64 protein-coding genes (2 of these 64 running past the window's edge) are annotated in these 56520 nt (G+C 35.8%); 25 read left to right on the top strand and 39 right to left on the bottom strand.

Annotated features, from left to right (window positions below):
* Window positions 1-521 carry the 5' portion of a hypothetical protein gene (locus tag CES88_RS15880; RefSeq protein ID WP_290736704.1) on the bottom strand. Its footprint begins 64 nt before the window's first position, so only the first 521 of its 585 coding nucleotides appear in the window; the start codon lies at window positions 519-521; the stop codon falls past the left edge of the window.
* A 56-nt stretch (window positions 522-577) separates the two neighbouring features.
* On the opposite strand from CES88_RS15880, the gene CES88_RS15875 reads away from it, so the two are divergent.
* Window positions 578-1159 (top strand): 3'-5' exonuclease, encoded by a 582-nt coding sequence (locus CES88_RS15875; RefSeq protein WP_290736701.1) that lies wholly within the window; start codon window positions 578-580, stop codon window positions 1157-1159.
* Here CES88_RS15875 and CES88_RS15870 read toward each other — a convergent pair.
* Both CES88_RS15870 and ylqF read right to left on the bottom strand, forming a co-directional pair.
* On the bottom strand, window positions 1156-1620 hold the full coding sequence (locus CES88_RS15870; RefSeq protein WP_290736698.1) for a hypothetical protein: 465 nt from the start codon (window positions 1618-1620) through the stop codon (window positions 1156-1158). The genes CES88_RS15875 and CES88_RS15870 overlap by 4 nt on opposite strands.
* A 23-nt stretch (window positions 1621-1643) precedes the next feature.
* A complete protein-coding gene (gene ylqF, locus CES88_RS15865) occupies window positions 1644-2561 on the bottom strand; it encodes a ribosome biogenesis GTPase YlqF (protein ID WP_290736695.1) in 918 nt (305 codons plus the stop codon).
* A 137-nt stretch (window positions 2562-2698) separates the two neighbouring features.
* Between ylqF and CES88_RS15860 the strand changes: the two genes are divergently transcribed.
* The gene (locus CES88_RS15860) at window positions 2699-3778 is read left to right on the top strand and encodes a methyltransferase (RefSeq protein ID WP_290736692.1); all 1080 of its coding nucleotides are present in this window, start codon (window positions 2699-2701) and stop codon (window positions 3776-3778) included.
* Here CES88_RS15860 and CES88_RS15855 read toward each other — a convergent pair.
* Window positions 3756-4289, bottom strand: a complete 534-nt coding sequence (locus tag CES88_RS15855) for a GNAT family N-acetyltransferase (protein WP_290736689.1) — start codon at window positions 4287-4289, stop codon at window positions 3756-3758. The genes CES88_RS15860 and CES88_RS15855 overlap by 23 nt on opposite strands.
* Before the next feature lie 87 nt (window positions 4290-4376).
* On the opposite strand from CES88_RS15855, the gene CES88_RS15850 reads away from it, so the two are divergent.
* Window positions 4377-4772, top strand: a complete 396-nt coding sequence (locus CES88_RS15850; RefSeq protein WP_290736686.1) for a DCC1-like thiol-disulfide oxidoreductase family protein — start codon at window positions 4377-4379, stop codon at window positions 4770-4772.
* A gap of 1 nt (window position 4773) precedes the next feature.
* On the opposite strand, the gene CES88_RS15845 is transcribed toward CES88_RS15850, so the two are convergent.
* Window positions 4774-5226, bottom strand: coding sequence for a hypothetical protein (locus CES88_RS15845; RefSeq protein WP_290736684.1), 453 nt, complete (start codon window positions 5224-5226; stop codon window positions 4774-4776).
* A gap of 54 nt (window positions 5227-5280) precedes the next feature.
* On the bottom strand, window positions 5281-6849 hold the full coding sequence (locus tag CES88_RS15840; protein ID WP_290736681.1) for a protein adenylyltransferase SelO: 1569 nt from the start codon (window positions 6847-6849) through the stop codon (window positions 5281-5283).
* 69 nt (window positions 6850-6918) lie between these two features.
* Here CES88_RS15840 and CES88_RS15835 point away from each other — a divergent pair, with 69 nt between their 5' ends.
* A complete protein-coding gene (locus CES88_RS15835) occupies window positions 6919-7278 on the top strand; it encodes a hypothetical protein (protein ID WP_290736678.1) in 360 nt (119 codons plus the stop codon).
* 70 nt (window positions 7279-7348) lie between these two features.
* On the top strand, window positions 7349-8794 hold the full coding sequence (locus CES88_RS15830) for a leucyl aminopeptidase family protein (RefSeq protein ID WP_290736676.1): 1446 nt from the start codon (window positions 7349-7351) through the stop codon (window positions 8792-8794).
* A gap of 21 nt (window positions 8795-8815) precedes the next feature.
* Here the strand turns inward: CES88_RS15830 and CES88_RS15825 are convergent, their stop codons facing one another.
* Both CES88_RS15825 and metG read right to left on the bottom strand, forming a co-directional pair.
* A complete protein-coding gene (locus CES88_RS15825; RefSeq protein ID WP_290736674.1) occupies window positions 8816-9337 on the bottom strand; it encodes a hypothetical protein in 522 nt (173 codons plus the stop codon).
* 2 nt (window positions 9338-9339) lie between these two features.
* A complete protein-coding gene (gene metG, locus CES88_RS15820; RefSeq protein WP_290736671.1) occupies window positions 9340-11049 on the bottom strand; it encodes a methionine--tRNA ligase in 1710 nt (569 codons plus the stop codon).
* A gap of 92 nt (window positions 11050-11141) precedes the next feature.
* Between metG and CES88_RS15815 the strand changes: the two genes are divergently transcribed.
* Window positions 11142-11945 carry an RNA methyltransferase gene (locus CES88_RS15815; RefSeq protein WP_290736668.1) on the top strand — a complete coding sequence of 268 codons (804 nt, stop codon included), beginning with the start codon at window positions 11142-11144 and terminating at the stop codon, window positions 11943-11945.
* Complete coding sequence (locus CES88_RS15810) at window positions 11945-12523, top strand: YiiX/YebB-like N1pC/P60 family cysteine hydrolase (RefSeq protein WP_290736665.1); 579 nt, start codon at window positions 11945-11947, stop codon at window positions 12521-12523. The genes CES88_RS15815 and CES88_RS15810 overlap by 1 nt, the downstream gene beginning before the upstream one ends.
* Here the strand turns inward: CES88_RS15810 and CES88_RS15805 are convergent, their stop codons facing one another.
* The 10 genes from CES88_RS15805 to CES88_RS15760 form a co-directional block, all read right to left on the bottom strand.
* Window positions 12524-12946, bottom strand: a complete 423-nt coding sequence (locus tag CES88_RS15805; protein WP_290736662.1) for a GatB/YqeY domain-containing protein — start codon at window positions 12944-12946, stop codon at window positions 12524-12526. It lies immediately after the preceding gene.
* Window positions 12947-12955: 9 nt separating this feature from the next.
* On the bottom strand, window positions 12956-13813 hold the full coding sequence (locus CES88_RS15800; protein WP_290736659.1) for an oxidoreductase: 858 nt from the start codon (window positions 13811-13813) through the stop codon (window positions 12956-12958).
* 6 nt (window positions 13814-13819) lie between these two features.
* Window positions 13820-14719, bottom strand: coding sequence for a lysylphosphatidylglycerol synthase domain-containing protein (locus tag CES88_RS15795; protein WP_290736657.1), 900 nt, complete (start codon window positions 14717-14719; stop codon window positions 13820-13822).
* The gene (locus CES88_RS15790) at window positions 14712-17738 is read right to left on the bottom strand and encodes an efflux RND transporter permease subunit (RefSeq protein WP_290736655.1); all 3027 of its coding nucleotides are present in this window, start codon (window positions 17736-17738) and stop codon (window positions 14712-14714) included. Before CES88_RS15790 ends, CES88_RS15795 begins: the two co-directional genes overlap by 8 nt.
* Complete coding sequence (locus tag CES88_RS15785; protein ID WP_290736653.1) at window positions 17735-18742, bottom strand: NAD(P)-binding domain-containing protein; 1008 nt, start codon at window positions 18740-18742, stop codon at window positions 17735-17737. The genes CES88_RS15790 and CES88_RS15785 overlap by 4 nt, the downstream gene beginning before the upstream one ends.
* Window positions 18739-19377, bottom strand: a complete 639-nt coding sequence (locus tag CES88_RS15780; RefSeq protein WP_290736651.1) for a hypothetical protein — start codon at window positions 19375-19377, stop codon at window positions 18739-18741. Before CES88_RS15780 ends, CES88_RS15785 begins: the two co-directional genes overlap by 4 nt.
* Window positions 19374-20330: a hypothetical protein gene (locus CES88_RS15775; RefSeq protein WP_290736649.1), complete on the bottom strand. Its 957-nt coding sequence runs from the start codon at window positions 20328-20330 to the stop codon at window positions 19374-19376. The genes CES88_RS15780 and CES88_RS15775 overlap by 4 nt, the downstream gene beginning before the upstream one ends.
* 115 nt (window positions 20331-20445) lie before the next feature.
* Window positions 20446-21567: a M14-type cytosolic carboxypeptidase gene (locus tag CES88_RS15770; protein WP_365993361.1), complete on the bottom strand. Its 1122-nt coding sequence runs from the start codon at window positions 21565-21567 to the stop codon at window positions 20446-20448.
* Window positions 21568-21640: 73 nt separating this feature from the next.
* Window positions 21641-23869 carry an NADP-dependent isocitrate dehydrogenase gene (locus CES88_RS15765; RefSeq protein ID WP_290736645.1) on the bottom strand — a complete coding sequence of 743 codons (2229 nt, stop codon included), beginning with the start codon at window positions 23867-23869 and terminating at the stop codon, window positions 21641-21643.
* A gap of 155 nt (window positions 23870-24024) precedes the next feature.
* Window positions 24025-24498 (bottom strand): hypothetical protein, encoded by a 474-nt coding sequence (locus CES88_RS15760; protein WP_290736643.1) that lies wholly within the window; start codon window positions 24496-24498, stop codon window positions 24025-24027.
* 164 nt (window positions 24499-24662) lie between these two features.
* On the opposite strand from CES88_RS15760, the gene CES88_RS15755 reads away from it, so the two are divergent.
* From CES88_RS15755 to CES88_RS15720, 8 genes are all read left to right on the top strand, one after another.
* Window positions 24663-25196, top strand: coding sequence for a sigma-70 family RNA polymerase sigma factor (locus CES88_RS15755; protein WP_290736641.1), 534 nt, complete (start codon window positions 24663-24665; stop codon window positions 25194-25196).
* Complete coding sequence (locus tag CES88_RS15750; protein ID WP_290736639.1) at window positions 25189-25722, top strand: hypothetical protein; 534 nt, start codon at window positions 25189-25191, stop codon at window positions 25720-25722. Before CES88_RS15755 ends, CES88_RS15750 begins: the two co-directional genes overlap by 8 nt.
* Window positions 25723-25739: 17 nt before the next feature.
* The gene (locus tag CES88_RS15745; RefSeq protein WP_290736637.1) at window positions 25740-26519 is read left to right on the top strand and encodes a dienelactone hydrolase family protein; all 780 of its coding nucleotides are present in this window, start codon (window positions 25740-25742) and stop codon (window positions 26517-26519) included.
* A 12-nt stretch (window positions 26520-26531) separates the two neighbouring features.
* Window positions 26532-27158 carry a carbonic anhydrase gene (locus CES88_RS15740; protein WP_290736635.1) on the top strand — a complete coding sequence of 209 codons (627 nt, stop codon included), beginning with the start codon at window positions 26532-26534 and terminating at the stop codon, window positions 27156-27158.
* Between the two features lie 115 nt (window positions 27159-27273).
* The gene (locus CES88_RS15735; RefSeq protein WP_290736633.1) at window positions 27274-28335 is read left to right on the top strand and encodes a hypothetical protein; all 1062 of its coding nucleotides are present in this window, start codon (window positions 27274-27276) and stop codon (window positions 28333-28335) included.
* Complete coding sequence (locus CES88_RS15730) at window positions 28325-29221, top strand: metal ABC transporter substrate-binding protein (RefSeq protein WP_290736631.1); 897 nt, start codon at window positions 28325-28327, stop codon at window positions 29219-29221. The genes CES88_RS15735 and CES88_RS15730 overlap by 11 nt, the downstream gene beginning before the upstream one ends.
* The gene (locus tag CES88_RS15725) at window positions 29218-29775 is read left to right on the top strand and encodes an ABC transporter ATP-binding protein (protein WP_290736630.1); all 558 of its coding nucleotides are present in this window, start codon (window positions 29218-29220) and stop codon (window positions 29773-29775) included. Before CES88_RS15730 ends, CES88_RS15725 begins: the two co-directional genes overlap by 4 nt.
* Window positions 29775-30572, top strand: a complete 798-nt coding sequence (locus CES88_RS15720; protein WP_290736628.1) for a hypothetical protein — start codon at window positions 29775-29777, stop codon at window positions 30570-30572. Before CES88_RS15725 ends, CES88_RS15720 begins: the two co-directional genes overlap by 1 nt.
* Here CES88_RS15720 and CES88_RS15715 read toward each other — a convergent pair.
* From CES88_RS15715 to CES88_RS15705, 3 genes are all read right to left on the bottom strand, one after another.
* On the bottom strand, window positions 30564-31064 hold the full coding sequence (locus tag CES88_RS15715) for a DUF2391 family protein (RefSeq protein WP_290736626.1): 501 nt from the start codon (window positions 31062-31064) through the stop codon (window positions 30564-30566). The genes CES88_RS15720 and CES88_RS15715 overlap by 9 nt on opposite strands.
* Before the next feature lie 88 nt (window positions 31065-31152).
* Window positions 31153-31437: an RNA-binding protein gene (locus tag CES88_RS15710; RefSeq protein WP_290736624.1), complete on the bottom strand. Its 285-nt coding sequence runs from the start codon at window positions 31435-31437 to the stop codon at window positions 31153-31155.
* Window positions 31438-31625: 188 nt separating this feature from the next.
* A complete protein-coding gene (locus CES88_RS15705; RefSeq protein WP_290736622.1) occupies window positions 31626-32771 on the bottom strand; it encodes a cation:proton antiporter in 1146 nt (381 codons plus the stop codon).
* A gap of 214 nt (window positions 32772-32985) precedes the next feature.
* Here CES88_RS15705 and CES88_RS15700 point away from each other — a divergent pair, with 214 nt between their 5' ends.
* Entirely contained in the window at window positions 32986-33273 is a 288-nt protein-coding gene (locus tag CES88_RS15700) for a PqqD family protein (protein ID WP_290736620.1), read from the top strand.
* Window positions 33274-33276: 3 nt separating this feature from the next.
* Here CES88_RS15700 and CES88_RS15695 read toward each other — a convergent pair whose 3' ends face one another.
* From CES88_RS15695 to CES88_RS15670, 6 genes are all read right to left on the bottom strand, one after another.
* Entirely contained in the window at window positions 33277-34236 is a 960-nt protein-coding gene (locus CES88_RS15695) for a LysR family transcriptional regulator (protein ID WP_290736617.1), read from the bottom strand.
* Window positions 34237-34351: 115 nt separating this feature from the next.
* Entirely contained in the window at window positions 34352-35224 is an 873-nt protein-coding gene (locus CES88_RS15690; RefSeq protein ID WP_290736614.1) for a mechanosensitive ion channel domain-containing protein, read from the bottom strand.
* Window positions 35224-36639, bottom strand: coding sequence for a sodium/proline symporter (locus tag CES88_RS15685; RefSeq protein ID WP_290736611.1), 1416 nt, complete (start codon window positions 36637-36639; stop codon window positions 35224-35226). The genes CES88_RS15690 and CES88_RS15685 overlap by 1 nt, the downstream gene beginning before the upstream one ends.
* A 40-nt stretch (window positions 36640-36679) precedes the next feature.
* Window positions 36680-37516, bottom strand: coding sequence for a putative beta-lysine N-acetyltransferase (gene ablB / locus CES88_RS15680; protein ID WP_290736608.1), 837 nt, complete (start codon window positions 37514-37516; stop codon window positions 36680-36682).
* A 31-nt stretch (window positions 37517-37547) separates the two neighbouring features.
* The gene (locus tag CES88_RS15675; RefSeq protein ID WP_290736605.1) at window positions 37548-37730 is read right to left on the bottom strand and encodes a hypothetical protein; all 183 of its coding nucleotides are present in this window, start codon (window positions 37728-37730) and stop codon (window positions 37548-37550) included.
* An 87-nt stretch (window positions 37731-37817) separates the two neighbouring features.
* Window positions 37818-38015, bottom strand: a complete 198-nt coding sequence (locus CES88_RS15670; RefSeq protein ID WP_290736601.1) for a hypothetical protein — start codon at window positions 38013-38015, stop codon at window positions 37818-37820.
* Window positions 38016-38169: 154 nt separating this feature from the next.
* Between CES88_RS15670 and CES88_RS15665 the strand changes: the two genes are divergently transcribed.
* Together CES88_RS15665 and CES88_RS15660 are read left to right on the top strand one after the other, a co-directional pair.
* On the top strand, window positions 38170-38433 hold the full coding sequence (locus tag CES88_RS15665; RefSeq protein ID WP_290736599.1) for a PqqD family protein: 264 nt from the start codon (window positions 38170-38172) through the stop codon (window positions 38431-38433).
* On the top strand, window positions 38433-38882 hold the full coding sequence (locus tag CES88_RS15660) for an SH3 domain-containing protein (RefSeq protein WP_290736597.1): 450 nt from the start codon (window positions 38433-38435) through the stop codon (window positions 38880-38882). The genes CES88_RS15665 and CES88_RS15660 overlap by 1 nt, the downstream gene beginning before the upstream one ends.
* 28 nt (window positions 38883-38910) lie before the next feature.
* On the opposite strand, the gene CES88_RS15655 is transcribed toward CES88_RS15660, so the two are convergent.
* Both CES88_RS15655 and CES88_RS15650 read right to left on the bottom strand, forming a co-directional pair.
* The gene (locus tag CES88_RS15655) at window positions 38911-39498 is read right to left on the bottom strand and encodes a redoxin domain-containing protein (protein ID WP_290736594.1); all 588 of its coding nucleotides are present in this window, start codon (window positions 39496-39498) and stop codon (window positions 38911-38913) included.
* An 81-nt stretch (window positions 39499-39579) separates the two neighbouring features.
* On the bottom strand, window positions 39580-40416 hold the full coding sequence (locus tag CES88_RS15650; RefSeq protein ID WP_290736591.1) for a S1-like domain-containing RNA-binding protein: 837 nt from the start codon (window positions 40414-40416) through the stop codon (window positions 39580-39582).
* 133 nt (window positions 40417-40549) lie between these two features.
* Between CES88_RS15650 and CES88_RS15645 the strand changes: the two genes are divergently transcribed.
* The gene (locus CES88_RS15645) at window positions 40550-43357 is read left to right on the top strand and encodes a CHASE domain-containing protein (RefSeq protein ID WP_290736588.1); all 2808 of its coding nucleotides are present in this window, start codon (window positions 40550-40552) and stop codon (window positions 43355-43357) included.
* Here CES88_RS15645 and recQ read toward each other — a convergent pair.
* Genes recQ through CES88_RS15630 form a run of 3 tightly spaced genes read right to left on the bottom strand, consistent with a single transcriptional unit; the run spans window position 43347 to window position 46608 of the window.
* Window positions 43347-45152 (bottom strand): DNA helicase RecQ, encoded by a 1806-nt coding sequence (gene recQ, locus CES88_RS15640; protein ID WP_290736585.1) that lies wholly within the window; start codon window positions 45150-45152, stop codon window positions 43347-43349. The two genes, CES88_RS15645 and recQ, sit on opposite strands and share 11 nt — an antisense overlap.
* A 35-nt stretch (window positions 45153-45187) precedes the next feature.
* Window positions 45188-46048: a pirin family protein gene (locus tag CES88_RS15635; RefSeq protein WP_290736582.1), complete on the bottom strand. Its 861-nt coding sequence runs from the start codon at window positions 46046-46048 to the stop codon at window positions 45188-45190.
* A gap of 20 nt (window positions 46049-46068) precedes the next feature.
* Window positions 46069-46608: a YceI family protein gene (locus tag CES88_RS15630; RefSeq protein WP_290736580.1), complete on the bottom strand. Its 540-nt coding sequence runs from the start codon at window positions 46606-46608 to the stop codon at window positions 46069-46071.
* Between the two features lie 101 nt (window positions 46609-46709).
* Between CES88_RS15630 and CES88_RS15625 the strand changes: the two genes are divergently transcribed.
* Both CES88_RS15625 and CES88_RS15620 read left to right on the top strand, forming a co-directional pair.
* Entirely contained in the window at window positions 46710-47573 is an 864-nt protein-coding gene (locus CES88_RS15625; RefSeq protein ID WP_290736577.1) for a LysR family transcriptional regulator, read from the top strand.
* Window positions 47574-47582: 9 nt separating this feature from the next.
* Window positions 47583-48314, top strand: coding sequence for a DUF3750 domain-containing protein (locus CES88_RS15620; RefSeq protein ID WP_290736574.1), 732 nt, complete (start codon window positions 47583-47585; stop codon window positions 48312-48314).
* Here the strand turns inward: CES88_RS15620 and CES88_RS15615 are convergent.
* From CES88_RS15615 to CES88_RS15600, 4 genes are read right to left on the bottom strand one after another with little or no spacing between them, the layout of a single operon-like run.
* Window positions 48298-49353, bottom strand: coding sequence for a PQQ-dependent sugar dehydrogenase (locus tag CES88_RS15615; protein ID WP_290736571.1), 1056 nt, complete (start codon window positions 49351-49353; stop codon window positions 48298-48300). The genes CES88_RS15620 and CES88_RS15615 overlap by 17 nt on opposite strands.
* 2 nt (window positions 49354-49355) lie before the next feature.
* A complete protein-coding gene (locus CES88_RS15610) occupies window positions 49356-49775 on the bottom strand; it encodes a DUF6691 family protein (RefSeq protein ID WP_290736568.1) in 420 nt (139 codons plus the stop codon).
* Window positions 49775-50185 carry a YeeE/YedE family protein gene (locus CES88_RS15605; RefSeq protein WP_290736565.1) on the bottom strand — a complete coding sequence of 137 codons (411 nt, stop codon included), beginning with the start codon at window positions 50183-50185 and terminating at the stop codon, window positions 49775-49777. The genes CES88_RS15610 and CES88_RS15605 overlap by 1 nt, the downstream gene beginning before the upstream one ends.
* The gene (locus tag CES88_RS15600) at window positions 50182-51030 is read right to left on the bottom strand and encodes an MBL fold metallo-hydrolase (protein ID WP_290736562.1); all 849 of its coding nucleotides are present in this window, start codon (window positions 51028-51030) and stop codon (window positions 50182-50184) included. Before CES88_RS15600 ends, CES88_RS15605 begins: the two co-directional genes overlap by 4 nt.
* A 93-nt stretch (window positions 51031-51123) precedes the next feature.
* Between CES88_RS15600 and CES88_RS15595 the strand changes: the two genes are divergently transcribed.
* Window positions 51124-51732 carry a Crp/Fnr family transcriptional regulator gene (locus CES88_RS15595; RefSeq protein ID WP_290736559.1) on the top strand — a complete coding sequence of 203 codons (609 nt, stop codon included), beginning with the start codon at window positions 51124-51126 and terminating at the stop codon, window positions 51730-51732.
* A 56-nt stretch (window positions 51733-51788) separates the two neighbouring features.
* On the top strand, window positions 51789-52520 hold the full coding sequence (locus CES88_RS15590; RefSeq protein ID WP_290736556.1) for a sulfite exporter TauE/SafE family protein: 732 nt from the start codon (window positions 51789-51791) through the stop codon (window positions 52518-52520).
* Here the strand turns inward: CES88_RS15590 and CES88_RS15585 are convergent.
* Window positions 52495-53703: a methyltransferase gene (locus tag CES88_RS15585; RefSeq protein ID WP_290736553.1), complete on the bottom strand. Its 1209-nt coding sequence runs from the start codon at window positions 53701-53703 to the stop codon at window positions 52495-52497. The two genes, CES88_RS15590 and CES88_RS15585, sit on opposite strands and share 26 nt — an antisense overlap.
* Window positions 53700-54557, bottom strand: a complete 858-nt coding sequence (locus CES88_RS15580; RefSeq protein ID WP_290736550.1) for a radical SAM protein — start codon at window positions 54555-54557, stop codon at window positions 53700-53702. The genes CES88_RS15585 and CES88_RS15580 overlap by 4 nt, the downstream gene beginning before the upstream one ends.
* A 132-nt stretch (window positions 54558-54689) precedes the next feature.
* Here CES88_RS15580 and CES88_RS15575 point away from each other — a divergent pair, with 132 nt between their 5' ends.
* Window positions 54690-55124: a DUF5522 domain-containing protein gene (locus CES88_RS15575; protein ID WP_290736547.1), complete on the top strand. Its 435-nt coding sequence runs from the start codon at window positions 54690-54692 to the stop codon at window positions 55122-55124.
* On the opposite strand, the gene CES88_RS15570 is transcribed toward CES88_RS15575, so the two are convergent.
* A complete protein-coding gene (locus tag CES88_RS15570; protein ID WP_290736544.1) occupies window positions 55121-55822 on the bottom strand; it encodes a DUF445 domain-containing protein in 702 nt (233 codons plus the stop codon). The two genes, CES88_RS15575 and CES88_RS15570, sit on opposite strands and share 4 nt — an antisense overlap.
* 144 nt (window positions 55823-55966) lie before the next feature.
* On the opposite strand from CES88_RS15570, the gene CES88_RS15565 reads away from it, so the two are divergent.
* A protein-coding gene (locus CES88_RS15565) for a hypothetical protein (RefSeq protein ID WP_290736541.1) crosses the window boundary here: on the top strand, window positions 55967-56520 show its start. 931 nt of this gene lie beyond the right edge of the window; only the first 554 of its 1485 coding nucleotides appear in the window; it begins with the start codon at window positions 55967-55969; its stop codon lies beyond the right edge, outside the window.

The raw sequence follows: 56520 nt of genomic DNA, 5'->3' as shown, positions 1-56520 counted from the left end.
GTAGTGAATTTTATACAATTTTGCTCTTTAACAAGAGGAAAATGAATAAACCCAAGCTTCGTTTTTGTCTTCTTCGTGAAACTCAGGCCCTTAAAGAATAGCTCGTTGCAAATATAAGTTCCCGCTGAGTTCGAAACCTCACATTTAAAATTACTACCACTAAGTTCGTTAAAAATATTACGGATAGGAAGAGTTGAAAAGAGTGCATTTTCTTCATCAGAAATAATTTTCTGATCACAAAGAACCACTCCCTTATTATCTGCAATTGGAAAGTCGTAAATATTTAAAGCGACTCTCTCCAGAGAAATACAATCCCTATTCGCCGCTTGTCCTAAGAGAATAACGTAGTCGTAAGAATTTTCTTCTAACTTAGTTTTTAATAGATTAAAGGCATTCTCATTCTCAACAGGGAGTAAGAGAGTTGAAACGGAGGGAATATTCTTAATTTCATTTAAAACCATTTGTGTACAATTAGTGTTGATATCACCAAATGGCTCAAAGGCAGTCACAAGAACTTTCATACATTCCCCTCATCTTATAAATAGAACTATGCTCTCATACGTGCTAAATTATTCCAATGAAATTTAAAACTAGTATAGAGAAAGACGAAATCAACGCACTTGAAATGCTTAAGTTTCAAGGAAAGATTCACTTAGTAACCAATGCCGATGAAGCAATTAAGATCGCTAAAAAGCTTTCTAATGAAGAAATTTTAGGCTTTGATACTGAGACTAGGCCAAGCTTTAAAAAAGGTGAAACATACGACGTTTCTCTCTTACAGCTATCTACAGAGAGTGATGCCTATCTCTTTCGTTTAAATAAAATGACTTTTCCAAAAGAATTGGCCCAACTACTTGCTGATCCTAAAATTGTAAAAGCAGGAGTTGCAGTTAGGGACGATATAAAGTCGCTACAAAAGCTTTCACCTTTTAAAGACGAAAATTTCTGCGAATTACAGGACTTTGCGAAAGAATTAGGTGTTAAGAATTTTAGCTTAAGAGCTCTTTGCGCCATTTTCATTAATTATCGCCTCTCTAAAAGAGCAAAAATCACAAATTGGGAACAACCAACTCTCACAGATGCTCAAGTTCAATATGCAGCTTGTGACGCCTGGGTTGGTTTACAAATCTATAAGCAGATGAAGAGTGTAAACTCTTAAAAGTCTTTACCCATGAGAGTTTTTCTTCCATCTGCTCTAGCCCTTTCAATGGCCTTATCGCATTCATGTCTAATTATATCTGAAAGAGCATCACTTACGTCTGCAGATGTATTTAAATCACCTTTAGCTTTAACGTAGGCCTTCATCTTAGAGACAACGACAAGAATATCATTTGGTAAATTCTCATTTGATGAGTTTGAATCAGAAGAGCTACTCTTTCCAGTAACAATTCGAACCTTCGGTGCGCTCTGCCACTCTGATTTAGAAGGAGAATGAAACTCTTCCGCCCATGCGCTCTTATGATTTAGAGTTGAGCTATGTACTCCCCAACAGTCGACTGAGCAAAATTGAGCTGGAGCTCTCTTCTTGTCACAAGATGTGACAGAGCACTTATAATACTTAGTTGAAAAATTGATTTCTTTCTTGCAAACGATACATTTTCGCCAATAATTTTGATCCATAATTTCTCCGTTTAATGGAAAAATTATATCATAGGACTATTTTCAAAGGTAACTAAACCTAATTCACCCTTCCTAAAGTCTGACAGTACTGTTGCAAATGTTCTATCGAAGTCGGCGACACCTTTCTTCTTAATATAGCCTCGGCTAAAAGAAATTTGCTCAAGAACTTCCCCTACCGTACTCGCCATATCTTCTAAAGAATAGCGCTCAGATATTTTTTCAGGAAAGTATTTTAGGAGATATTCAATAACAAAGCATGCCACTTCTTCCTGCCCAAGAATTGAATCTCTAATTGCGTGGGTTGCACAGAGCCACATCCCCTCTTGTCTCGTATCAATTCTTCTTGGCATGATTCCCGGAGTATCCAAGAGTTCCATATCACTATCGACTTTTATCCACTGTTGTTGTTGAGTAAGTCCTGGCTTATCCCCACACTTTGCAGACTTGCGTCCACGAAGAGAATTTATAAGAGTAGACTTTCCTGTGTTAGGAAGTCCAACCATCATCATTCTAAACTTTCGAACCTTATCTCCTGAACCACCTGAAGCTATTCTATTTGCAATGACAATTTCTCGGGCCTTATCAGTGATGAGTTTTACAGCGTTGCGATCAAGGGCATTAACAAAGATGTGATTCTTTTCATTTTCTTCAAACCACTTCTTCCAGCCCGCAAGCTTTTCAGGATCGGAGAGATTCACCTTATTTAAAACAACCAGGCGACACTTATTACCAACAAGCTTCTTTAAATCTTCATTACCAGAAAGAAGAGGAATTCTTGCATCACGAAGCTCAAGAATGATATCAACCATTTTTAATTTATCCCCTACTTGCTTCATGGCCTTCGCCATATGCCCAGGGAACCAATTAAATGCTTTTGTGTGATCACGATATTCAGTTAGCGTGACATCTTCACTATAACTTCTCTTAACTTTCTTTGCCATTATGTCCTCAAATATTTACTTTCAACTAGTTAACGGCCCAAGCTTCCTTTATCAACTAATCCCTACTAAATGTTGAAATAAATACAACTTCAAATAGACTAAATAGCTTAAATTACGGAGCTATGCTAGAAATCACTATGAGCAAGTTAGAGAAGTTAAAAAGATATCCAATTCTAAAGAATGACCAACTACAAGCTTGGGACGCTTCAGATGAATTAGTTCTAAGTGAAATAGAAACCAGAGATCCAGTAAAAGTTCTGATCGTTAACGACAGTTTTGGTGCTCTTACTTTTGGATTAAGCGACCGGGAAATAACCAGCTATTCAGACTCCTATGTTTCAACTAAGGCCATTAATTTAAATACAGAAAATCCTGGAAGGCTAATCTCAGATTTAAAGAGGGTTGGCGGTGATTATGACCTTATTATAATTAAACTTCCAAAGAGTCTCTCTTTCTTAGAAGATATTTTAATTGAACTTTCAAACTCAATTAAGACCGGCACTCCTTTTATTTTCTCAGGAATGATAAAGCATATGTCCCCTGGACACTTCGATATGATTGAAAAGTATATTGGAGAAACAACAACGTCTCTCGCCAAGAAGAAAGCACGTTTAATTTTTGCCAGTTTTTCAAAAGAACCTACTGAGAATCCATATCCGATCTCACTTGAAATTCCCCAATGGGAGAAGCCTCTTCAAAATGAAAGTAATCTCTTTTCAAGAGAGAAATTAGATATAGGTACAAGATTTTTCTTAGAAAATATACCAAGTGGTGACTTTAAAAAAATTCTCGATCTTGGATGTGCCAATGGCCTAGTTGGCTTAGTGGCAAAGAAGAAGAATCCTAGTTCCACCATTTACTTTGCTGATGAGTCCTACATGGCCATCAAGAGTGCAAAGAGTAATTACAAGAACTCGTTTGAAGATAGTGCTCAGTACTTTTGGACAAATTGCTACGAAGACAAAGATCTTCCAGAGGTTGATCTTGTCCTCTGTAATCCTCCCTTTCATCAAGGAACGACTATTGGAGATTTTATAGCTTGGCAGATGTTTAATGATTCTAAAAAGAAGCTTCTTAGTGGCGGAAAAATCATTGTCATCGGCAATGGTCATCTTAGATACGACCAAAAGCTAACTAAGATCTTCGGCAATTGCAAAGTGATTAATCAAAATAAGAAATTTGTTGTCCTAGAGTCTATTCGGCAATCAAACTGGTAAGAACATGATCTTGCCATTTACCGTCAATTTTTAAGTACTTCTTAGAAACGCCGTGCTCAGTAAATCCAAGCTTTTCTAGAAGTTTTCTACTTCTAGTATTTCCAACGATAGCATTTGCTTCAATACGATGAAGTTTTAATTCATTAAAAACATAAGGAATCAATGCTCTAAGGGCCTCTGTCATTATTCCTTGTCCCTCGTATTCTTGGTCGATCATGTAACCAAGTCTACAATTTTGAAAGGGTCCTCTCTCAAAATTAGTAAAATTACAGCGTCCAATAAGTTGTCCTGTTTTATTAAAAAGACACATCCTTAATGAAAGATCTTTTTCAAATTCTTTTTGATATTGTTGAATACAGTCGAACCAGAATTCGCGGTCATAGAAATTCTTTGGCTGTTCAGGAGACCATGGGGAGAGATGGTCATCATTTCTCTTGAAGAAGTTGATAATCTCGCCAATATCTTCCTTCTTAGCAAGTCTAATATTTAGTCTCTTTGTTTCTATTTTCATAAGTGCTCCTATGTTATTATAAAGGAGTCTTAAAATTTTAACTAGTATCTAATTGTTAAGATTATATTTGGAGCCAATAGAATTACTATGAGTTACGACATCCAAAAAATGAATATTATTTTCTATGATGGAGACTGTGGGCTTTGTAACCATTTTGTGAAATTCGTTCTAAGATTTGAAAAAGAGAACCTCTTCTACTTCTCTCCCCTCAATTCCAAGTTAGCACTATCCACGCTTAATGAACAAAACTTAGACACCGTCGTTCTTTTGAAAAATGGAGACGAGTTTCATCGATCAGATGCAGCTCTTTTAATTTTAAAAGAGATGAAGTTTCCAATATCTTGTTGCTATTTATTAAGGCTGATCCCAAGGTTTCTTCGAGATAGTGTTTACAAAGTGATAGCAAGAAATAGAAGCCACTTCCTTCAAGGAGACAAACAATGCCTCCTTCCAACAATAGATCAAAGAAGTAGATTTATTTGATTTAAAAGCGACAGCTAGCAATAACCTTTATTCCGGCCCAGACGAGAGAAGGTCTCCACATTGATTTAAAGATAACTTTTTTTACTGCATATCGATCACTTCGACTTAGCTCACAATAACCAGACTCCATATAGCAAGGAACATGAGATTTAATTTGCGCTCTTTTAAACTTCTTGCAGCTCATATCTATACTTGGAAGGTCTAAGTTCTTAATCAGACATTCCCTAACTTTTTGAATCCATTCCTTACCTTCATCTGAGAAATAATCCTCATCAGAAGAAAACTTCATACAATACTTCTTACCAAAGCCAATTAAGTAGCCTTTATCCCCACAGTGCCTCTGCTCCTCAACACAAGAGTAGTATTCGCAATCACTCTTAAGTTCTTCACAGCTTGCGTGAAGAGAACTCATAGAGATCATAAGAAGAAAGATAGTGAGAATCCATTTAACCATAGAATAGTACTTAGCATAGTAAGAAGAGTAAGTATTCGGAGTGAACTTTTTACGTTATGAGCTGCAACTTAGCATAGAGCAACCTGCTTTTTGCTCTGCCCATTCAGGTCTCTTACAGAAGAACTTGTCCCATTTCTTTGAATAGGGTTCCTTAAGAGCGGAGAATAATTCTTCAAATAAAGATGAATCTCCCGCCTCTAGCTTTTCGCTCGCTTCGTGAAGTAGATAATTTCTTAGAATAATTCGAGGGTTTACTTCATTCATTACCCTTTTGGAGTCTTCAGCAGAGAGCGAATCGACCAATAACAAACTCTTATAGACTTTTATCAAATTATAGAAATCTCTCTCCTTGGACTCATCTAATTTTTGATAGAAGCAATCGCTAAAGTATTCTAAGACATCTCTTTTTGACTGCTCTTCCCTTTTTAATTCAATTAAATATTGAAAGAAGAGTGTAAAATCGACCTTTAGTTCATAAAGAGATTCTCTCATACTTTCTAAGAAATCTTTTGCAGTCTCACTTTCAAAAGATGAGAGACCATACTTCTTTGCCATCATTTGATAGTAGTCTCTTGTGTAGTACTCTTTGAAGTTCTCGACTTCATTTTCTAGTAGAGCCTGCTCATTCATTAGTGGCATTAAACTCTCACTAAAGCGCTGTAAATTCCAAACAGCAATAGATGGTTGATTAGCAAAGGCGTATCTACGACCAGGAAGATCCGTTGTATTGGGAGTAAAGCTTGGATCAAAATTATCTAAAAATGAAAAGGGTCCATAATCAATAGTAAGGCCTAGTACTGACATATTATCAGTATTCATTACTCCATGAACGAAACCTACTCTCATCCATTCAGATATCATAAACGATGTTCTCTTTGAGACTTCTCTAAAGAACTCTACAACACGATCATCTCCCGTACTTTTAATTTCAGGATAGAATCTTTCTACAGTCCAATCCAGTAATCCTTGTAAATTTTCACTCTCTCCTCTTGCAAAAAGTATTTGAAAATTTCCAAAACGAAGAAAACTCGGAGCAACTCTCGCCACAATAGCGCCATTTTCATAATCTGCATTTCCATCATAGAACATATCGCGCAGGACTTTATCCCCTGTATCTACTAGACTTAAGGCCCTCGTTGTTGGAACTCCTAAGTGAAACATCGCTTCACTCATTAAGAACTCTCTCACCGATGATCTGAGTACCGCTCTCCCATCTCCCCTTCTAGAATAGGCAGTTGTTCCGGCACCTTTTAATTGAAGTTCATAGACTCCATCGTCTTTAATAATCTCTCCAAGAGTTATCGCCCTTCCATCTCCAAGCTGATTTGCCCAATGACCAAATTGATATCCCCCGTAGCAAGCGGCGTAAGGAATCATCGTTTCCGTAACTCTATTTCCCGAAAGCATTTCAATACTTGCCTTATCTAGAGTTTCACTCAATCCTATAACTCTTCCTAGCCCGAATGAATAAGCGACCAGATGAGGGGCCGAAACCGGTGTCGGCATCGCCCTAGAGTAGAGTGCCCCCTCTGTCATGCTAGGGGTTCTAGTGACTTCATCGATTCCTGAAAACGAATCAACGAAGTTATTACTAAATTGAACGTCGTGAAGTTGTTTACTCATAAGGCCTTTTATTTATGTAAATTGTATACTTTTATTGCTCTTAAATATTTATTGGTTTACAAATATTACATGAAAAATATCATTGCTGCTTTAATATTACTACTTTCGATTTCTAGTGCTTCAGCTCTAGAAGTACAATGTGACTCTCCTTGGCAGGATATTTTAGTCGTCTTTAAGAAGAGCCCTGCTTCGAATATTTCATACCTTCTCTTTCTTGGTGAAACAGAACTTGAAAAGTATTATATAATTCCGGACTCTAATTATCATTTGAATGAAGATTCTTTTACCTTCTCTGATGAGCATACAAATATTACGATAGATTTTCACCTCACTATCGGAGGAATCGTTTCTGAAGGAGCACTCTTTAGAGAGCATAGCAATATCCCACTCCATAATTGTAGAAATATTATTTATCCCGAATCAATTTAATACGAACTCTCCTTAACACGTCCCTAAATCTTTAGTATAAGTAGTTATTAAATACTTAATGGGAGATTCTATGCAATTTAAAGTTAATTCAAACCTAAGTGAAAAAGGTACTGCTAAAGGATTAAATACTTCAAAGACAACTATTTATGTCTTTAATAATGAAAGAGAAAAATCTATACATAAAGTAATTTCCTCAAAGTTACCAACTTGGCAAAGATCAGCGCTTAAGAATTCAAATAGAAAATCTCTAAGTGGAAATATGGGACCTATTTACTTAGAAAATTTAAATCCTGAGAAATCTTCTTCTCACGGTGGACAGCTCGTTAGAAGTCCATATGCTCATGCTAGAGAAGAAATAGGACAACTCATCAGCACTGTGCTTTCTGATAAATCCAAAGAGATTACATTTCATTTTGAAGGTATTAGTGACGACGAAGTGATTGGCTCAATCGTTGGAGTCGAACTAGCGCTCTATCGTTTTGCAAAGAAAGAATTAGTTGGAGCATTTAAATTTAATAGAGATGGAAAGAAACTAGCAACATCACTAATACAAAAGGCAAAGTCTATTGCTCTTGGAGTAAATCAAGCAAGACACTTAGTTAATCTTCCACCGAATGATTTAAACCCTGTCACTTACGCGGACAATATGAAGGAGCTTTTCAAAACAAGTAAGACAATTAAAGTTACAGTCTTAGATGAAAAGAAATTGGCCAAAGAAAATTGCAATCTCCTTCTATCTGTTGGAGTTTCTTCAAATAATAAGCCACGCATTGTTCATCTTGCTTATCGTCCAAAGAATGCAGAAGGAAAGTCGATAGCTCTAGTTGGAAAAGGTATTACATTTGACTCTGGTGGACTCGACATGAAGTCCGCAGAGGGAATGAGATATATGAAAAAAGATATGGGTGGCTCTGCATGCCTAGTCGGCTTCTCTAGATGGCTAGAGAGTTCAGACGTGAAAAAGAACGTCGACATCTACCTCTCTCTTGCTGAAAATGCCGTGAGTGAAAATGCCACAAGGCCAAGTGATATCATTATTGCCAGAAATGGAATGAGTGTAGAAATTCACAACACCGATGCGGAAGGAAGACTCGCTCTTGCTGATGCAATTGATTTGGCGCTAGATCTAAAACCAGAAGTTATTATCGACGTTGCGACACTTACAGGGGCTGGAAAAGTTGCTCTAGGGCAAGATATTGCAAGTCTCTTTTCTAATCATGATGAGCTAGCAAACTCTTTACAAGAGTCTTCTTCAAGAATGGGAGACCTCGTTTGGAGAATGCCTCTTTATAATCCATACTTTTCCGGACTAAAGTCTGACTTTGCAGACATGGTAAATTCAGCATCAGGGCACGGAGGAGCTATAACAGCAGCTCTCTTTCTTGAAAAATTTGTTGGAAAGACCAAGTGGGCCCACTTAGATATTTTCTCTTGGACTAATGGCTCAAGACCAAGCCTTGTTCAACAAGGAGGAAGTGGTCAAGGAGTTGAAACTCTCGTTGGTTATTTCTCTTAACCTTATTTCATTAAAGAACGCCTAGAAGTTTCTCTTAAAGTAACTTCTAGGTAATTCAATTAATTCTAAATTGGAAATTTTCTCTCCAATTTTATCTAGGGTAACTCCAATCAGTGTTCCCTTATTATGCCCTATTACGAAAACTTCATATTCTTTCTCATCAACAACAATAAGGTGTTCTCCAAATTTTCTCCACTCATCTTCGCTAGCATTTTGATCAGTGAAGAGATCAACTCCAAGAGGAGTTCTAAAGCGATATGAACAAACAAGGTTTGCCGATAGAATCATCGCTTCATGTTCAGAGAGACCCTTCACTCTAGACTTACTTCTGAAGTAATCAATAGTGTAGCTTAAAAGAAAGCTATCTTTCTCTGTTAATTTATAGAGATAGTCTTCATGCCCTTCAAGCCTGTCAACACGGTTGAGCTTAACAGGAGAAACGAAGACAAATCCACTTGGGTGAATAATCTTTGCCGTTTCTTCTGGCTTAGAGGAAATTTGCCATGCCCAATCAGTACTAGGAAATTTTGGTGACCCTGCCATACTTACTTCTTCGCCTCAAGTTCAGCCAGTTCTTCTTCAATTAACTCTTTTTCAATTTTTGGAACGAGGGCCACAACTTCTTCAGTTAAGTGATGCCCATTTTTGAAAATCTCATCAATCACAGAGAGATCACCACTATAGATACTCATTTGCTGCTCGTAACTGACAACATTCTTGTAGTGACTTAAGATACTTGCTGATAGCTCAGGAAGAAATGGTTTCATTATCACACCTAGGCATAGAGCGTAGATTGAAGAATAAGCAAGAGTTTGTCCCGCAAGATCTTTGTCCACTTTAATCTGTGCCCAAGGAGCATTATCAGAGAAGAAGTTATTAGCACTTTGACCAATGAACATAACTTTCTCTATTCCTTTTTTTACAGAATACCCATCAACTAATTCATTGAGTTCCTTAATATCAGCAGAGAGCTTATTGGCAGCTTCTGATCCAGTAAAGCCTTGGTAGTAATTAGCAGGCATTCCCTCTTCCCAGTTTTTCTGAGTAAACTTCAGACAACGGTTTAAGAAATTTCCAATATTATTTGCAAGCTCGTTATTTACTTTTGCCTGTAGTTGTTCCCAACTAAAACTTGAATCCGTTTGTTCAGGAAGAATAGAGATTAAGTAATATCTAAGAGCATTTTGTCCAAACTTAGCAACGGCCTTCGCTGCGTCTACATAGTGCCCTGTTGATTTAGAAAATTGCTTTCCTTCTAGGTTTAAAAATTGATTAGCTGGAACTTGATCTGCTGCATGACAAATCCCAGAGGCTAAACTCATCGTTGGAAAAATCACTGTATGAAAAATGATATTATCTTTACCTATGAAGTGAGTGAGTTCAACTTCGTCGTTATTCCACCAATCTTTTAAGTAATCCTCTTTTGATCCCGAATCCTCTAGGAACTTCTTGGTATTTGATACATATCCAATTGGAGCATCAAACCAAACATAGAGCTTCTTCCCTTCTGTATTAGGGAGAGGTACATCGATTCCCCAATCAATATCACGAGTGATTGCTCTATCGTGAAGGCTTTCTTTTGTAAGACTATCGACATAAGGATAAACTGTTTTTCTCCAAGACTCACTCTTGGTCTCAAGCCACTTTCTATATTCAGTATGGTACTTTGATAAACAGATATAATATTGAGTGACTGTCACTTCAGAAATATTATTACTTGAACAAATCTTACACACAGTTTTAGTAAGCTTTACTGGATCAATGAACTCACCGCAATTAGGGCACTCGTCCCCTCTCGCATTTTCGTAGCCGCACTTATAACAAGTACCCTCAACAAATCTATCAGGAAGATGGTTATTACAATCGTTACAGTAGAGCTGTTGAGAATCTTTCGGTTCGATATAACCTTTTTCATGAAGATTCTTAAACCATTTAATAACTTCTTCTTTGTGATACTCAGCAGAAGTTTGTCCAAAGAAGTCAAAGTCTACGCCGAAGTCTTTGAAAAGCTCTCCATGTTCTTTGTGCCACTTATTTACATATTCTTGATAGTCTTCACCTACTTTCTTAGCATTGAGCATGATCGCCACACCGTGCTCATCAGACCCACTTATAAATAGTGTCTTATGTCCCTGTAATTTTCTGTGTCTATTATAGACATCAGACGCGAGGTAAGCTCCGGCCATATGTCCGAAATGTATAGGTCCATTGGCATATGGAAGTGCCGCAGTTATAAGAAATTTCTTCTTTTGCATTAAGTAGCTCCAAATATAAATAATCAGAAGAAAATTTAGCAAAATTGAGTGAATATTGCTATAACTTCTGGCATTAACACAGTGAGAAATTAATGGCAGTAAAAATACCTAATAAGGCATTTCTATCATTCACATACAAGCAGTGCGTAAACACTCTCTACCGCGCCTTCAAGCAAGTTGAAGACCACTGGGAAAGAGAGGGTATTCGTGTTGATGCGCTTAAGATTCTAGAAGAGAATTTACAAACCTTAGTCGAACACGAAGATGAGGTTCAATCTACTCTCGCAAAAGAGCTCTTAGAGATTTATCCAAAAGACCAACAGTCTCTTCAAACTTTATTGATGAAGCTAGAACGTCTTGAACAAAAAGACCTAAAAGATAGCGACTTTCTCATTTCAACTATTGATGATTTTGCCAAAGTAAATGAAAGTCCTAGCCCTATTCACTTAGTTCTAGATAATCTTAGAAGCTCTTTCAATGTGGGAAGTCTCTTTAGAACAGCAGAGGCCATTGGAATTAAAGAGATTCATCTCTGTGGCTATACCCCGACTCCAGAAAACTCCAAGACCGCGAAGTCGGCCCTTGGAACAGATAAGTGGATAAAGTGGAAGTACTGGGAATCATCTCTAGATTGTGTCGACAATCTTAGAGAGCAAGGTGTTGAAATCCTAGCTTTTGAGACTGAAAAAAATGCAGACTCACTTTCAAGAATAAGTGAAATAAGAGAGTGTGCCATAGTCCTTGGAAATGAGAGATATGGCCTTAATCAAAGTATTTTAAAGAGAGCAGATCGAATTTTAAAAATAGATCTCGGCGGAAAGAAAAACTCTTTAAATGTTGGGACTTGTGGGGCGATTGCCATGTACCACCTAGCAGAAGCGACTTCGGAGAAATAATGAAAACGATGCTCACAATTTTGACTCTACTATCTTCAATACAAATTTTTGCATTCAATGATTTCCAAGTAGGAGATGTCATTCTACTAGACTTAGATTGTAGAAGTTGTCAGGTTATTGAATCGGAAAGCGGTGGAAGATTTTCTCACTCAGGAGTTGTCATCTCTGATGGAAGAGAGCTCTTTGCGGCCCAGTCACTTGGATACGTTCATCACATACCTATTAAGAAGTTTCTAACTTACACAAAGAAGTATGTGGTTCTTAGGCCAACAATAAATACCTCTTCATTTAAGAAGTACCACTGGGAAATTTATAAGAGAGAATATTATAAGACACCATTTGACGATGATTATAGATGGGACGATCAAACTCTTTACTGCTCAGAGTTCTTATATAAATTTATGAATAGATTTATGAACTTTAAGCACTTAACTTCAGCGCCAATGGACTTTACTTTGAACTGGGATTACTGGTCACATCATTTTAGAAATGGCCCTCCACAAGATATAGAGGGCATAGCACCAAACGACTTCTATAGATCTACAGATTTTAAAGTCATTTTCGATTCCGTTAAGTAATTACTTAAGAGCTGCTTGAACCATTTGAGACAGCTCTTTTCCGTCAAACTTTCCCTTAGTTTTTGCAGAAAGAGCTCCCATGAGACTTCCCATATTTGGATTGTCTTGAGCTGCTTTAGCCTCATCGATTAGAGATTGCACTTCTTCTTTTGTTAATTGCTGAGGGAGAAATTCACTAAGAACTTTAACCTCTGCTTCAAGGTCAGCTCTTTGCTCACTTCCTTCAGGATACATCTCCATTGAGTCTTTCATTTTCTTCGCGTAAGAGATCACAATTTCCATTTCATCAACTTTCTTCTTAGCAGTTTCATTCTCAATAAAGAGCTTCTTTAAATATCTAAGAGCTTGAAGCCTAATTTTATCTTTGGCCTTCATTGCTGCAATAATTTGCTTACTTACATTATCTTTTAAACTTTCACTCATAATTCTTCCTTATAAGAAACTAACTCCTGTTAGCTCTTCTGATACTTCCCATAATTTCTTAGCAACAACTAAATTTTTAGACGCTTTATTTGAATCAACTTTTGTTGGCTCTCCCTTCATTTCGCCGAGTCCATTAGGTCCAATGTACTCACCACCTACAAGCTCAGTATTTAATGCCGCGTAAAGAGTTGGCCTCGCCCCATCAGTAGCAGACTGTGAAATAAGTCCCATTCCAAAAGACATAAACTTTGGCATAAACTGTCCAAGATTAGTACTTGAAACACCTGGGTGAGCGGCGACAGAGAGAATTTTAATATTCTTTTCCTTTAATCTTCGATCAAATTCGTAAGCAAACATTAAGCACGCCAGCTTACTTTGACCGTAGGCCTTCTTCTTATTGTATTTACCTTTAAAATTTAAATCCTGAAAATAAATATCTCCCCACTTATGGGCGAGACTTGCAAGAGAGATCACTCGAGCGTCCTCTGACTTCTTTAGAAGATCAAAGAGCAGGCCAGTGAGAGCAAAGTGAGAAAGATAATTCACCCCAAGTTGACTCTCAAATCCATTTGCTGTTAGAGAAAACGGAGGCATCATAATTCCTGCATTGTTTACAAGTAAGTCTAACTTAGAGCTACTCTTTGCAAAGTTTTCGGCAAAAGATTTAACACTAGAGAGATCATTTAAATCTAGTTTCATGAAATCAATTTTAGAACTTGGATATTCTTTCTTTAACTTAGTAATAGCAGAGGAAGTCTTCTCTTCATTTCGACAGGCCATAGTAACATGGAAACCTTCTTGAAGTAATCCCTTAACAGTTTCTAAGCCAAGACCAATATTGGCCCCTGTAACAATTGCGTTCTTCATATTGAATTAGCCTTTTTGATAATTAAGTATTTTAGAAAATTTTAAGCCAAGATGGCTCATATATAAAGAACTTCCAATTGAAAGTAGAAGTATTTGAAGAATTCGATCAAAACTAATCATTACGAGACTAATTCCCGCGGGTACTCCATAGAGAGATGTTATTCCAACAAAACTTAACTCTTTTAAACCTAGATTGCCAGGAAGGATAGAGAAAAGCCCTACAGACAAATGAAGGATAGTAATTGAACTTATACTGAAATAATCTAATTCGATATTAAAGATCTTAAAAATAAGTATATATCTAAGAATATAAATACTCGTGGCCATAAGATAAGAGAGTATTGTGATGAATATATTTCTCATCTTAAAGACATCACTAAGGTAGTCTCTTTCTATCTGCGCACTTATCCATTTAGAAAATACAAGAACTCCCAACGAGGAAATAGACAGAAAATAAGCAGCAAAACTTAATGAATGAAAGTATATTGACTCACTCAATCTTTCATCCATTAAAATAATAAGTGAGAAAGAACCTAGAATAAAAATACTACAGACACTTAATAAAATACTTATACCTGTGTACTTTTTAATTGAAACTTTATACTTCTTTTTAAGAATACTCGCTCTAACAAGAGTCCCCCCTTTCATTGGAAGAAAGAGATTTAAGAAGTTACTTACGAGACTTAAGCCAAATAAGCTTTTTAACGACACTGCTCTTTTTAAAATATATCTAAATGGTAAGCTCAAAGATAGGTAGAAACTTAAAAAGATGATAATAAATAGAGTAATATCAAAGAAGCTTAATTTTGAAAGCATTTCAATATTGATCGACATATAATAGACGAGAAAAATAAGAATTGAAGAGCTAATAAGTACTTTAAAATAATCTAAGCTCTTTCTAAACATCTCTAACCTTATAAATAAAACTAAAGACAAGAGGAATAATCACTAAGTCAGAAATCGTCCCAAAGAGAAGTCCACTCCCCATAGCGAGAACCATTGGTGAAATAAAGGCATCGGTTCCACCTAGAAGGCCATAGATGCTCGGTATAACTCCAAAAAGAGTGGTAATTGTCGTTAAAAAAATGGGAGCAAATCTCTTCTGGGCACCTTGAATAATTGAGCTTGCCCCTTCATTAATTTTAACTTCCTTCATAACTTCAATCATCAATAGAGCATCATTAATAACCACTCCAATAAAACCAATAATACCAACAAGACCTAGAGCTGATAGCGGTGCTCCGTGAATCTTAAAAAAGAAGAGAATTCCAATAAGACCAATAGGAACCGAAGAACATATAAGAAGTGGTAAGAAATAAGACTTATAAAGAATAACCAGAGCAAAGTAAATAAGAAGACAAGTAATGCCAATTCCTAAGAAGAGGTTAAACAATCTCTCTTTTGACTTAAACATCTTCCCCTTTACAATTAGATCAACATTCTTATTCTCACTTGAAAACCTGTTAATAATTGAATTGATTTGAGAAGCTGAGACCCCCTCTCTTACCTTATTAATGAGTATCGAATTAGATTCTTCACCATTGTAGTGTGTTACTACAATAGGAAGTTTCTCTTCACTAAGTTTTACTAATTTCTTAAGTGGAAGTTTACGTCCTTTATTATTTAGAACACTAATTCCATCTATTGGCCCAATGAATCCATCTTCTCTATGCTTAGAAATTACTTTAATATAACTTCTCTCATCACCCTTATTTAGAAAGCCAATAATCTCCCCACTAAAAGCGACTCTCAAGCTCTTTGCAACCTGAGAAACATCTGTACCAAGTCTAGACAGCTTTTCATAAATTGGTCTTAGAACAAAACTAGGAGCTCCAAAGAGAATATCATTGGAGAGACTTCCCTTAGAGATTGCCTCTAATTCATTTGATAAATTCTCCACGGCCATTTGTCTTGTCTTTAGATCTTGTGCGAGAAGAATGACTTCTAAATCATTTCCTGATGGAGGCGCACCAGAGTCAATTTTACTTCCAAAACTCTTAAGCCCTTTCATTCCCTGTATTTTACTCAATAACTCACCTTCAATATCAACAGCAGATCTTTCTCTTTCATTAAAGCCAGTTAATTCTACTTTTATATAGAAGCACTGTTCGCAGTGATACTGTCCTTCATAATTTCTTCCGACTCGTGTTCTATATGAAACGACATCATTTCCACCGATTGTCTTTACCAATTTATCAACAGACTTAGCAACTGAAGCCGTATGAGCAATGGTCTTCCCTCTATTTACTTCACCAAAGAGATAAATCCTTTGCGCCTGAAACTCAGGGAACATTTGAAATTTAAAACCATGCAAACCAATCCCTAGAAAACTTATAAGTAATAAAACAATGGCCACTAAGGACTTAAACTTATTTCTAATTAAGAAATTTAAAAAAAGGCCATAATTATTTTCTAATAGGCGCATTGTCTTTTTTCCAATAGAACTACTCTCTGCAGAGAGATTAGTCCCTCTTAAATGAATAGGAAGAAAGATAATAGACTCAATAAAGCTTCCAATAAGAACAATTATAACAACGGCAGGAATCTCAGCAGTAAATTGTCCCAGAAGTCCTGGAATAAAGAAAATTGGAATGAATGAAATAATTGAAGTGAGGATAGTAATACTTATTGGTCTAACCACTTGTAGAACAGAGTCAACAAGTGAATCGTCTGTATTATTTTTCCTAGAGTAGATACTCTGAGAAACGATGATAGCGTCGTCAACAATCATTCCTAGAACAACGATAACACCGCAAAGGCTAATCGAATTAAGAGTGAGACCAAGTATTGGCATCATAATCATCAAGAAGGCCAAGCTAAATGGGATTCCAAATGATACCCATAGGGCCACTTTTATATTGAAGAAGAAAAGTAGAATTAGAAGAATAAGCGCAAGCCCTAGTATAATATTAGAGTAGACCATGCTTAATCTATTTCTTGTTTCACTAGAGAGATCATGAGTATTTACAAATTTAATATTCTTTAACCCATGAGTTCTTTTAAAATCTTCAACAACACGCTTAACTTCATCAATCGTTCTAATAATATCGGCCCTTGGAACCTTATAAAGCCAAAGCCCTAACCCTTCCTCTCCGTTATAGGAAGTAATAATATTCTTCTTACTAAAGCCATAGACAACTTTTGCAACGTCACGAACCAGAACACTTTTTCCAGAGTAGTTGGATCTAATGATAATGCTTTCTAATTTCTTAGGAGTGTCCAATTCTGAAAGAGTAATTATCTTGCGCTCATTTACATAGGATTCAATTGTTCCACCTGATGCGCTAATTTGGTTACTCTTTATTGATATCATCACGTCATCGAATGAAAGATCAAATTTTGAGAGCTTTATAGGGTCTACAATAACTTGAAACTCTCTCTCTCTTTTTCCACTAATATCTGCTTTATATATTTCAGGAATCTGTAGTATTCTTCTTCTAAGCTTCTTTGTAAGTGAGAGAATCTCTTCTTCTGATAAAGAGTCAGAAATTAGAGCAACATCATAAATAGGAAAACTATCTACTTTCATCTCCAACACATTAGGTCTTTGAATCACTCTCGCTGGTAGATTATTCACTTTATCTAGTGCTCTTTGAATATTATCTTTAACACCTTGAAAGTCTCCAAAGTCTTGGTCTAAGACGACAGTAATAGTTGATTGTCCCTCCATTGATCTAGAAGAGAAGTACTTAATTCCTTCAACTTTCTTTAATTCATACTCTAGGTTATTTGTCACATTAACTTCAACATCACGAGGAGAAGCTTCAGGATAGAAAGTTGTTATCACTAATTTTTGAAGATCGACTTGAGGGTAGCTCGTTCTTTGAAGGTTTCTAGCCCCAAGCATTGCCCCGAGAAGAATTAAGATAAAAGTGAACTTTGTAATTAAAGGATTATCAAGAAGATATCTAAGAACTTTTCTCATAGGGTCTCCTCTATTTTCTTAGCGAGCCTAAAAGCATCTTCACGTATTCCTCTTAAGAAGCGACTCTTAAAGTTAAATAGACACTCACGACCTAAGAAGTAAAGACCTGGAGTTGTAAAGCTTTGAATATGTCCTCTCTGATAATCGCCAGTGATATGAGGAGTAGTCTCACAGAAACCTGTTGCAAAGATGATCTTATCAACTTCAAGAGACTGACCATTTTTAAATGTGACGACTCTTCCTTCAACACTGAAAATTTCTGGATACTTTCTAATATTTTCGATTAAAGGCCTTCTTTCGAGGTCCATATATACTTCTAACTTCTTTCGTAGTGAAAAAAGAGAGATCAGAAAATCTATGAATTTTATATTACGAAGACACCATTTACGAATTGATTCTTTAGAAGAGAACTTTACTTCCCCTCTCGTACAAAGAAAGAGATTCTTTGTTCTTTGGGCAACTTCCTCGAGGACCTGGCCTGCAGAAAGTCTAGCACCAACGATTAAGACTCTGTCATCACTTCCTATAATGGAATTATTCTTATATTGACTAAAGTGAATCATCTCACAAGTTGGGTTTACTTTAGAAAAGGAAGGAGTGAAAGGTTTCGAGAAATAACCACTTGCATCTACAACCTTCTTTGCTAAGAAGACTCCTTCCTCAGTCGTTATATGAAAGATTCGATCTATTTTTTCGACGCTCTTAACAACTGTATTCTCTCTTATATTTAAACCTTGACCTATTTTTCTTAAATATTCTGCATAACTCTTTGCTGATATCACGGAGTCTAACTCATAGAGGTTTTTATCTTCTCCTCTTAAGTAATTTGATCTCCAATAAGTAATAAGCGAGAGATTATCTGGCATATTAGAAAAACTATTTCCAACACTTCCCTTCTCTAGGATCAGATATTTCGAAGATTTCTTTGAGAGAATATTGCCTAGAGCAAGACCAGCAGGTCCTGCACCAATGATTAGAATATCAAAAATGATATCGTTACTCACTGATCAATCCGAAGAAGAGGAAGTGAGTAGTGATTTTTTATTCTTTGATAAAAGAGACGATGAGATTTTCTATGAAAGAAGAATACTCTTCCTAAGAATCGACTTATTAAGTGCGTCCCTTCAAATCTCTTCTCTAAGAGATTAAAGTGATTTAAAATTTGACGAAGGTCCCAGTCGACAGCTTTGTAAATTTCTACAACTTGCCTCTTTCCATTTCTACTCGCCCCAAACTCTAGAATACTGAGTAGACAATCTTCAAGGTTTACTATATTTCTCCCTTCAGACTCTATGCGAATTCCAAGAGCTGTGAAAATAGTAATTAAACAATAATTTATGCAACTAGATTCTCTAATTCCTTCACTTCTTTTAATGAGGGATTCTATTTCTAAAAGATCTGATGGGGATATGTCTTTAAATCTTATAAAGATAAGTGGTTCACAGGATTTTTCACAGAATTCTCTAAAGAAAGTTTTCTTAAATATAAAGTGCCCATGAATCTCATACTTTCCAGCAATGAGATAAGCGTGACCATTCTTTCTAGAGAATCCAATCAAGACTTCGCGACCAGGAGTGAAGTCCTTTGGGACTTTCCACTTTCCGTATGAATTCGTAGCTAGTTGAATTCTCTCTTTCACTGGCTTATCCCAAATATCTTCTCCATCATTCTCTCTCTAAGAGTAATAAGACTTGAAGGATCATAGAGAAAGCCGTTATCAACTTTTCTCTTATCAGTGAAGTACATTCCGCCACGCTCTCCGCGAAGCTGAATTCTATAATTAGTAAATTTAGACCAAATGAGCTCAGGAAATAAATATTCTCTTCGTCCAAGAACTCCGTAATCATCTCTTAGAAGGTATTTATTCTTTACAATGGCCGGTCTGAGAATCGAAGTATGATTCTTCTCATTTCTTAATTTCAGAGTTGGAGCAATCCACCATCCGACAATTAAATTAAAGGCAGGTTGTGGCGAAGGAGTTCCCCAATGGAGACGCTTCTTATTTCCATTAGGATTTCCAAAGAATGGAAACCTTGTTTTCATAAAACAAGAAAACACTGCAAATTCATCAGGGTCATAGTCTCTATCTCTAAAGATAATTGTCGGCTCTCTCTTTTCAAGCATCACCATTTTTAAGAAATCTCTATAGAATCTTCTATCAGTAAAGTGCTCTAAAGCATCTTTGAAATCATCAAATATTAACGAGGCTCCATTAAAGTGAACTGTTCCATGAATATAATTAACAGCAGGAGGCATTCTATTCTTCTTTCCATAAGGATGATTCGTCGTTGCACTTGAGTTCTCAACCATTCTTGAAAGATACTTCATTATTCTCTTAACAATTACTGAGTCACTATCATTAAATTCCCTCTTTCTCTTAGAAGCATAGACAACATTCTTTTCCCAGATAAGTTCTCCGTCCTCTAAACTTCTTCCAGTCACAAATGGGTGCTCATTTGAAATAAGTCCACCCCTCAAAGGTCTTAGCCACATGATATAAAATACTTTTAAAATTCCATAACTATTATGCAAATTGTGCCCGAGCCAATTAGGTAGTGCCATCAAGCAATAGATTAGATCTCTTGTAACCATGGTTAAATCTCCAAATTCATATCGCTCTATAATAGTAAATTTGTGGATTTAAGAGGTGTCTTTTGAAGAATTTTCAAAGGGTGTACAAGAAGAATACACCCTTATCTAGCTGAAATTAAAGTATTTTCTTTAGTACTGCATGGATTGGAAGAAGAATATCTCTTCCTAGAGCCTCTGATCTTTTTGGAGACCAACCGTAAATTGGACAAGGCATTTCTATATTATCCTTAAACGGCATCTCAAGTGTATAGGCCATACAATTAAACCTGTCCCCTATAGCATTTGTGGCCACAGTCATATTGCTCTCACCTCTAGCATCTATTGGGTAGCCAACATTTGTTTGAAAATCTGGTGAAGCATTTAAAAAAGCTTCTTTAAAGGTACTTTCAAGTTCTGCGATTTCATTCGTATAAGAGAGATTTCCTTCACTTCCGGCAACAAAGTTATAAGGAAGATTCTCATCTCCGTGAATATCTAAGAATATATCCACTCCAACCTCATCCATTTTACCTCTTACAAAGAAAACTTCTGGAGACTTCTCCACACTCGGGTCTTGCCACTCTCTATTTAGGTTTACTCCAGCAGCATTAGTACGAAGATGGCCTCTCACTGATCCGTCAGGGTTCATATTTGGAACTACGTAGAAAGTCGCCATCTCAAGGGCCTTTATAGAAAGACTTTCATTCGTATCAAGAAGTCTTTGAAGAAAACCTTCAACAAACCACTCGGCCATAGACTCTCCAGGATGTTGCCTTGCAGTCATCCATACTTTCTTAGGACCATGCCCTATTTTTAGAAGACTCATATCTCTTCCATCTAAAGTTTCCCCAAGAGACTCTAGCTCACATCTTGAATCTAGCTGTGCCAGAGAGAGAAGATCTAGATGTCTTTCGTGAGAGTAAGGAGCAAAGTATGAGAAGTAGACAGTGTTAAAGTCATTTTCAAAATCAATTGTTAAGGTTTCCCCGTCAAAGCTAGTTTCTTCAACTCTAAACCACTCTTCTCTATCATAACTCGCACAGGCCTTATAATTTTCCCAACCAGGAGTGTAAGCACTCTTTCCAGCATTCGTAATTTGAAGTTTAAGACGAGTATCTTTTGGAGCTTGAACACGGAAATGAAACCACTGAAAGAATTCAGACTCATTGTCATGCTTAATTTCAAGCTTAATATCAGAAGCGTTCGAAGAGTCTATGACTCTAATGTTTCCACTGTCAAAGTTATCAGAAATTTTAATCATAAGTACCTCTACGAAAAAAGGCCTTCTACTAGTCTCTCTAGTAAAAGGCCTTTGCGATTATTTTCTTAAATTAAATTGAAGAAAGAATTGAATTAAAAGTTTCACTTGGTCTCATGGCCATAGAAACTTTTGTTGAGTCCGCGTGGTAATAACCACCCATATCAATCTTCACACCTTGAGCATCGTTAAGCTCTTTTACAATTGCTCCTTCGTGTTCAGCCAGTTTCTTTGAAATTGGAGCGAAGTGATTCTTTAGCTCTTCATTCTCATCTTGGTTAGCAAGAGCTTCGGCCCAGTACATTGCAAGATAGAAGTGACTTCCTCTATTATCTAGTTCTCCAACTTTTCTTGATGGAGACTTATCATTTCTAAGAAATTTTCCATTGGCCACATCAAGAGCTTTTGCTAGAACTTTTGCTTTCTCATTCTTATTCTTTAAAGCAAGGTCTTCAATTGAAACACCAAGAGCTAGAAATTCTCCCAGAGAGTCCCAACGAAGGTGATTCTCTTCTACAAATTGTTGAACGTGCTTAGGAGCAGAACCTCCTGCGCCTGTTTCAAATAAACCACCACCAGCAAGGAGAGGCACTATTGATAACATTTTAGCACTTGTTCCTAGTTCAAGAATTGGAAAGAGATCTGTTAAGTAATCTCTTAAAACATTTCCTGTAACCGAAATTGTGTCTTCACCTTTTTTCACTCTATCAAGAGTAAATTTAATGGCCGCTTCAGGAGCGAGAATTTTAATTTCTAATCCTGCTGTATCGTGATCTTTTAAGTAATTATTTACTTTCTTAATTAGGCTGGCGTCGTGTGCTCTATTTTCATCTAGCCAGAAAACTGCTGGTTGCCCAGTGGCCTTAGCTCTATTTACACCAAGTTTAACCCAGTCTTTAATTGCAATGTCTTTTGTCTGGCACATTCTAAAGATATCGCCATCTTCAACAATTTGTTCCATAAGAGTCGCGCCATTAGAGTCTACAACTTGAACTTTTCCATTTCCAGAAATTTCAAAAGTCTTATCGTGGGATCCATACTCTTCAGCTTTCTTTGCCATAAGTCCTACGTTAGAAACATTCCCCATAGTCTTTGGATCAAAAGCTCCATTCTCTCTACAAAACTTCACCGTCTCATCGTAAATCCCCGCGTAACAACGATCAGGAATTATAAATTTAGTATCTGCAGCTTTTCCATCAGGCCCCCACATTTGACCAGAAGTTCTAATCGCCGCTGGCATAGAAGCATCAATGATCACATCACTTGAAACATGTAGATTAGTAATTCCTTTATCCGAATCAACCATCGCCATTCTTGGACCGTTATCTAGGGCTGTCTTAAGCGCAACTTCAATTTCAGCTTTCTTATCAGCAGGAAGGTTTGCAAGTTTATTATATAGATCACCTAGACCTAAGTTTGGATTAACTCCAATCGTTTTTAGGTCAGTTGCGTACTTTGTAAAAACATCATTAAAGAAAACACTTACAACATGACCAAAGATAATTGGATCAGAAACTTTCATCATTGTTGCTTTTAGATGAACTGAAAAGAGAACACCTTTTTCTTTTGCGTCTTTAACCTGTTCAGTTAGAAAAGATCTAAGCGCATTCTTATTCATCACTGAGCAGTCAATCACTTCGTCAGCAAGAAGAGATGTCTTCTCTTTTAGAATTGTTGTTTCACCAGAGTCTGCTACGAATTGAATTTTCACATCAGTTGCAGAATCTAGAGTGTGTGACTTCTCAGAGCCAAAGAAATCTTTTTCAGACATATGAGAAACGTGAGACTTAGAATCTTTTGACCATGCTCCCATTCTATGTGGGTTATTTTGCGCGTACTCTTTTACAGGACCAGCAACTCTTCTGTCTGAGTTACCTTCTCTAAGGACTGGGTTCACTGCAGAACCTAGAACTTTTGCGTATCTAAGTTTTACATCTTTATCTGCTTCAGTTTCAGCTGTCTCAGGATAACTTGGAATATTATATCCTTGCGATTGAAGTTCAGCGATACACGCTTTTAACTGAGGGATAGAAGCTGAAATATTTGGAAGCTTAACAATATTTGCTTCCGGAGTCTTAGCAAGCTCTCCTAATTCTGTAAGTGCATCAGAGATTTTCTGATCAGCTTTTAAATTCTCAGGAAAGTTAGCAAGAACTCTTCCCGCAAGAGAGATATCTCTCGTCTCAACTTCGATTCCAGCGGTAGCAGTAAATGCTTTCACAATTGGAAGAAGAGACTCTGTCGCTAGAGCTGGAGCTTCATCAGTTTTTGTATAAATAATCTTTGATGTTTTGTTTGACATTAGATCTCCTAAAGAATGGTCTTTAATTACGAGAGCTAGAATATATCAAAGCCGCCTTTTGGTAAAGATGAACACCTCTAAAAGAGGAGAACAACACAAAGCGGCGGCCAATTAGTATTCACTTTGTGACACAAAGCAAATTTTAGATAAGTAAATTACTTCATTCTCCCGCCGCAATGAGGCATCTCAGGAGCGTAAGGATTGTGAACTCGTCCCATCTTCTGGCTATTTTGAACCCATTTCTTCTTAACCATCGGACATCTATAACCACTATACTTGTCCCCTAGGTCGTACTTATTAATCACATAAATCATCGCCATAGATGCTTGGTGATAATTCTTATTATTAGATTCTCTGTCTGCTCCCTCTTTTATTTCACTAAGTTTTTTCGACGCGTTTTCTAAGAGTTTCTTTACTTCTTTATTAGAGACTTTAGCTATCGCCGCGGCAGTCTTCTCAGCATTGGCCTGAACATCTTTTGCATTATATTTAAAGAACGATGCATGAAGAGCTTCATTAACTTCTAAAACATTTAAAACTTCCTCTTTTGATTTTTCATCCAGAGAATCTTTTGAAAACGCTATATTATTTAAAAATAGCAGGGAAAAAAGTAGAATTAATTTACGCATATAAACTCCTTATAAGAACTAATCTAATTTACTTGTATATTTACGATTATGTCTTAAAATTTGTGACAGAGACTTTTATTTTTTGAAAAATATCTCTAATTTTCAGTTACTTAAAAGATTATGTCACAAAGAATAAACACTCATCGTAATAAGGTATAAGAGAAATGGTCCCACAGTCAAAGGCTCAAGTGATTAAAGACGAGCAATTAATGGTGAAATACCAAAATGGAGACCACAAGGCCTTTGAAACCTTGTATCGAAAACATGAAGCGAAGGTTTATAGCTATTTGAGAAAGAGACTTCCAAATCAAGATAACGTAGAAGAAGTCTTCCAAAATACTTTCTTAAAGGTTCATAAGTCGAGACATCACTTCAATCCGAAATTTCTCTTCATGCAATGGCTCTACACAATTGCACGGTCTGAACTACTAGACTTCTGCAAGAAAAAGAAAGTCATTCATATTGAATATATAGAACAAGCTGTTGAACCTCTTAACATTGAGGACAACTTAAACTTAGATGAGTACGAATCCCTCTCAGACAAAGAGAGAAAAGTATTAAACTTAAAATTTATTTCAGACCAAGATTATGAGGAAATTTCAAGTGCATTAAATATAAGTCAGAGCAATGCACGAAAAATATTCTCACGGGCCATAAAGAAAATAAAAATGACTCTCACTGGAGATCACCATGAGTAAGAAAGACAAATTCAAAGATGACTACTTAGACTTTGCTCACTCTTCGGAATCCACACCAAGGCAAATTAGTCATTCAATATTAAATAGAGTCGAAAGAGACTTAAATCCAAATAAGCAAATTGTCTTTTTAAAGCTGCTCTCACTTCAACTCTTTGTTGGCCTTCTTACAATGCTATTTTGTCCTCAATTTACATTGAGCCTAACCAATAATCACAAACTCTTTCACTACTTCCACCACACTTTTGGAGAACATATTTGCATGATGATTTGCGGCTCTATTTTTCTAGGAACAGGCGCTATCGTGGCCGCTTATCTCTTAGATATTGAAGAAGTTCGAGTAATTAGAAATACAAGAGGACTCTATTACTTAGCGATTTCAGGGCTATCTCTAGGGATATTCTTACTTTTTGGTGCGAAGCTATATTTAGATTTAACATTAATTTGGGTAATCGGTGCTTCTCTTGCCGGATCTCTAGTGCTAGCATTTAGTGACTTTTTAAGAAGAAAGTTCTTACAAATTGCTTAATAAACTTAGAGGTTAATGTGTTCAAATTCATCACTCTTTCTGCACTTCTATTTGCAGTAAATACAAATGCTAAAATACTAACGAAAGAAGTTAGCTATAAGGTTGGAGAAACGTCCTACAAGAGCGCCATTGTCTACTCTGACAAGCTGAAAAAAGGTGCTCCACTAATCGTTATGATTCCGAATTGGAAAGGGATGACTGATGAGTCTCTAAAGAAGGCCAAATTGGTCGCCGGAGATAAGTATATTGTCATGATGGCAGATGTTTATGGAGAGAATATTCGTCCTAAAAATAATGATGAAGCAAAAGTTGCAGCAACAAGAATGAGAAGTGATATTCCACTTCTTAGAACAATGACCAATAAAGCTGTTGATGTTTTAAAGGTAGAGGGAAAGAAATTAGGAGGAGATTCTTCAAGAGTAGCAGCAATCGGTTTCTGCTTTGGAGGAGGAGCCGTTCTTGAGTCAGCAAGATCAGGAAAAGACTTAAAGGCCGTCATCTCTTTTCATGGAAATTTAAATACTCCAGATATTAAAGACGCTAAAAATATTAAGTCAAAAGTTCTTGTTCTACATGGGGCCATCGACCCCTCCGTCCCTAAAGCAGATATTGAAAAATTTGAAAAAGAAATGAATGAAGCGAATGTCGATTGGCAATTTGTAAGCTTCAGTGGTGCTGTTCACTCTTTTACAAATCCTACGGCCAATAGAAAAGGGAGATCTGAATATCACCCTCTCGTGGCCAAGAGATCGTTCAAGATGATGAATAATTTATTAGATGAAGTTTTTAAAAAATAAGATAGGTAGAAAATGGATATAAAACAAATATTTAAAAATAATGAATCTTGGATAAAAGATAAACTGGCAATTGATAAAGATTTCTTTAAAAATCTTAGTAAAGATCAAAGACCAGAGATTCTCTACATTGGATGTTCAGATAGTAGAGTTACTGCTGAAGAACTTATGGGAATTCAGCCTGGAGAGGCTTTTGTTCACAGAAATATTGCCAATATGGTCAGCAATATTGATCTAAATGTTCAAACAGTTCTAAACTACGCCGTTAACCAACTTGAGGTTCAGCATATAGTTGTCTGTGGTCACTACGGATGTGGTGGAATCAAAGCGGCTATGGAAAGTAAGGACCTTGGAATTCTAAATCCATGGCTTAGAAATATTCGAGATGTCTACCGTCTCCACAAAACAACTCTCAATGCAATTGAAAGTGAACCTGAGCGCTATAAGAAGTTAGTAGAACTCAACGTGCAAGAACAATGTATTAACCTAATCAAAACAGCTTGTGTTCAACAAGCATCCAATTCTCGTGACATAAAAGTGCACGGATGGGTCTTTGATATGAAAACAGGAAAGCTTGTGGACTTAGAGATTAACTTTGAAGAAATCCTAAAAGGCATAATGGAAATTTACCATTTGGATTAGTAAGGGATTAACTTTACTTACTCAGACACAACTTTTTGCAACTTAGACGCATTTATTATTGCAATTAAGTTGCAAATAACATATCTCTATTATGAATCATCATTTTGGAGATAATATGTTTAAATTCATTTCAGTCCTACTTCTACTATCAAGTAACGCTTTTTCGGCCGACAATGGCGGATTAAAAATATCTGCGGCTGCTGATATGCTCTATGAGCAAGGCATTAATAAATCTAGTTCCGCTAAAGAAAAATTAGAAATGCGCTCGGCAGAGATCACTCTATACTCTCCTATTGATCATAACTTCAACGGCGTGATTAGTATCGCTGCTCACAATCATGAAGGTAAGAATCAATTTGAGTTACACGAACTCTATGTAGAGAATACAAGTTTTATTCCAAGATCTACTTTAAAGGTTGGTAAATTCTTTCTAGGGATTGGGAGACTTAATAGATTCCACAGACACGATTGGCTCTTCACGAGTGCCCCAAAAGTAAATGAAGAATTCTTTGGAGAAGAAGCCGCTTTTGATTCAGGAATTGAATACAACTACCTTCTTCCTACAGAAGCTATTTTCAATTTAACTCTTGGAGTAACTATCGGTGATGACTTTAATCATGAGCACGATCATCATGAAGACGATGCTGGACATGACGAAGAGTCTGAAAAGGCTAAGTACCCTACTCACTACTTAAGATTTTCTCACTTCAAAGAATTTAGTACGACTAAAGGAATGGAGACAGGATTAAACCTTCTTAGAAAAAAGAATGCTCATGGAGAAGAACAAACTCTCCTAGGCCTTGATTACATCTTAAAAAATAGAGTTGGAAAAGTTAATACATTTGTTCTTCAGTCTGAAGTTTGGTTTAGAGAATCAGAAGAAGAGGGAGTAAAAACAGAAGAGCTTGGAGGATACATCTTCAACGATTACTCTATTCTTGAGTCCTCTTCAATTGGATTTAGAGTTGACGTTCTTAAGAACCTTACAAGTACTACAGATCAGCTAGACTACGGTACAACTGGACAATATACATTTAACTCAAGTGAATTCTCTAAAATTAGAGCAAGTCTTTCTCATACATTCTCAAGACATGATGGATCGACTCTTAATAAAGACACAAAGGCAATGCTACAAGTAGTGTTCATCCTTGGGAGCCATCCAGCACATGTATTCTAATCTAAAAGTTTTACTCGCATTTCTTATAATGGGAACTTCACTAGCCAAGCTCAATATCGTCACGACAACGACAGATATTGCTTGGCTAGCGGCAAGAATTGGAAAAGAGAATGTTCAAGTAAATTCCCTTCTCTCTGGACCGGAAAACCCTCACTTTGTTGAAGCTCTTCCAAGCTTTATCCACAAGGTTGCCTCAGCTGATATCTTCTGCGTTGTCGGACTTGAATTAGAAAGTGCTTGGGCCTCTAAAGTTCAAAAACGTTCCGGGAATAGTCGTATTCAAGTTGGAGGCAAGGGTTACTGTGATGCAAGTAAAGAAGTTGAAGTCCTAGATAAACTTGAAGTTGCAGTTGATAGATCTATGGGAGATGTCCACTCAGCAGGCAATCCTCATTATCACTTAGCTCCAAGCTACTTAATCATGGCAGGAAAGTCTATCCTCAACTCTCTTATAGAGAATGATCCAAATAATAAGAGTGTTTATAAAGAAAATTTTTCAAAGCTAGCTCTTGAACTCTCAAGCTTAAAAGAAAGTGAAATTAAGAAATTAAGCCTTAGAAGCAATTTAAAATTTATGGAATACCATAAAGAATTCACTTATTTCTTAAAAGATTATCAATTAAGTAATGCAGGTAGTATTGAAGAGATTTCAGGAGTTCCTCCTTCTGCTGCAAGAATTTTAAAAGTAATTAATATAATTAAAAAAGAGAAAGTTAATATTATCCTGGCAACAGATAGTGCTCCGGAGAAAGTATTAAAGAAATTAGTCGAAACAACAGGGGTTAAGATTATAAAATCTCCTCTAAGTCTAATTGATTATCTAAGTAAAGATGCCTACAAGAAGATGCAAGATGGTCTCATTGACCAAATACTGGAAGTTAAATGACTTACCTCTCCACAGTAAATTTAAAAATTGGATACGAGAATTCTCTTAGTTCTCCAATTAATTTTAAACTACCTGTGGGGGAAATTATCCAAGTAAAAGGAGCCAATGGTTCAGGAAAAAGTACTCTCCTAAAAACCCTTCTAGGAGAGATTCCTTCTCTTGGGGGGGAAATTAACTGGCTAATTTCAAATAAAGAAATCTCCTACCTCCCTCAAGCTGGTATGAATTCTCATAATTTCAATTTCACTCTCAAAGAATTTCTGGAGACCTATGATGTTGAACAAGAAATTAAGCAGTATTTAAATCCAGAGCTTGCCAATAGACTCTGGGTTAATTCAAGTGGTGGAGAGAGGCAATTGGCCCTTATACTGACTCGTATTTCAAAGAGGACTAAAGTACTTATACTTGATGAACCTCTCAATCACTTAGATATAAAATCTAGAAAATTAATTGAAGACCTAATTAGTGAGTTGATGAAAAAAAGAAGTAATCTTTCAATTATTATTGTCTCTCACTTAGAAATTAATCTTCCTAAAAAAGAATTGGAATTATAATGGAAATGATTCTTTTTTATAAATTAAGTTTTATAACATCTATATTCTCAAGTGCGACATTCTCAATTATCGGAAAGCACTTTATTTGGAGAAATAAATTCATTGAGCTCTTCGCTCTATGCCAATTTGCTATAATTGGAAACCTAATAGGTCACTTACTTCTTCCTACTATATCAATCAGTCTCCTCCCACTTTTCCTAAGTATACTTTTCTTCATATTAGGAAAGTCCATCTTTGATATTTTTAAAATTAACAGTAGAGAAAGATCTACAAGAATGATTTGTATCTATCTTGCTCTTACCTCTATTCAATATCTCACGATTTCCTTCTTCCCAAATCTAGATACTCACTTAAGTAGTGGTCTCTTTGGGAGTATGGTCACAGCAACAAGAGTAGAGAATATTTCAATGATTATTCTCTATACTGGAATTTCTATTTCTCTGTTTTTTTTAAATAAGGTTATAACGAAGAATTCACTGGAAATTAGTTTATTTCAAAAACTAAAAAAGAATACAAAGGATGAATACTTCCTTCTTCTTCCCGTTATTATTGGTGTCTTTGGACTAGGTCTCATTCATACTCTTAGTTTTCTATCCCTTGGGGCCGTAATCCTAGGGTCATCATTTAAGAGTCAGAGAGTTAATAATATCATTCTGATTATAATTAATATCTTGGCGTCAACAGGAGGACTACTCCTCTCTTTATTCTTTGAAAAGCTCAGTACCACACCGACTCAAGTACTACTCCTAGGAGTCGCTTGCTTGAGTGTGAAGTTGATTAATAAGAAACTACTTTAAAGAGTCTGTGATCACCGCACCGAAAATAGATGGAAACCCTATTATAATGACTCGCTTAATAGCAATATATGGTGTCGTCATTATAGGAAATTTATCAATTAAGAAGAGGACTAAAATAACACTCAATATAGAGATGGTATAAATCGCGACAATACGCTTGATAAATTCAATGACATTACCTCTAAGCTTATCCCTATAGAAGTTATAGTAAACAAAGAGAAGTACCGTTACGATCGATGAGATGGCAAGGTACATAACATTTTCATTCTTAAGGTTAATACTTAAAGTCCAGACTTCTTCTGTAAAGCAAAGAGGAGAAGAGACAAGAAGTGCACCTACAAATATTTGAGTGATATCTCTTGGCCTAAGTTCAACCATCAAAGGATTAATCACATGACTTATAGGCTTTCCAGAAGAGTCAAAGAAAGTAACGACTTCTTTTAAATAACCACCAACTTGCTTAATTTCAGTTTTGAAAAAATCTTTTGTCATATAATAAATGTAATTGAATTATTTTAGATCTGCAAATTTAGAAAAAAAAAGCAGTACAAGAATGTACTGCTCACTTAGCGGTTGGGGACTAGTAACGTCCACCACCAAAACCACCACTTCTTGGCTCTTTTGGCTTCGCTTCATTAACTCTTAATGGACGACCGTCTAAGTCATTTCCATCAAATTTTGAAATAGCTTCTTGAGCTTCTTCATCTGAAGACATCTCAACAAATGCAAAACCTTTACTTCTTCCAGTGTCTCTGTCAGTGATTAGCTTTGCTGAATCAACTGTTCCACACGCTGAAAAAGTTTCTAGAAGTGTGTCTTCTGTTGCTGAAAAAGGAAGGTTTCCTACATACAATTTTCTACCCATTATAATTCTCCGATCTGAAATGGTCTTTGCCACATGCTATGAAGAAGTTAGACAGAAAACCTGGATAAATCTCTTAGCTGTTGCTTTAAATAATAAGACTTAATTAGCACAGCCCCTAACCCAAAGCAACAATCATTTAAGTATTTGAAAAGATTAATCTCTACTTAAGTGGCTATTATTGCTAAGCGCTATGCTTTTTCTCCTTTTCGAGTAAGAGAAAAGAAGATCGAAGGAAGTAAACTTGATATCAATGTATAGAAAATTAGAGCATAAATAAGCTTATTATCAACCTCTCCCTTGGCCCTTAAAGCTCCTGCGGCAACGAGCCCAAAGATCAAAGTTGGCATCAGCGAGAGAGAGATTTGATAAGGCTTCTTAATAAACTCTTTTAAAACATATTTAAGACTTGAGCTCGTTAGAATAAGTCTAAGAGGAACAAAAATCACGATGAAAATTAATCCGAGTGTAAATGAGTCTAGCGTCACTTCCCCTACTGAAATCTTTAATCCAGCTTGAAAGAAATAGAACGGCAAGAAGACATTAAAGAAGCCAGCAAGTGCACTAAAGAGCATTTTCTCATCATCTTTAAAAATTTTATGTTTAAATCTTGAACCAATAAGTCCTACTATAAAAGCCCCCACTAAGTAATAAGTTCCAAGCTCTTTTGAAACGACCCCCGCCGTAAGAGAGAGAACAACAAGAAATGGTATTTCAGAATTTGGTGCATAAGGAGAAATAAACTTAAAGTACAACTTAAATATTAAAGGTAAGAAAGCAAAGAGTCCGGCAAAGAAAGCGAGGGATACAAGCATAGATTTTATATCATCTCCCTGAAGCGCAATAAATAGAAGAACCACAGACATAAGCTCTTTACTTATGGCCTTAGATTTTACCCAATACTCCTGATCCTCTCCCATATTGAATGAATGCATCGAGTTCATTATAAATCCAGCAGATGGAGTAAAGATCCCAAGAGCTAAAATAGTCGCACTTGGGTAAGACAATTCGAAGTAATAGCTTAAACTTAGAATCATAATTAAAATTATAAATAAAGACTTAGCAATATACTTTGATAGATATTTTCCATCACTTTTGAGCTCAGCAAAGTCCACTTCTAATCCTGCAAAGAGAAAGAGAGAGGTAATCCCTATTTGTGATAGAAATCGAAACAGTCTATCATCTTGGATTGTTGGATCAATCGTTGAATATATAATCCCGATTATAAGGGCAGTTATTCCCGAAGGAAGACGAAATCTTAAAAGTAACTTTGGTAAAATTAGTACCAGCGAAAAAATCGCTAGGTACTCTAAATCATTAGATATTGAAATATTCATTGTCCTTCCATTATTATTTTTACTTAAAAATTTTATCCTAAAAATACGAGATTAAGTACACTTCTGTTCATTTGCTAAGTAGTTGATAAGTGCGCGTCGCAACATGAACCATGTGAAGAACCTATTCGGCTAAATCGAAACGAAACATATACTTAGTGAGACTACTTTCCCGAAATGTTAGGATTAGATATACCAGATAGGAGGGAGGAGAATTGTGATATCTCAAATAGAAAAAATCTACCCAGTTAAACAAGGAAGAATTGCCAAAGACAAAAATGAGAACTTTATGCTCTTAAATGCTGAAGGCAAAGCCTTTTCAACTAATGCGGCGATACTTTTAATTTGGGAACTATGCTCGGGAAATTCTTCTATAAAAGACTTATGTAAAGAAATAAAAGCAAATTCAAAAAGTAGCTCAGGAGACCTTACAGAAAAAGTCTCCCAAATTATTGAAAAATTATCTAAAGCAAAGCTTGTTGAACTAAAGGAAATGGAGCACTAAGCACTACTTTAACAAGTCATCAGAAACTTCAGAAACTTCAATCTGTAAATCAACATCTTCATATCTCTCTGGAACATAAGAGAGTTTTGTCTGAATTAAATCTTTCAACTTTCTAATCGAAATTAATCCCTCATCACTCTTCTTCCAAATAGCATAGAGAGAAACTTTTATAGGTTCATCTAATTGAAAGGTCTTTAATCCTGGATACTCTTCAAGAGGGTTTTTTGGAATAAACATCACACATCGACCACGGTCACAGAGTTTCTTAACAAAGTCAGAGTGATCACTTAGGATTTTCTCCTTTGGTATAATCCCCTTCTTTCTTAGGTACTGATAAATCGTCTGGTTCAAGCTCTTATCCCAGCTATTTTCAGCAAAAGGAATATTTACAAGAATATCTTTTTCACTCTTAAACTTATTATAGAGATCTAAAGAACAACAAAAAACAACCTCAAAAGATCCTATCTCTTGGTAGTCCAAACTCTTTCTTTTAGGCTTCCTTAGAGAAATTCCCCAATCAATATTTCCTTGGATTAAATTTTCAATCAGAACATCTTGCTCAGACTGTCTGATCGTATTAACAGTTCCATAAGGAGTGTATAAATCCCAATACTGAGAGGAGAATTCACAAGCTAAGTCGTAAGTAATTGTCTCTTCGATACCAACATTCACTGGATATCCACCAACTACATCATCTGAAAAGTGTTCAAGAATTTTACTTCCTTCTTCAAAGATCACTCTCGTCTTATCAAATAATTGAGCGCCATCTGTTGTAAGAGACAAACCCTTAGGACTTCTAACGAATAACTTCTTATTAAATTTCTCTTCTAACTTCTTTAACTGCTCACTCAAAGTTGAGGAAGCCGTACCAATAGTCTTGGCCCCTTTCTTTAGAGACTGGGCCTTAGCAACTTCATAAAAGCAATATAAGTGATTCCAGTTAATATCTTTTAATTTATGCATAAGACCCTCAGTTAGTTCAAAAAAGAATATACCTAATTATAACTAAGGAAAAAGCGAATAGAAATACCCTGAACGACGTATTCGGTTTTTACGAATCAAAATCTAGCTAAATTACTTAAACTAGGTTAGTTTTCCAATGGTTCAAATGGAAACTCACCCTTTCCTGCTGAAGCTTCTTCAGTAAATTTGTTCTCATATCATTTCGAAGTTCCCAAGCATCGCTTGGATTATCTGCCCAGGCAGCAACCCAACACTTAATAGAATCCTTCTCTAGCTCCATCACCCAAAATGTTGGTTCTTCAGTGTTGGCAAAGTACTTAGACTTAAGAGGGCATTCTTTGGCCCAAGCTTCTAATTTTTCTAAGTCTGTTTCAGGAGATACAAAGAACTCGATATAGGCCCAGATATATTGATCATTAATAGTAAGATTTTGAATTTCTTTTTGAATTAATTTCGCATTTGGAATTACGACTCTATTCCAGTCCCACTTCTTAACGATTGAATAAGTTAAACCTATCTCCTCGATTAAACCGTAGTGTCCATCAATGATGACAGTATCTCCAATCTTAATAAACTTAAAAAAAGATATTACTACCCCTGAAAATAGGTTTTCTAAAAATGGCCTAAGTGAAACACCTGCAATAACAGAGAGAACTGCAGCGATGATAGAAATATATACAGAAGGAATACTTCCAAGATATGGAATAAAGACAACCAGAGACCAAATTCCAAATAGAGCCAATGGCAATGCCTTACTGATGAAAGAAAAGCGGTCTTCAATTGCATGAATACCTTTTTCCTTTATATCTTTTTCATCGTTCTCTACTGGAGAATCAGTTTCAACGGCGCCATGGATTTCTCTCTTTTTTATATTCTTTAATTTAACTTTCTCTGCTTTTTTAATAATAAGACGAAAGTAAAAATAAATAAGAATAAAAGCAATACTCACACCAATTGGGTATGAGTATGTCGTGAGAGCTGGAAACATTAGCTTTCCTTAATAAGGTTCAGTTTTGTTCTAAATAAAACAAAGTAAGTTACAATCCCTGCCACCATTCCTGGAGCAACTTCAAACATTGTACCAGCAAGACCTAGTTGTCTCCAAATTAAAGTTACTGCAACACCAATAACAATCATTGAAATTCCTGTAAATTCTGAAACTTTTTTTCCAATCGCATATAAGAAGAGCAGTGGTCCAAATGCAGCAGAAAGTACTGACCAAGAAATAAGAACTAATTCAAAGACATTCTTACTTCCATAAAGTGCTATCAGCAGTGCCATAATTGTAACAAATGCTGTTGTTAACTTTGTTAACCAAAGGTTTCCTTTTCCTTTTGGAAAAATGTCCATTGTAAAAGCTGCCGAACAACTTAGAATCTGAGAGTCTGCAGTAGACATTGTTGCAGAGAAGATTCCTGCGAGAACAACACCAATAAGAACTTGTGGAAGAAGTGCTTGACTCATTAAAGGAAGAGCAAGCTCAGCATCGAAATTTGAAGCTTCAGGAAGAATTAATCTCGCTGTTAGACCTACACCGATTGTAAGAGCATAGAATGCAATATACCAAGCATAGTAATAAGCTCTAGTTTTATTCATACTTTCAGCATTATTAATTGTCATAAATCTAATCATAATGTGTGGCTGTCCAATGATACCAAAACCACCAAAAATCCAGCCAATAATAAAGAGGAAAACACCAAAGGAGTTATCAATAGCAAGTCCTGTTGGTATAACACTTAGGTATCCAGGTCCAACAGCATCTAAACTTGAGAAATATGTTGAAAAACCGCCAGAGTCACTTACTCCTACAAAGAAAAGTAGTGCCATAGCAAAAATCATCACAATTGACTGAGCAGCATCTGTCCAAATAGATGCCCTAAGCCCTCCTGATAAACAGTATGCAAAGACGATAAAACTTCCAATGATCGCGCCAGTACTATACTCCCATCCAAAGAGTACATGAAGGGCCTTACTTCCGGCCTTAAATTGAGCAGCGGCATAAACTCCAAGAAAAATAACAGTGATTAAACCAACAACAACTCTAAGTTTTTTAAACTCTCCACCTTGCCAACGAGAAAGAACTCCACCAAAACTTAACATTTCCTTCTTCTCAGATTGCACTCTTAATTTCTTATGAACAAAATTACTAATAATATAGTCGCCAAAAATCCAGCCGACCATCAACCAAATAGATTGCAAGCCACTGGTATAGGTATAACCAATCATCCCAATAAACATGTAACCACTATTATTAGTTGCGACGGCCGAAAGAGCTGCTAGCCATGGTTTAATATCTTGTCCTGCCATTAGATAGTCTGAACTATTCTTTTTACTTTTAAAGGTTGAAGAAACTCCAATTAATACAAAGAGAAGTAAGAAGAATAGAAAACTATAGACCACCATTAGCTGATTCCTTTTTTTAAGTTAATATATATTTATTTAATTAGAAACTTAGTCTTTTATACCAAACGTTCATACTCTCAATACTTCCGGAGATATTTGTATTATTTTTTAATGTTCCGGCATAAGAGTAATCACTTCTAGAAAATGTGATATTCATTCCAAATGACTTTGACCTAGCAATTGTGTAGGCAGTTTTAATACCCTCAACGCGCATTTTTAAATCCATTATAGACAAGAGCTTACTAGCAAGTCCCTTCCCTCTAAACTCAGGAAGTGTTGCGAAGTCCGTCATCTCTACATTCTGAGCATCAAAATCAATTTCACATGAAGAAACGGCAACAACTTTACTATCAACTTTTATCCCAAAGATTCTCACATTATTATCCATCGACTCTTCTACGTAAGTTTGATCGAAAATTGGAAAGGGGTAAGTAGTAAAAACTGATTTATAAACATTAATAATGCCTTTTACATCACTCTTAGAAAGCTCTTCGACCTTATAGTCTTGAGTTTCAATTGAAGATTCACTCTTCTTCTGTGTCGCGATCTCAACAACAGAATCAATCGATTCTCTATCAACTATCTTTCTTTTTTTATTTAAATATTTTGAAAAGAAGTAACCATCGCTCTTGCCGTTAAATAAATTTGGAACTTTTGCTTCGAGCTCGTAATCTTCTCCACCAAAGAACTTGGCAAATGGAGTTGAAACCTTCGCAAAAATTTTTCCGTATTTATTTGTCTTAGCAATTCGCTCTACATCACTCAAAGCTTCTCTAACATCGCAAGGACCTTGAAACTTCATTATGTAAAGCCGATCATTATACTTTCCATGCTGGGAGAGAGTTCCACTAACTTTCTCAAGCTGGTCATAGTTCATGATTTCACTCTTTGGTTAATTTGATTTTTTTTTACAAACGGGACAAGCAGTCTTTCTTTACTTTAAGACTTGCGCGCATTGATCCAAGAGATCTTTTAAAATTCATTAATTGAATTTCATTTTCAAGATCCTTTTCACGAAGAGTCTTTTCCTCTTCTGTTAAAATTTCCTTCTCAGGTAAATGAATGTCTTTGTTTTCTTTAAAATTTTCCATATAACCATACTAGCGGATAGTTGGCCTTTTCCGAAGCTTTCATCCGCCCTATTCGCTTTTACCGAACACACACCTTATAACGGTAACTTACTGGACACCAAAACAGCTTTCATAAATTCTATTATTTAATTCTAGGTTCTTCTTAGTTAATAATAAATCACAGGACTCATCACTTCTTAAAGAATCACCCAGTTCAATAATTCTTTCTTTTAAAAATACTTGAGTGAGTTTCTCATTTCCATATTCAATATATTGTTCGCTACCTTCATTAACCATCATATTCATTAGAACTCCTTTTTTTATCTCTTCTAAAACTATCTCTCATGACCTCAGACACTTCAATACGAGAAGTTATCAATTAGGTTAAGTCGAAGAGAACAATATCTATCTTTGATCTACTTCCATAATCCACTACTATAAAGAGAACAGGGAGGTTTCAATGTTTTTAAAAAGAGGAAGATTTAATAAAGAGCAAACCGTTAATAAATCAAAGCCAATTCTAATGACGCCCGAAGGAAAATCTTTTCAGGTAACTTATATGTCGGCCTTTATTTGGGAAGAGCTAGATGGTAAGACATCTATTTCTGATGTTTCTAAGAAAATAGAAAATACAAGTAAGATCAACAAACCAGAATTATCCAATATTGTAGAAAGTATAATTCTACAACTTAGAGATGTTGGACTTGTGAGCCAGATCAACTAATGAAACTAAAGCTACTTCTCCTTTTTCTATTACTATTTAGAAGTGGGCTAACTCTTGCGACCTGTACCATAAAGTATAAGAGTCACTTACGTGGAGGACCCTCAACAAGTTCATCAATAGTTTATTCTCTTCCAAAGTTCTCTCCGCTTCAAATAGTTGAGTCTCGTGACCAGTGGTTTAAAGTAAGAGGTTTTAAATTTGAGGGATGGATTTTTCATAGCCTTATTGATCAAAATCTCAACTGTATGACTTTAAAGGAAACAAGAGACCCTTATTGTGCCTTCAAAAAGAATCAAACCAATAGACCAATAGTCTATACTGAAGGATTTAAAGTTTTAAAAAAAGAAATCGGATGTAATCTAGTGATCGATAAATATGGAAAGAGGATGTGGCTTAGTAATACAAATATTTGGCCAGAGTCAGAGTCTATGAGAATAATTATAAACTAGGGTCATCTAGTGACCCTAGCAATTTCCCTTAGTACTTTACACCACAACCATACGGCTTAGTCTTCGATACTTTAACCTTCTCATTGGCCTTTATAGACTTCACAGTCTCTTTAACATAATTAGTTGCCGACTTTATATCACTCGTCGACGAACTAGGAATGCTATCAATTGCTCCATAATACTTAATGACATTATCCTTACCGACATAAACAATCTGCGGAGTAGTCTTAGCTTCAAAGAGTTGTCCCACTTTCCCATCCGTATCTAAAAGAAGGTAATCAGCTTTAGAGTTTTCTTCTCTTAATTTACTCTTAGCTACAGAGCTTGATTCAATATACCCCTGCTTTCCTTTATTAGAAGATGCAATTGAAACCCAAGTTCCACCTGTTTGTTCTTTAAAAAACTTTTGTGTTTCTTGCATATTATTTGAATCGTAGTGCTTCCTAACAAATGGGCACCCTTCGTTATACCACTCTAAAATTACAGGCTTTGGAAGCTTGTATAGCTCTACCATTTTTCCATCTTGTCCTTGTAATTTAAAGTTGATGGCAATATCTCCGGGAGAAATTGCAAATGAATTTACACAAATGAGAAATGAGATCAGGATCTTCTTCATACTTACTCCATAAAGATAGTTTGGAAAATTATACCCCAATTATCTAATTTGAATAAATAAGAAACGTTAGACAAACTCTAGTTATTTTATCAACTTGATACCCTCTTTAGAGATATCAATCTTCTTTTCTTTATAAAGCATTCCAATAGATCCCTTGAATGTCTTCTTACTCATATTCAGGTATCGCTTAATTTCTTCTGGAGAGCTCTTATCATTCAAATGACTTGATCCACCTTCTTGCTCTAAGAAGTTTAAAATAACGTCCTTTGAACCAATCATATTTTTAATGCCAAGAACTTGAAGAGACATGTCAACTAATCCATCATCTCTAATTTTTTTGACTACAGCTGAATATTCTTTACCTATTTGAATAGGCTGAAAAATTTCAGAGTCATAAATCATTCCAATAAATCTCTTATTTATTATAACTCTATAACCTAAGTCTGTTTTATTAGCAGGAACAATGACGGCCTCATCTCCTCTTTCAAAGTTAAACTCAGATTCAAGAATATATTTACCAAGCTTAGTTGTTCCAAAAACTCTATCCGTTTCTTCCTCAAGACATACACGAACAATATGATCTTCAAACTTTCTCACTTTAACTTTTTGTTCATTTCCAGGAACAAGTAGGTCTTTATCAATTCCCCAATCAAAGAAGGCCCCAAATTCTTGAACTTCTACTACTCGCATAATTGCATACTCACCAACGACAGCATGAGGAATTTGATCTGTAGCAATCAAGCTTCCAGATGTATCCAGGTAAACGAATACGTCTAATTCTTGATTCATTGAAATATTAACAGGACCAAGGTTTGGAGGCATGAAGACTTCATCAATAGAATCCAACTCCTTGAGATAATATCCCGAGCTAGACTCTCTACACACAACCAACTTATTTATTTGACCAATTTCAACCACTTTTCACTCCATTTTCCTCAACCTATGTTGTTTTTTTAGAAGAAGCAATGTAAATCATGGAAATTAGTAAAAACGATAGATGGCTAGAAATCTCTTAATATTCACATATCAAAGCCGAAAAGATAGATAAGCTATGAAAATTAAATATTTATTAATCATTCTCCTGAGTAGTGTCGCTTACTTTGTATCTGCGAGACTCTCTCTACAGCTTGCGATTCCTCCTGGATTTGCAAGTGCTGCTTGGCCCCCGGCCGGAATTGCTCTTGCGTGCATGCTCTACTTCAGAGGCTCCGCAGTTATTGGAGTACTCATTGGCTCCTTCTTCGCAAATCTATGGCCTCATTTATCTTTAGTCTCAGGAGAGAGTGTTCAGCGTCCAATTGTAATAGCATTCATAATAGGACTAGGAGCAGCTCTACAGACCTATATCACCTACAAAGCAGTTACTCATTTCGATAATAGTAAACTACGATTTGATAACTGGAGAGAAGTTGCTAAATTTCTATTCATTGCTGGCCCTCTAGGTTGTATGATTAATTCAACGATAGGAGTCTCCACACTCTTCTTCTCTGGAGTTATTTCCTTAGAGACTTTTTCTTTCTCATGGTTTACTTGGTGGATAGGCGATGCAATTGGAACAGTTGTCTTTACTCCTCTTATTCTTACAGTCTTTGAATCTAAAGATACTCTATGGAAAAGAAGACGCCTTAGCTTCACTGTTCCAATTCTCATTCTCTTCTCTCTTATTGTCATTTTCTTCTTAAACGCTAGAAAGTGGGAGTCTCAAAGACTGGAAAATAGACTTGAAAGTAAGTTTAACGTAATAGTCTCAACATTTAATAATCATACCCTTTATTACAAAGATACATTAAATTCCGTAGTCAGCTTCTTTAATAGCTCTGATGATATTAGCGAGAAAGACTTTAATAAATTTGTATCAAATATAATAAGAAAAGATTCTGGAATAAGAGCAATTTCTTGGAATAAGGTTGTTAAAAATAAGGACAGAGCAAAGTATATTTCTAGAATAAAAAAGTCTGGTTACAAGAATTTTTCAATTAATGAAAAAGGTGAGAATAACCAGCTTATCACGGCAAAGAAAAGACCTAGTCATGTTGTAGTCACTTATATTTATCCATTTGAAGGCAATGAGCTCGCTCACGGCCTAGACATATCATTCTCAAAAAGTAGAAAAGATTCACTAGATAAAGCATATAGTTCGATGAAAACCCATATCACTGATGACCTAGTACTTGTCCAAGATCGCTCCAGTAAAAAACCTTTTGGCTTTCTAACCCTATCTCCAGTTTCGCGCCCAAAGTCTTCTGATTCAGATGGATTTATTGTTGGAGTTTTTAACTACGACAAAATGCTCAATGAAATTCTTAACAATATTGATTTAGAAGGTCTTGAAATTTATCTTGTAAATGAAAATAACGATGTCATTTACACAAATGATATAAACTCTTTAAAGAAGAAAATCACATCAGAAGATATTAAAGATTTAAAATTAGAAAAAGGCTTCTTTTCAAAAAACTATAGTACTAAGTTTGAAAATAGAACTTGGGAGCTAGTCGTGAATCAGACAAATGCATACAATATTGAACACCAGACATGGTATGCGTGGTACGTTCTTGCCGGTGGATTATTTGTTTTAAGTATTATTGGTTGTTTTCTCCTAATCATAACTGGACGAGAAAGTACTCTTGAAGAAACCAAGAAAAAACTTGAAACGTCACAGATAGAATTAGAAAGATCTAATGAAGAACTAGAGATAAAAGTCGAAGAGAGAACAAGAAAACTAGTTCAAGCAAACGAAGTTAAATCTAACTTCTTAGCAAATATGAGTCACGAAATCCGAACACCTTTGAATGGAATTCTTGGAATATCTGCATTACTCTTTCAAAAAGTAGAGAAGAAAGAAAATATTGAGTATTTAAATATAATTAAGAAAAGTAGTGAAGACCTATTAAAAATCATTAATGATATCCTAGACTTTTCCAAAATAGAATCTGGCGGTATTGAAGTCGAATCACTCCCATTTGATCTTTATGAAGAAATTGAAGAAGTAAAAAAACTAATGTTCAATTCAAGTGTTGCTCAAAATAAGATAGAACTCTTTTGGCAAAATAAATTAGCAAGAGTTTATTCTTCAGATCGGATTCGAATTAGACAAATACTTTTAAACCTCATAGGGAATGCAAATAAATTTACAACAAAGGGAAAAGTTGAAATCATTGTAAAAGAAACTTCTAGCACTGAATATATTTCAAATATTCAAATTACAATTAAAGACGACGGGATAGGTATCCCGATAAGCTCACAAAGTAAAATTTTCAAATCATTCACCCAAGCAGATATATCTACAACAAGGCGCTTTGGAGGAACAGGTTTAGGACTTTCTATTAGTAAGGCACTCGCAGAAATTTTAAATGGTACTATTGATTTTATAAGCGAGGAAGGAAAAGGAACTTCCTTTATCTTTAATATTCCTATGGCGAAGTCGTCTAAAGAAGAATTGGACATTCTAGAAAAACGAACCCCTAACACAATCTCTTTAAATAAAAGTGCTCAAGGTATAAATATACTAGTTGCTGAAGATAATAAAATAAACCAAATCGTTATCACTAAAATGTTGTCTACAATTGGATTTACTGTCGATCTAGCTGAAAATGGACTAGAAGTCCTAGAAATGCTCAAGACTAAGAAGTATGACTTAATCTTAATGGATTGCCATATGCCTGAACTCGATGGTCTTGAGGCCACTAGAAGAGTTTTGGAAACGTATCGTGAAGATGCGCCTATTATTGTGGCAGTAAGTGCATCAGCGATGAAGGAAGAAATTCAAGCAAGCTATGATTCAGGAATGAGTGATTTCATCAGTAAACCAGTCAAGGTTGATGATTTTGTCAGAGTAATTAATAAGTACTTTAAAGATTAGAACTCTCTAAGTATTGCCTTATTTCTTTTAAGAATGAATCGCCATACTTTTCACACTTACTATTTCCGACCCCATTAACCATCAAGAATTCATCTTTTGATCTTGGTAGTATTTGGCACATATCATGGAGAGACTTATCTCCAAATACCATATAAGGGGCCAAACCATTCTCTGTTGCAATTTCCTTTCTTATTTTTCTAAGAGTTTCAAAGAGATCATTTCTCTCATGACTAGTTTGAACCACTTCAGGAGAAGCCCTAAGAGTAATCTTTCTCTTTTTCAAAAGAAATTCTTCATTTCCCTTTAAAAGCTCTTCACTCTTTTTCATAAGAGCTAAGGTACGATATTCCCAACTCTTTATAGTAATATATTTCATATTCAGTAGTTGTCTTATAATTAGGTTCCAGTGAGACTTCGTTTCACTTTTTCCAATTCCATAAACACTTAGCTCTTGATGCCCCCTCTCTTCGACTTTGGCATTCTTGCTTCCTCTAAGAACATCTACAATATAACCTGCTCCAAACTTCTGTCCTGTTCTATAAATAGTCGAAAGAACTTTTTGAGCATCGACTCGTCCATCCCATGTTTCTCCAGGGTGCAAACAAGTGTCACAATTATCACACTTAAGAGAGCTATCTTCTTCAAAGTATTGAAGTAAGAAATGTCGACGACACTTAGTCGTTTCACAAATTGAAAGCATAGAGTCCAGCTTTCCTCTAGCAACTTTCTTATAGTTTTCATGGGCCTCTGTTGTCTCAAGCATCTGCGAAAGCTTTATAACATCTTGAAGGCCGTAAACCATCCATGCATTTGCAGGAAGCCCATCTCGGCCAGCACGTCCCGTCTCTTGGTAATAGCTCTCAACACTTTTAGGAAGATCCAAGTGAGCAACAAAGCGAACATCAGGTCGATCAATCCCCATTCCAAAAGCAATGGTTGCGACTATGACAATATTTTCTTCATTACTAAAAACTTTCTGAGCATGATCTCTCTGCTCTCTAGTAAGTCCTGCATGATAAGCAAAAGATTGGTGTCCTCTCTCTCTGAGTTTCTTTGCCACTGATTCAACTTTCTTTCTCGAAAGGCAGTAAACAATCCCAGTATCACCTTTATGATTCTTGTTAATAAATTCATCTAATTGCTTAAGCTCATCCTCACGCTCCAGAATTGCGTACTTAATATTAGCTCGATCAAAAGAAGAAATAAAAGTCTTTGGAGCATTCATTCTAAGTTGATGAGAGATATCCACTCTTGTTTTCTCATCAGCCGTTGCTGTAAGTGCGAGGACTGGAGTCTCAGGAAAGAGGTCTTTTAATTCACCAAGACGAGTGTAATCTCTTCTAAACTCATGCCCCCACTGCGAAACACAGTGAGCTTCATCAATTGCAATTAAGCTAATATCTAGACTCTGTAAAAAAGTCGCTATTCCTCCAGAAAGAATTCCTTCGGGAGAAACATAAACTAGCTTTATATCTCCCTTTGATATTTTCTCTCTAGCTTCACTTCTCTCTTCATTACTTTGATTAGAGTTTAAAAAACAAGCAGCGACTCCGTTATTAGAAAGGTTTGCGACCTGATCAGTCATCAGAGAAATTAAAGGAGAAATCACGATAGTAATTCCCTCTAAGAATAGAGCAGGAACTTGAAAGCACATAGACTTTCCGCCACCAGTAGGCATTATGGCCAAGGTATCAACTCCATCAAGGATAGAGTTGATAATATTTAATTGCTCCAAACGGAAAGCTTGATGACCAAAAGTGTCTTTTAAAATAGAATGTAATTTCTCATTTCTCATTTCATGAGCGTATCAAAAAATTAAACTACCGACTATTATAAATTCCCCATTCGATTAGCATTAAAGTCTTCGACGGCTTGCACTAGCTCTTCTTTTGTATTCATAACAAATGGGCCATAGGAAGCGACTGGCTCTTCAATAGGGACCCCACTGAATATTAAGAGCTTAGAACCTTTCTTCGCCCTTAAAGAATACTTATCCCCATCTTTCTCTATTGCTAGTGCTTGCTCTTTAACGTAATTCTCATTTGAAATTTCAACTTCTCCGTCAAGAATAAGAACAAGTGTTGTCATCTTTTCTAAACAAAAGTATTCAAATTCACTATTTTTAGAAAAGTTCACTTCAAAAACATTGATTGGAGAATAGGTTGAGCAAGCTCCCTCATGGTCTTTATATAAACCTGCAATAACTTTTACTTCATGTCCGTCTTCACTGACTCTATCAAATTCTTCACTCTTTATACTTTGATACTTTGGTTCACTCATCTTAAACTCAGAAGCCAAATTCACCCAGAGTTGAACCATTGAAAAGACACCACCTTCTCTAGTAAACTTATCCGAATGAAATTCGTCATGAACAACTCCAGATGCAGCGGTCATCCATTGAACGTCTCCAGGAAAAATAACTCCTCCACCTCCACTAGAGTCTCTGTGTTCAACCTCTCCCTCAATGGCAAAGGTAACTGTCTCAAATCCTCTATGCGGATGTACTCCTACTCCTCTTCTCTCCTCAGATGGTTCAAACATCATAGGAGAGGCGTAATCCAGCATAAGAAAAGGATTTGTATATTTATAGAGGGAAGATCCCGGACTCCACAGCGAACTTACATAGAACCCATTTCCAACCCAATGTTTTCTGCTATTTTTTAAAACTTTAGTCACTCGTGTGTTTTCCATACTTACCTCTTTCTACGCAATTATTTTACAACTAATTTAAAATCAAGATTTACGTCATTATGAATGGCCTTATCCCCTAGGTTCTTAAAGAAGTTTCCTGAACCATAAATCATATCAAACTTTGTTCTATCAAAAGTTAGAGTTCCAACATAGGCTCCATCCTTTTTCTTGTAATTAAACTCAACAGGATTAGATTTACTTTTAATTTTTAAAGTTCCTAGAATTTTTGAACCTGTATCTTTATTTACAACAAGTACTGCCTCTGGATATTTTTCAACATCAAAGAAGTCTCCACTCTTAATATGAGTTAGAAACTTTGTCGCCCACTCTCCAGAAAGATCAGTTACAGTTAGTGTATTTAAATCTATAGTAAGTTTTCCTGATGTAATCACTCCCTTCTCACTTAATTCAATCGTTCCTTTCTTAAGCTTTAATTTTCCTGTATGCTCACCAGTCACCTTTGTTCCCTTCCAAGTAAATTCACTTTTAGACAAATCTACATCTGCTGCGAATGAAGTTAGAGATAGAATTGCAACTGCACTTATTAGTAATTTCTTCATAAATAATCTCCTTTTTGATTATGTTTTTCCTATTATCGACCAAGAAACAAAGTTGCAAAAGGAGACACAATCGAGATATACTGTTCCATAAAAGGAACAATATGGACTTAAATCTCTTAAAAACATTCTCTAAGGTATCGGAATTAGGAAGTTTCACTAAGGCTGCCGAATCGCTAAAACAACCAAAATCTAGAGTTAGTCGAGCGATCTCAAGGCTTGAAGAAGAGATTGGTGTTCAACTTATTAGAAGAACAACACGTCAAATTGCTCTCACCACAGAGGGTCGAGAGTTCTATCTAAGTATTAGAGAGCAAATATTAAAGTTAGAACAAGAAGTAGAGCTCATTAACGATACAAAGAAAGAGATCAGCGGAGTTTTACGAATCACTGCCCCTGAGGATTTAGGGCAATCAATTCTTCTAGATATTATTGCAAAATACAATGACCTCTATCCCAATGTTGAAGTGCAGACAATTCTCACTGGGGACTTTCTAGACTTAACCAAAGATAATATTGATTTAGCTTTTCGAGTTGGAAAACTTGAGGATTCAAACTTAATTCAAAGATCGTTTAAAGATGTTCATTTTATTGCTATTGCCTCAAGAGAGTACGTTCAAAGATTTGGTATTCCTAAATGCTTAAAAGATTTAAAGAATCATAAATTATTAACTTTTAGAAATTTTGATTTTAATACAATCGAAGATAAAGCAGATGAAGATATTGATTTTAAATATAGAATTAACACTAGTAGTATTCCTATGCTACTAAGCATGGCCCTCAATGGTAGTGGAATTACAATTGTTCCAAGCTTCTACTGTGAAGAGTATGTTAGAACCGGTAGGCTTATTCATATTTTCCCGAAATGGAAGGGTCCTCAGCACACAATTAGAATTCTTTATACAGCAACAAGTAATTTGTCTAAGAGAACAAGGGCGTTCCTAGACTTAGTGAACGATTTTCAATAGAGTCATATTATGAAATTAATTTACGTCCTGACATTCTTCACTCTTCTATCCTCTTGCTCTTCTAAAGACTGGAGATCAGCTTCCAGAGAGAGTGCAGGTATTGCCGTCAAGGCCGAAGACCAGAAAGAAGATATTTTTCAAGTCTACTATGCTCGCGCCTTCTCATGGAGGGGATATCTTGGTGTTCACCCTTGGGTTGCTTGGAAGCTCTCTCATGAAAAGAAGTACTCTGTAGCTCAGGTTACTTCCTGGAATATTAGAAGATCGGGATCAGCAATCTCAGTTGAAAATGATCTTCCAGACAGAAAGTGGTTTGATAACGAGCCGACAATTCTCTATGAAGTAAAAGGAGAGAGAGCGAGAAAAATTATTGCTCAGACAAAGAAGATTATTAAAGATTACCCACATAAGAAAGTTTATCGTTTATGGCCTGGTCCAAATTCTAATACATTTGTCTCACATATTATAAGAAGTATTGATGAACTCCCACTAGAGCTACCGGCCAATGCCGTAGGAAAAGACTACTTAGAAGGAAGCGACATACTTTCCGAAAGTCCAAGTAATAAAGGATTTCAATTTTCACTTTATGGCCTATTTGGAATAACTATGGGAGTAGAGGAAGGCCTTGAAATGAATATCCTAGGCCTAAGTTTTGGACTCGACCTTTGGACCCCTGCTCTGAAACTCCCTTTTGTAGGAAGACTTGGATTTCAAGATAAATCAATCACTGATGGACAGTAAGTATTTTTCCACTATCTGTAGAAATATAAAGCTCTCCATCAATTCCCGTTCTTACCTGACGAATCCTTTCATTTAAATTAGTAAGTAGTTTCTCTTCTTCTATTACCTTACCATTCTTTAATCTTACTCGGTGTAAATGAGTGGAGCCTAGACTTGCTAAGAAGAAGTCCCCTTTCCATTTCGGATTTTTATTGCCAGTGTATCTCGTCATACCTGACGGCGAAATGCTAGGAGTCCAATAGATTATTGGCTGCTCCATTCCTTTTTTCTTCTCTTCTCCAATACCTGGCCCCCAATATTCTTTGCCGTAGGTGATAACTGGCCAACCGTAATTAAGTCCTTTCTTAATGAGGTTTAATTCATCTCCTCCTCGGGGACCAAATTCGCAACTATATAAAGTCTTAGTCTCCTCATCATAGAAAATTCCTTGAGGGTTTCTATGGCCAAAACTCCAGATCTCAGGCAGAGCATTCTTCGTATTAACAAATGGATTATCTGCAAGAGGTTTTCCCTCTAGTGTGAGCCTCAGTATTTTGCCATTGTGATAGTCTAACTTCTGAGCATAATCCCTCTCTCCTCTATCTCCAATTGTCATAAAGAGAGTCTCTCCAACAAAGGCCAACCTAGAACCAAAGTGTCTTCCTGTACTACTATGTATTTTAGATTCAAAGAGAGTCTCATGTTGAGAGAGCTTACCACTTGCATACTTCGCACGCCCAAGAGCAGTAACGACAGTTCCCTTAACTTTCTTTGCAAAGGTATAATAGACATAAGGGACTTTATTAACTACTTGGTACTTAATATCGAGTAGGCCACCTTGACCAGTAACGGTAACTTTGGGAGAATTTAACGTTACAACTTTCTTTGTCTCCAAGTCATATTTAATGATTGCACCATCTTTTAAATTCGCAACAATTGTCTTTGAGTCAGTAAAATCAAATCCCCAGATTATGTCTTTAACTTTCAAAATTTCTTTAGTAGTGACTTTTGCTTGAATACTAAACATAAAAATAAATGATAAAATAAAGACTGACTTCATACCTATTCCTTAATGAACCTATTTAAGTATTTATAAATGATCATTCCACTAATCATACTTACAAAGAATAATAACATATCAGAGTTCATTGAGGCCAAATTAACTATCGCTGGTCCTGGACAAATACCTGCCATTCCCCAGCCAACACCAAATAACACAGAACCAGTAAGTAATCTCCAATCAATATCGTTGCGAGTTGGTAGGTGAAAAACTCCATTAAATATTGGCTTCTCTTTTTTTACAAATTTGAATACTACCAAGTTAACACTAATTGCTCCTAGCATTACAAAAACAAGCGAGTAATCCCATTCTCCAAAAATATCTAGAAAACCAATAACTTTGGCAGGATTCACCATTTCTGAAATAATGAGTCCTACTGAAAACAATACCCCTGAAAGAAGTGAAATGAAATAAACGACCATTAGAGTACTCCTTTTAAAGCAACCGTTAAGACTCCTGTTGAAATAAATATTAGTGTTGCAAGTATACTTCGTCTGGAAAGCCTGGAAATACCACAGACTCCATGCCCAGAAGTACAACCACTTCCAAGCCTAGTTCCAAGCCCTACAAGGAATCCACCAAGAATAATTTCAGTCTTAGAAAGATCGAGGGCTACTTCGTAATCTTTAGGAGATATTATTAAAAATAGAATGCTACCTACAACGAGTCCTAGAAGAAAGAAGTACTTCCAAAAATCTTCTTTTACAGGCCTAGAAATTGTTTGAGCTAAAATCGAGCTGATTCCTGATATTCTACCAACTCCTATTAGCAATAAAGAGCTCGCTGTTCCAATTATGATACCTCCTAAAAGTGGGGCAAAGATATTATTCATAACGTATTTTCCTTTTTTAGATTAATTCTATTTCCATTCAATAAAGGACTCACATCCCCTCCATTAATATTTACTTGTAAACTCTGATTTAAAAGTTTTGGTTCATTTAGATCTTTATCTCTCTTATCACGCTTAGTAACAAACTCATCAAGCGCAGTTCTATGAGTTATTTGAATATTATTCAACATTTGCTCCTCTACACTACTCTTGAACTTAACTTCACGTCCACCTGCCGCATAATCATGCCCTACATAAATCTTAATTTCTTTTGGAAGGCTATAAACTTTATCTTTAATAGAGTTGTACATTGCTAATGAACTTCCATTTGGAAAGTCGCAACGTCCTGTCCCTGAATCAGGAAGAAACAATAAATCACCGGTAAATAAACTATCACCAATCAGATATGATACACACGATGGAGTATGTCCAGGTGTCGCTAAAACTTTGATACTCAAGCCTTCAAGTTCTAGAATATCTTCATCATTTAAGTATTTATCATATGGACTTTCATTATAAGTTGGAAACTTACTTGAAAAATGCTCTCTTACTTCAAGAGCTCCAGCACCTATAGCAGTAATACTTCCAGGCAAGGATTCTTTAAGCACACTTGCACCAGTGATGTGATCTGCGTGTATATGAGTATCAAGAATATAAGAAATCTTTAACCCCTTTGAATTTATAAAATCCAAAACCTTTTCAATTGATTCATAACTAATATTTTCAGTATCTTGCTCGTAGTCTAGAACAGGATCAATCACAACACCTTTATAGCTAGTTTCATTAAATACTATATAAGTGAAAGTAGCTGTTAGCTCGTCATAAAACTCTTGAATTTGAACAGTCATACATTCCCCTTGACCAATAATGATGTCTTCTTAATATTAAAATAACAAAGTTTAGTTGCAATATCTTTGATCTAGATCAAATAAAGAGGTCCAATGCTTTACAAGGAAATTCAATCACTTTCAAAGAACTCAGTCATCAAGACATTCAAAAAAGGCAATTTAATCTACTCCCAAGATGAAGTTCCTGAAAATATTTATATTATTAAGACTGGTCTTGTAGGACTATTCCATAATTCAGAAAATGGCAAAGAAGTCTTCTTAAGAGTTTTTAGTGAAGGCTCTTTATTTGGACATCGGTCGTATTTTGCCAAATCCCCCTACCATGCAAATACAATAGCACTAAGTAATTCAGAGGTAATGATTATCCCTCATGAGGAATGTAGTAGGATCTGTGAGCTCAGGCCAGATCTTTTGATGCAAGTAGTTCAAGGACTTGCTAGTGACTTAGGACATGCAGAATTAAGATTAGCAGGGCTTCAAGACAAGAGCGTAGCAAGAAGAGTTTGTGAGGCGCTTGTATTCTTAAAATTGAAGTATCCAGAGCAAGTGTGGAAAAGAAAAGAAATTGCCGACTTTTCTGTAACAACCTTTGAGTCTGTTGCGAGAGTAATGACACAACTATCCGAAGCTGGAATCATCATAAAAGACGGCAGAGACTTTATAATTAATGACGTGGAAAAATTATTAAGCTTTAATACTTGATTAAAATCAAAGTAAGTATTTATTTAACTCCGTATAATCAATTATAAGGAGTTAATATGACGTATACCTTAGCACTACTTTCTGGACTAATGCTTGGAACTCTCGGCGGCGGTGGCTCCATTTTAATAGTTCCTATTCTTATTTATCTAGCCAAAATAGAACCAAAGCTAGCAATTGCCTTAAGTTTAGCAATAGTATTTTTTGCAAGTAGTACTGCTGTTCTAGCAAATCTAAAATCAAAGACTATAAATTTTAAAATTGCTTTATTCTTTATCCCTTTCTCACTTACAGGAACACTCTTGGGTGCATATCTTTCGAAATACTTAAGTTCGACAATACAGCTCTTAATTTTTGCAGCAATTATGCTTGCGGTAGCGATAACTATGCTAAAAAAATCCAAAGAGACCACAAGTGCTCATTTTTCAATATTATCATTCGGAATAAAAGCAAGCTTTGTAGGTCTATTAACAGGAGTCATAGGTGTCGGAGGAGGATTCTTAATTGTTCCTACGCTCAATCTTATTGCTAAACAAAGTATCAAGGTATCAATATCAACATCGTTACTCATAATTGCTTTAAACTCGCTTGGAGGATTCTTACAATATGTAAACGTATTAAATATTCCATGGGAATTTCTAATTCCTTTTACTCTTCTAACGTCGCTTGGATCTCTAGTAGGAAGCATTCTTTCTAACAAATCTAAACCAGAAAGTCTAAAGAAGTACTTCTCTTACTTTTTATTTCTAATGAGTTTCTTTATTATTATAAAGGAGCTGCTCTTAGCATAATATTACGTGGACTTAATGAACGATCAAAGATCTCTTCGATCTGAATACTTAGACCATTCTCTAAGAGGTACTGGGCCCTATCTAAAATTACGTAGACCTCAATTAAGCGACCTAGAAGAAGGCGTATTGTATCAGCTAGATAGTGCCTCCAAACCTTTTCATAAGACTTGGAGAAAAAGTCCTCTACTTCATCTCTACCGAGGTCTTTTAAAATCTCTTCGTGATCAAATTTACGACAATAGTCATAGAATGACCCTTGGTAGTCTCTGGGTATAGCGTTACCAATACTAGAAAATTTCTTCTCTCCGTGAGAGTGTAAAATGTAGTGAAGAGTATAGCGAAATCTTTTCTGATGGTGCCTTTTCTGGATAGTTTCTTCTTCTACAATTGCTCCACAACGTGATGCGAGATGAAGCGCATTGTTTGTAAAGTGAATCCCATTTGCTTGGCAATACTTTGATACGTTTTGAAAATTAATAATCTTATGATAACAACAGCCAATATTAATGATATTTCTAATGTTATTTCTTAAACCAAATTTTAAGACGTTAGTTGATAAGTCGCCGCAACTATGTAATCCAATAAGCAGAGCTTTATCCTTAGAGAAGTTAACATCTAAAGAAGTTTTCTCATCAAACTTCTTGTGTATAAATCTTAAAGATTCTTTAGACTCTAAAGGCCAGAATTCTCGCTTACCTCTCCCTAAGTCAAGTAGCTTTTCATCCATATCAACACATAGTGCTTTCTTCTCACTATCAATGATAAGTGAGCAACTTAAGTTTCCAACTCCTCCACCGATATCTATAATAGACTCAATATCCTTAACCTTATCGCAAACACTTTTAAGTTTTTCTATCTCATGAATCTTCTTAGGGCGTAATTTCTTTTTTAGAACTTGAGGCATAGAGGTCTTCTTCCCAGAGAATGTATCTACTTTTGATAAAGATCTAATACTCTTTAGAAAGATTTTAAAATTCACATCCTCAACGAGATCTTCATGAGGAAACGACTCAAGTCTTGCAATATCTTTAAAGGACCAGTTCATTAATTCATCGATCCATGGAGTTATCTCTTCAGGATATGAGGTCGGATACTTTCGTATAAACTCTTTACGATGCAAGAATTCATACTGCTTTAAAAAGGTTGCTAATTTTTTTAATTTTGATTGAAGCTCTATAGTCATTTCTTGAATCTGTTAATGTAAGTACACTTCTGGCAGAGCTCTTCAACCAGTCTTCCATTCTGGAATCCTTTTCTCATCGCTTCAGTTCTCTCATTAACCAATATTTTTGAGAGCTCTTCTTCCTTACAATTCCCTAAATTGATTATCGCTTCTTTATCCAGACAGCATGGAACAACGACTCCATTGGCATGAATTCCGATATGACTAAGAACTCCATTACAACGTCCTTGTTCTCCTTGAATCTCTCCATCCAAAGACGGCCATTCAAATCGAGAATCAAAGTGAAGATAGAGTTTATTCCAAACACGCTTAGACTTAATTGCACCTACTTCAATATTTCTATTAATTGAAATTTGAAAAAACTTCTCTACGTATTCAAATATATCGCTATTGTCTTCGTCACTTGAGTCCTGATTCCACATTCTAAAATTAATGTACATCTCTGGTCTAAGTGCCGCTGCTTTTTGAACAAATTTTAAAATTGGAAGTAAGTAATCATCTAGTTTCTTATGGGGAAAATTGTCTTTAAACGCCTGAAGAGAGAAGTTCACTTGTCTAATAACATTAGAACTTAATAAGAGCTCTTCATATCTCTTTAACAAGAGCCCATTAGTTGTGAGCTGGATCTTTGTTTTATACTTATCTGTAATTTTTAAAATCTCTTCGAAATTAGGATGGGCCAGAGGCTCTCCCATAAGATGCAAACAAATCTCTTCTGCCAGTGGCGCAGCTTCTGACACTATTTTTTCAAATTCTAAAAGAGACATTATTTCTTTATCGCGCTCTACAACTGGACAGAAAGAACACTGAACATTGCAGATATTAGAAATTTCTATATAAATTCTCTTTAACATACCCCCATTCATAACACGATTTAACTCACTGGAAAATCATTTATAACAAATTGACTATAATGTACTGAGCATTGATCCATTTCGCTGCTTAAGGTAGATTAAATTATCAATTAAACGAATTTAGGAACATAAATGGCAGAATTAGCTTACACAAATGAAGATGGAGACTCAGTAAAAACGAGCCAATTCTTAAAAAATAGAGGATCTTGCTGTAAGACCGCCTGTCTACACTGTCCCTATAATTTCACCCTAACGAGACATGGCCTAGAGTTCAAAGAGCTAGAGATTAGCTCCTTGCTAACGGCGCAAGCTATTATTGATGAGAATTCTCCCAAAGAAGAAAATACCGTAAGTGCCTCTCTCCTCGCCTCTGCCTTTGGAGGTGCTAAGAAGAAAGATATCATTTCAAAATATCAGTTAGGAAACTACAGATTTGTTCAGCTAAAAGGCTTCACTTGCGGTGTGGTTAAAGTTGGAAGTCTAGGAGTAAGTGCTCTCTACTTAAAAGAGCACTTTAAAGATCAAGGCCTCGATCTTGATATAGTGGCCAGCTACTATAACGTTTAAGGAATTAGTGTTGAGATAAGTCCAATCAATGCTCCAAAGACACCACCCCACACAACGAGCCAACCAAGGTGCTCTTTAATCATAGTCTGAATAATCTCTTTTACCATTTGTGGTGTAAGCTCATTTAAGCGTCCATCTACCATAGCTTCAATATTATCGGAGATCGATGAACTTCCCTCTCCACTGCGAGTAAGGTTTGAAATGAATTGATCGTCTTTAATTATATCCGAAATAATTTCTCTAAACTTCAATTCAAATTGAGGCTTTAATGGCTCTAGTGCAGCAGGCCCACCAAACATTCCAAGCATTCCACCAAAAGGTGATTCTAAAATAGCTTCCTTTAATTTATTAAAAATCTTATCGAAATCAATTGTCTGCATAATGGTTTCTTCTTCAATTTTAATTAAGCTCCCTGAATTAGAACTCATAAACTTTTCAAAATTTTCTTTGGTAAAGAATTGATTCATTATCATTGATCTAATTGCAACTTTGAATTCTTGAAATCTCTCTGTAATAATCCCAGAACCGTAGAGCCCAGGAACCTTCTCAAATAACATATGTATTGCGAGCCAATTTGTAATGGCGCCAGAGAAAGAATAGAGTCCCATTGTTTTGATAACATCAGAATAAACCGGAGATATAAACCCTAGTCCAATTAGTAATAGTGATAATAGATTTGTCAGTAAACTCTTATTCATTGTGTCCTCAAATATTTATAAAATATTGATTATAGGTAGTATTTATAAGACTGGCCACTCTAACTAACCTAGTAAAATCATAGATATACTGCCTTTAGTAATAGGTCAATTGTACCGATAAGAAATAGAGAAAAGGGAGAAGTCATGGGTAAATACTTTAAGTATTTTCATATATTTTTATTTATAAGCAACGTCTATGCAATGCCATTATCAGATAAAGAAGCTGCTCAGGATATAGATTCAGCGGGGTACTTTGATAAACTCCAAGAAGACCAACCCTTCTTTAAAAATCAATGCCAATTTCTAATTCCTTTTGATAGAACAAAGTCCTTTAAGGCCGCTAGAAAATTATTAGAAGAGGTAGAAGTTGCTAAAAATGAACTTCGCTTATTAGATCAATACTTAGACCCAAAGAATGAAGACTTTGAACTCGCCAGAAGAAAGAACGAATACCTCCAAGAAGAAGAGAATTTAAAAGCACTCTCCTGTCGTCCTGATGGACCTTTTAAAATGGCACTTCGAACACATGATAATATAGAAAATATTCTCAAGGTACTTAAAGAATTTAAGTCAGATTACCATATCGGAATGATTGATGATTATTATATAAATCCTTTCAAAGAGTCCTACTCTCACTATATGGATTATAAGAAGTCAGTAGATTCACAGCGAGCAAGAGCGAAGAGAGAAAGGCCTGT

Origin of the sequence: Halobacteriovorax sp. JY17, from assembly GCF_002753895.1 — a bacterium.
GTDB lineage: Bacteria > Bdellovibrionota > Bacteriovoracia > Bacteriovoracales > Bacteriovoracaceae > Halobacteriovorax.
This window is presented reverse-complemented; position numbering and strand designations above follow the sequence as displayed.

Coding starts and splice junctions, on each gene's coding strand:
- CES88_RS15875 (WP_290736701.1), top strand. CDS start 578: ATGAAATTTAAAACTAGTATAGAGAAAGACGAAATCAACGCACTTGAA.
- CES88_RS15870 (WP_290736698.1), bottom strand. CDS start 1,620: ATGGATCAAAATTATTGGCGAAAATGTATCGTTTGCAAGAAAGAAATC.
- ylqF (WP_290736695.1), bottom strand. CDS start 2,561: ATGGCAAAGAAAGTTAAGAGAAGTTATAGTGAAGATGTCACGCTAACT.
- CES88_RS15860 (WP_290736692.1), top strand. CDS start 2,699: ATGAGCAAGTTAGAGAAGTTAAAAAGATATCCAATTCTAAAGAATGAC.
- CES88_RS15855 (WP_290736689.1), bottom strand. CDS start 4,289: ATGAAAATAGAAACAAAGAGACTAAATATTAGACTTGCTAAGAAGGAA.
- CES88_RS15850 (WP_290736686.1), top strand. CDS start 4,377: ATGAGTTACGACATCCAAAAAATGAATATTATTTTCTATGATGGAGAC.
- CES88_RS15845 (WP_290736684.1), bottom strand. CDS start 5,226: ATGGTTAAATGGATTCTCACTATCTTTCTTCTTATGATCTCTATGAGT.
- CES88_RS15840 (WP_290736681.1), bottom strand. CDS start 6,849: ATGAGTAAACAACTTCACGACGTTCAATTTAGTAATAACTTCGTTGAT.
- CES88_RS15835 (WP_290736678.1), top strand. CDS start 6,919: ATGAAAAATATCATTGCTGCTTTAATATTACTACTTTCGATTTCTAGT.
- CES88_RS15830 (WP_290736676.1), top strand. CDS start 7,349: ATGCAATTTAAAGTTAATTCAAACCTAAGTGAAAAAGGTACTGCTAAA.
- CES88_RS15825 (WP_290736674.1), bottom strand. CDS start 9,337: ATGGCAGGGTCACCAAAATTTCCTAGTACTGATTGGGCATGGCAAATT.
- metG (WP_290736671.1), bottom strand. CDS start 11,049: ATGCAAAAGAAGAAATTTCTTATAACTGCGGCACTTCCATATGCCAAT.
- CES88_RS15815 (WP_290736668.1), top strand. CDS start 11,142: ATGGCAGTAAAAATACCTAATAAGGCATTTCTATCATTCACATACAAG.
- CES88_RS15810 (WP_290736665.1), top strand. CDS start 11,945: ATGAAAACGATGCTCACAATTTTGACTCTACTATCTTCAATACAAATT.
- CES88_RS15805 (WP_290736662.1), bottom strand. CDS start 12,946: ATGAGTGAAAGTTTAAAAGATAATGTAAGTAAGCAAATTATTGCAGCA.
- CES88_RS15800 (WP_290736659.1), bottom strand. CDS start 13,813: ATGAAGAACGCAATTGTTACAGGGGCCAATATTGGTCTTGGCTTAGAA.
- CES88_RS15795 (WP_290736657.1), bottom strand. CDS start 14,719: ATGTTTAGAAAGAGCTTAGATTATTTTAAAGTACTTATTAGCTCTTCA.
- CES88_RS15790 (WP_290736655.1), bottom strand. CDS start 17,738: ATGAGAAAAGTTCTTAGATATCTTCTTGATAATCCTTTAATTACAAAG.
- CES88_RS15775 (WP_290736649.1), bottom strand. CDS start 20,330: ATGGTTACAAGAGATCTAATCTATTGCTTGATGGCACTACCTAATTGG.
- CES88_RS15765 (WP_290736645.1), bottom strand. CDS start 23,869: ATGTCAAACAAAACATCAAAGATTATTTATACAAAAACTGATGAAGCT.
- CES88_RS15760 (WP_290736643.1), bottom strand. CDS start 24,498: ATGCGTAAATTAATTCTACTTTTTTCCCTGCTATTTTTAAATAATATA.
- CES88_RS15755 (WP_290736641.1), top strand. CDS start 24,663: ATGGTCCCACAGTCAAAGGCTCAAGTGATTAAAGACGAGCAATTAATG.
- CES88_RS15750 (WP_290736639.1), top strand. CDS start 25,189: ATGAGTAAGAAAGACAAATTCAAAGATGACTACTTAGACTTTGCTCAC.
- CES88_RS15740 (WP_290736635.1), top strand. CDS start 26,532: ATGGATATAAAACAAATATTTAAAAATAATGAATCTTGGATAAAAGAT.
- CES88_RS15735 (WP_290736633.1), top strand. CDS start 27,274: ATGTTTAAATTCATTTCAGTCCTACTTCTACTATCAAGTAACGCTTTT.
- CES88_RS15730 (WP_290736631.1), top strand. CDS start 28,325: ATGTATTCTAATCTAAAAGTTTTACTCGCATTTCTTATAATGGGAACT.
- CES88_RS15725 (WP_290736630.1), top strand. CDS start 29,218: ATGACTTACCTCTCCACAGTAAATTTAAAAATTGGATACGAGAATTCT.
- CES88_RS15720 (WP_290736628.1), top strand. CDS start 29,775: ATGGAAATGATTCTTTTTTATAAATTAAGTTTTATAACATCTATATTC.
- CES88_RS15715 (WP_290736626.1), bottom strand. CDS start 31,064: ATGACAAAAGATTTTTTCAAAACTGAAATTAAGCAAGTTGGTGGTTAT.
- CES88_RS15710 (WP_290736624.1), bottom strand. CDS start 31,437: ATGGGTAGAAAATTGTATGTAGGAAACCTTCCTTTTTCAGCAACAGAA.
- CES88_RS15705 (WP_290736622.1), bottom strand. CDS start 32,771: ATGAATATTTCAATATCTAATGATTTAGAGTACCTAGCGATTTTTTCG.
- CES88_RS15695 (WP_290736617.1), bottom strand. CDS start 34,236: ATGCATAAATTAAAAGATATTAACTGGAATCACTTATATTGCTTTTAT.
- CES88_RS15690 (WP_290736614.1), bottom strand. CDS start 35,224: ATGTTTCCAGCTCTCACGACATACTCATACCCAATTGGTGTGAGTATT.
- CES88_RS15685 (WP_290736611.1), bottom strand. CDS start 36,639: ATGGTGGTCTATAGTTTTCTATTCTTCTTACTTCTCTTTGTATTAATT.
- ablB (WP_290736608.1), bottom strand. CDS start 37,516: ATGAACTATGACCAGCTTGAGAAAGTTAGTGGAACTCTCTCCCAGCAT.
- CES88_RS15675 (WP_290736605.1), bottom strand. CDS start 37,730: ATGGAAAATTTTAAAGAAAACAAAGACATTCATTTACCTGAGAAGGAA.
- CES88_RS15670 (WP_290736601.1), bottom strand. CDS start 38,015: ATGAATATGATGGTTAATGAAGGTAGCGAACAATATATTGAATATGGA.
- CES88_RS15665 (WP_290736599.1), top strand. CDS start 38,170: ATGTTTTTAAAAAGAGGAAGATTTAATAAAGAGCAAACCGTTAATAAA.
- CES88_RS15660 (WP_290736597.1), top strand. CDS start 38,433: ATGAAACTAAAGCTACTTCTCCTTTTTCTATTACTATTTAGAAGTGGG.
- CES88_RS15655 (WP_290736594.1), bottom strand. CDS start 39,498: ATGAAGAAGATCCTGATCTCATTTCTCATTTGTGTAAATTCATTTGCA.
- CES88_RS15645 (WP_290736588.1), top strand. CDS start 40,550: ATGAAAATTAAATATTTATTAATCATTCTCCTGAGTAGTGTCGCTTAC.
- recQ (WP_290736585.1), bottom strand. CDS start 45,152: ATGAGAAATGAGAAATTACATTCTATTTTAAAAGACACTTTTGGTCAT.
- CES88_RS15635 (WP_290736582.1), bottom strand. CDS start 46,048: ATGGAAAACACACGAGTGACTAAAGTTTTAAAAAATAGCAGAAAACAT.
- CES88_RS15630 (WP_290736580.1), bottom strand. CDS start 46,608: ATGAAGAAATTACTAATAAGTGCAGTTGCAATTCTATCTCTAACTTCA.
- CES88_RS15625 (WP_290736577.1), top strand. CDS start 46,710: ATGGACTTAAATCTCTTAAAAACATTCTCTAAGGTATCGGAATTAGGA.
- CES88_RS15620 (WP_290736574.1), top strand. CDS start 47,583: ATGAAATTAATTTACGTCCTGACATTCTTCACTCTTCTATCCTCTTGC.
- CES88_RS15615 (WP_290736571.1), bottom strand. CDS start 49,353: ATGAAGTCAGTCTTTATTTTATCATTTATTTTTATGTTTAGTATTCAA.
- CES88_RS15610 (WP_290736568.1), bottom strand. CDS start 49,775: ATGGTCGTTTATTTCATTTCACTTCTTTCAGGGGTATTGTTTTCAGTA.
- CES88_RS15605 (WP_290736565.1), bottom strand. CDS start 50,185: ATGAATAATATCTTTGCCCCACTTTTAGGAGGTATCATAATTGGAACA.
- CES88_RS15600 (WP_290736562.1), bottom strand. CDS start 51,030: ATGACTGTTCAAATTCAAGAGTTTTATGACGAGCTAACAGCTACTTTC.
- CES88_RS15595 (WP_290736559.1), top strand. CDS start 51,124: ATGCTTTACAAGGAAATTCAATCACTTTCAAAGAACTCAGTCATCAAG.
- CES88_RS15590 (WP_290736556.1), top strand. CDS start 51,789: ATGACGTATACCTTAGCACTACTTTCTGGACTAATGCTTGGAACTCTC.
- CES88_RS15585 (WP_290736553.1), bottom strand. CDS start 53,703: ATGACTATAGAGCTTCAATCAAAATTAAAAAAATTAGCAACCTTTTTA.
- CES88_RS15580 (WP_290736550.1), bottom strand. CDS start 54,557: ATGTTAAAGAGAATTTATATAGAAATTTCTAATATCTGCAATGTTCAG.
- CES88_RS15575 (WP_290736547.1), top strand. CDS start 54,690: ATGGCAGAATTAGCTTACACAAATGAAGATGGAGACTCAGTAAAAACG.
- CES88_RS15570 (WP_290736544.1), bottom strand. CDS start 55,822: ATGAATAAGAGTTTACTGACAAATCTATTATCACTATTACTAATTGGA.